This is a genomic window from Azospirillum sp. ST 5-10, assembly GCF_051225715.1.
Lineage (GTDB): Bacteria > Pseudomonadota > Alphaproteobacteria > Azospirillales > Azospirillaceae > Azospirillum.
Window position 1 is genome coordinate 1 of sequence record NZ_JBPJSP010000035.1, and the last position, 56,524, is coordinate 56,524.

The 56,524-nt window shown below is 72.2% G+C and carries 48 protein-coding genes and 1 tRNA gene (1 of these 49 cut by a window edge); 22 read left to right on the forward strand and 27 right to left on the reverse strand.

Annotation, left to right across the window (positions count from 1 at the left end; genetic code table 11):
* Positions 1-73: 73 nt before the first annotated feature.
* Complete coding sequence (locus ACSBPG_RS27105; protein ID WP_435540363.1) at positions 74-1,270, reverse strand: hydrolase; 1,197 nt, start codon at positions 1,268-1,270, stop codon at positions 74-76.
* 214 nt (positions 1,271-1,484) lie between these two features.
* On the opposite strand from ACSBPG_RS27105, the gene ACSBPG_RS27110 reads away from it, so the two are divergent.
* Entirely contained in the window at positions 1,485-1,808 is a 324-nt protein-coding gene (locus ACSBPG_RS27110) for a hypothetical protein (protein ID WP_435540364.1), read from the forward strand.
* A gap of 163 nt (positions 1,809-1,971) precedes the next feature.
* Here the strand turns inward: ACSBPG_RS27110 and ACSBPG_RS27115 are convergent, their stop codons facing one another.
* The 5 genes from ACSBPG_RS27115 to ACSBPG_RS27135 form a co-directional block, all read right to left on the reverse strand.
* A complete protein-coding gene (locus ACSBPG_RS27115) occupies positions 1,972-2,382 on the reverse strand; it encodes a PIN domain-containing protein (RefSeq protein ID WP_435540365.1) in 411 nt (136 codons plus the stop codon).
* Positions 2,379-2,558, reverse strand: a complete 180-nt coding sequence (locus ACSBPG_RS27120) for a DUF3309 family protein (RefSeq protein WP_435540366.1) — start codon at positions 2,556-2,558, stop codon at positions 2,379-2,381. The genes ACSBPG_RS27115 and ACSBPG_RS27120 overlap by 4 nt, the downstream gene beginning before the upstream one ends.
* Before the next feature lie 6 nt (positions 2,559-2,564).
* The gene (locus tag ACSBPG_RS27125) at positions 2,565-2,981 is read right to left on the reverse strand and encodes an SRPBCC family protein (RefSeq protein ID WP_435540367.1); all 417 of its coding nucleotides are present in this window, start codon (positions 2,979-2,981) and stop codon (positions 2,565-2,567) included.
* 55 nt (positions 2,982-3,036) lie between these two features.
* On the reverse strand, positions 3,037-4,563 hold the full coding sequence (locus tag ACSBPG_RS27130; protein ID WP_435540368.1) for a ribonuclease J: 1,527 nt from the start codon (positions 4,561-4,563) through the stop codon (positions 3,037-3,039).
* A 256-nt stretch (positions 4,564-4,819) separates the two neighbouring features.
* The gene (locus ACSBPG_RS27135) at positions 4,820-5,395 is read right to left on the reverse strand and encodes a hypothetical protein (protein WP_435540369.1); all 576 of its coding nucleotides are present in this window, start codon (positions 5,393-5,395) and stop codon (positions 4,820-4,822) included.
* Between the two features lie 390 nt (positions 5,396-5,785).
* Here ACSBPG_RS27135 and ACSBPG_RS27140 point away from each other — a divergent pair, with 390 nt between their 5' ends.
* Positions 5,786-6,658 (forward strand): phage tail protein, encoded by an 873-nt coding sequence (locus ACSBPG_RS27140; protein ID WP_435540370.1) that lies wholly within the window; start codon positions 5,786-5,788, stop codon positions 6,656-6,658.
* A gap of 589 nt (positions 6,659-7,247) precedes the next feature.
* Complete coding sequence (locus ACSBPG_RS27145) at positions 7,248-13,211, forward strand: Calx-beta domain-containing protein (protein ID WP_435540421.1); 5,964 nt, start codon at positions 7,248-7,250, stop codon at positions 13,209-13,211.
* 77 nt (positions 13,212-13,288) lie between these two features.
* Here the strand turns inward: ACSBPG_RS27145 and ACSBPG_RS27150 are convergent, their stop codons facing one another.
* Positions 13,289-15,949 carry a DUF6165 family protein gene (locus ACSBPG_RS27150; protein ID WP_435540371.1) on the reverse strand — a complete coding sequence of 887 codons (2,661 nt, stop codon included), beginning with the start codon at positions 15,947-15,949 and terminating at the stop codon, positions 13,289-13,291.
* A gap of 164 nt (positions 15,950-16,113) precedes the next feature.
* On the opposite strand from ACSBPG_RS27150, the gene ACSBPG_RS27155 reads away from it, so the two are divergent.
* Complete coding sequence (locus tag ACSBPG_RS27155; RefSeq protein WP_435540372.1) at positions 16,114-16,542, forward strand: hypothetical protein; 429 nt, start codon at positions 16,114-16,116, stop codon at positions 16,540-16,542.
* A gap of 65 nt (positions 16,543-16,607) precedes the next feature.
* Entirely contained in the window at positions 16,608-17,567 is a 960-nt protein-coding gene (locus ACSBPG_RS27160; RefSeq protein ID WP_435540373.1) for a zinc metalloprotease HtpX, read from the forward strand.
* 66 nt (positions 17,568-17,633) lie between these two features.
* Here ACSBPG_RS27160 and ACSBPG_RS27165 read toward each other — a convergent pair whose 3' ends face one another.
* The 3 genes from ACSBPG_RS27165 to ACSBPG_RS27175 form a co-directional block, all read right to left on the reverse strand.
* Positions 17,634-17,903: a hypothetical protein gene (locus ACSBPG_RS27165; RefSeq protein ID WP_435540374.1), complete on the reverse strand. Its 270-nt coding sequence runs from the start codon at positions 17,901-17,903 to the stop codon at positions 17,634-17,636.
* A gap of 175 nt (positions 17,904-18,078) precedes the next feature.
* A complete protein-coding gene (locus tag ACSBPG_RS27170; RefSeq protein WP_435540375.1) occupies positions 18,079-18,387 on the reverse strand; it encodes a hypothetical protein in 309 nt (102 codons plus the stop codon).
* 49 nt (positions 18,388-18,436) lie between these two features.
* Positions 18,437-19,555, reverse strand: coding sequence for a DNA topoisomerase IB (locus ACSBPG_RS27175; protein WP_435540376.1), 1,119 nt, complete (start codon positions 19,553-19,555; stop codon positions 18,437-18,439).
* Positions 19,556-19,726: 171 nt separating this feature from the next.
* On the opposite strand from ACSBPG_RS27175, the gene ACSBPG_RS27180 reads away from it, so the two are divergent.
* Complete coding sequence (locus ACSBPG_RS27180) at positions 19,727-19,984, forward strand: hypothetical protein (RefSeq protein ID WP_435540377.1); 258 nt, start codon at positions 19,727-19,729, stop codon at positions 19,982-19,984.
* Positions 19,985-20,090: 106 nt separating this feature from the next.
* The gene (locus tag ACSBPG_RS27185; RefSeq protein WP_435540378.1) at positions 20,091-21,713 is read left to right on the forward strand and encodes an alpha-amylase family glycosyl hydrolase; all 1,623 of its coding nucleotides are present in this window, start codon (positions 20,091-20,093) and stop codon (positions 21,711-21,713) included.
* 46 nt (positions 21,714-21,759) lie between these two features.
* On the opposite strand, the gene ACSBPG_RS27190 is transcribed toward ACSBPG_RS27185, so the two are convergent.
* A complete protein-coding gene (locus ACSBPG_RS27190) occupies positions 21,760-22,602 on the reverse strand; it encodes a GntR family transcriptional regulator (protein ID WP_435540379.1) in 843 nt (280 codons plus the stop codon).
* 262 nt (positions 22,603-22,864) lie between these two features.
* Between ACSBPG_RS27190 and ACSBPG_RS27195 the strand changes: the two genes are divergently transcribed.
* Both ACSBPG_RS27195 and ACSBPG_RS27200 read left to right on the forward strand, forming a co-directional pair.
* The gene (locus tag ACSBPG_RS27195; protein ID WP_435540380.1) at positions 22,865-23,281 is read left to right on the forward strand and encodes a universal stress protein; all 417 of its coding nucleotides are present in this window, start codon (positions 22,865-22,867) and stop codon (positions 23,279-23,281) included.
* A gap of 185 nt (positions 23,282-23,466) precedes the next feature.
* Entirely contained in the window at positions 23,467-24,219 is a 753-nt protein-coding gene (locus ACSBPG_RS27200; protein ID WP_435540381.1) for a TerC family protein, read from the forward strand.
* Positions 24,220-24,281: 62 nt separating this feature from the next.
* On the opposite strand, the gene ACSBPG_RS27205 is transcribed toward ACSBPG_RS27200, so the two are convergent.
* A complete protein-coding gene (locus ACSBPG_RS27205; RefSeq protein WP_435540382.1) occupies positions 24,282-24,902 on the reverse strand; it encodes a glutathione S-transferase family protein in 621 nt (206 codons plus the stop codon).
* A gap of 199 nt (positions 24,903-25,101) precedes the next feature.
* On the opposite strand from ACSBPG_RS27205, the gene ACSBPG_RS27210 reads away from it, so the two are divergent.
* Complete coding sequence (locus ACSBPG_RS27210) at positions 25,102-25,998, forward strand: hypothetical protein (protein ID WP_435540383.1); 897 nt, start codon at positions 25,102-25,104, stop codon at positions 25,996-25,998.
* A gap of 66 nt (positions 25,999-26,064) precedes the next feature.
* On the opposite strand, the gene ACSBPG_RS27215 is transcribed toward ACSBPG_RS27210, so the two are convergent.
* Positions 26,065-27,003: an EboA domain-containing protein gene (locus ACSBPG_RS27215; RefSeq protein ID WP_435540384.1), complete on the reverse strand. Its 939-nt coding sequence runs from the start codon at positions 27,001-27,003 to the stop codon at positions 26,065-26,067.
* Between the two features lie 150 nt (positions 27,004-27,153).
* Between ACSBPG_RS27215 and ACSBPG_RS27220 the strand changes: the two genes are divergently transcribed.
* The 4 genes from ACSBPG_RS27220 to ACSBPG_RS27235 all read left to right on the forward strand — a co-directional run bounded on the left by ACSBPG_RS27220 (position 27,154) and on the right by ACSBPG_RS27235 (position 30,893).
* A complete protein-coding gene (locus ACSBPG_RS27220; RefSeq protein WP_435540385.1) occupies positions 27,154-28,962 on the forward strand; it encodes an extracellular solute-binding protein in 1,809 nt (602 codons plus the stop codon).
* 270 nt (positions 28,963-29,232) lie between these two features.
* Positions 29,233-29,829 carry a hypothetical protein gene (locus ACSBPG_RS27225; protein WP_435540386.1) on the forward strand — a complete coding sequence of 199 codons (597 nt, stop codon included), beginning with the start codon at positions 29,233-29,235 and terminating at the stop codon, positions 29,827-29,829.
* A 174-nt stretch (positions 29,830-30,003) separates the two neighbouring features.
* The gene (locus ACSBPG_RS27230) at positions 30,004-30,462 is read left to right on the forward strand and encodes a hypothetical protein (protein ID WP_435540387.1); all 459 of its coding nucleotides are present in this window, start codon (positions 30,004-30,006) and stop codon (positions 30,460-30,462) included.
* 41 nt (positions 30,463-30,503) lie between these two features.
* Positions 30,504-30,893, forward strand: coding sequence for a hypothetical protein (locus ACSBPG_RS27235; RefSeq protein ID WP_435540388.1), 390 nt, complete (start codon positions 30,504-30,506; stop codon positions 30,891-30,893).
* A gap of 3 nt (positions 30,894-30,896) precedes the next feature.
* Here the strand turns inward: ACSBPG_RS27235 and ACSBPG_RS27240 are convergent, their stop codons facing one another.
* Positions 30,897-31,463 carry a D-sedoheptulose-7-phosphate isomerase gene (locus tag ACSBPG_RS27240; RefSeq protein ID WP_435540389.1) on the reverse strand — a complete coding sequence of 189 codons (567 nt, stop codon included), beginning with the start codon at positions 31,461-31,463 and terminating at the stop codon, positions 30,897-30,899.
* Between the two features lie 218 nt (positions 31,464-31,681).
* On the opposite strand from ACSBPG_RS27240, the gene ACSBPG_RS27245 reads away from it, so the two are divergent.
* Positions 31,682-33,427 carry a type I secretion system permease/ATPase gene (locus tag ACSBPG_RS27245; RefSeq protein ID WP_435540390.1) on the forward strand — a complete coding sequence of 582 codons (1,746 nt, stop codon included), beginning with the start codon at positions 31,682-31,684 and terminating at the stop codon, positions 33,425-33,427.
* Positions 33,428-33,436: 9 nt separating this feature from the next.
* Complete coding sequence (locus tag ACSBPG_RS27250; protein ID WP_435540391.1) at positions 33,437-34,780, forward strand: HlyD family type I secretion periplasmic adaptor subunit; 1,344 nt, start codon at positions 33,437-33,439, stop codon at positions 34,778-34,780.
* A gap of 8 nt (positions 34,781-34,788) precedes the next feature.
* Here the strand turns inward: ACSBPG_RS27250 and ACSBPG_RS27255 are convergent, their stop codons facing one another.
* Positions 34,789-36,078 carry a nucleotide sugar dehydrogenase gene (locus ACSBPG_RS27255; protein WP_435540392.1) on the reverse strand — a complete coding sequence of 430 codons (1,290 nt, stop codon included), beginning with the start codon at positions 36,076-36,078 and terminating at the stop codon, positions 34,789-34,791.
* Between the two features lie 487 nt (positions 36,079-36,565).
* Complete coding sequence (locus tag ACSBPG_RS27260; RefSeq protein WP_435540393.1) at positions 36,566-38,044, reverse strand: methyl-accepting chemotaxis protein; 1,479 nt, start codon at positions 38,042-38,044, stop codon at positions 36,566-36,568.
* Between the two features lie 353 nt (positions 38,045-38,397).
* On the opposite strand from ACSBPG_RS27260, the gene ACSBPG_RS27265 reads away from it, so the two are divergent.
* Positions 38,398-39,153 (forward strand): hypothetical protein, encoded by a 756-nt coding sequence (locus ACSBPG_RS27265; RefSeq protein WP_435540394.1) that lies wholly within the window; start codon positions 38,398-38,400, stop codon positions 39,151-39,153.
* 277 nt (positions 39,154-39,430) lie between these two features.
* Here ACSBPG_RS27265 and ACSBPG_RS27270 read toward each other — a convergent pair.
* From ACSBPG_RS27270 to ACSBPG_RS27290, 5 genes are all read right to left on the reverse strand, one after another.
* Positions 39,431-39,505, reverse strand: a tRNA-Thr gene (locus ACSBPG_RS27270).
* An 80-nt stretch (positions 39,506-39,585) separates the two neighbouring features.
* A complete protein-coding gene (locus ACSBPG_RS27275) occupies positions 39,586-41,514 on the reverse strand; it encodes a polysaccharide biosynthesis protein (RefSeq protein ID WP_435540395.1) in 1,929 nt (642 codons plus the stop codon).
* A 26-nt stretch (positions 41,515-41,540) separates the two neighbouring features.
* Positions 41,541-42,491, reverse strand: coding sequence for an NAD-dependent epimerase/dehydratase family protein (locus ACSBPG_RS27280; protein ID WP_435540396.1), 951 nt, complete (start codon positions 42,489-42,491; stop codon positions 41,541-41,543).
* An 11-nt stretch (positions 42,492-42,502) separates the two neighbouring features.
* Complete coding sequence (locus tag ACSBPG_RS27285; protein WP_435540397.1) at positions 42,503-43,498, reverse strand: MraY family glycosyltransferase; 996 nt, start codon at positions 43,496-43,498, stop codon at positions 42,503-42,505.
* Positions 43,495-44,679, reverse strand: coding sequence for a glycosyltransferase family 4 protein (locus ACSBPG_RS27290; protein ID WP_435540398.1), 1,185 nt, complete (start codon positions 44,677-44,679; stop codon positions 43,495-43,497). Before ACSBPG_RS27290 ends, ACSBPG_RS27285 begins: the two co-directional genes overlap by 4 nt.
* Positions 44,680-44,868: 189 nt before the next feature.
* On the opposite strand from ACSBPG_RS27290, the gene ACSBPG_RS27295 reads away from it, so the two are divergent.
* Positions 44,869-45,474, forward strand: a complete 606-nt coding sequence (locus tag ACSBPG_RS27295) for a glutathione S-transferase N-terminal domain-containing protein (RefSeq protein ID WP_435540399.1) — start codon at positions 44,869-44,871, stop codon at positions 45,472-45,474.
* Positions 45,475-45,505: 31 nt separating this feature from the next.
* The gene (locus ACSBPG_RS27300; protein WP_435540400.1) at positions 45,506-45,946 is read left to right on the forward strand and encodes a cupin domain-containing protein; all 441 of its coding nucleotides are present in this window, start codon (positions 45,506-45,508) and stop codon (positions 45,944-45,946) included.
* Positions 45,947-45,960: 14 nt separating this feature from the next.
* On the opposite strand, the gene ACSBPG_RS27305 is transcribed toward ACSBPG_RS27300, so the two are convergent.
* Both ACSBPG_RS27305 and ACSBPG_RS27310 read right to left on the reverse strand, forming a co-directional pair.
* Positions 45,961-46,221 carry a hypothetical protein gene (locus ACSBPG_RS27305; RefSeq protein WP_435540401.1) on the reverse strand — a complete coding sequence of 87 codons (261 nt, stop codon included), beginning with the start codon at positions 46,219-46,221 and terminating at the stop codon, positions 45,961-45,963.
* A gap of 101 nt (positions 46,222-46,322) precedes the next feature.
* Positions 46,323-46,928 (reverse strand): class I SAM-dependent methyltransferase, encoded by a 606-nt coding sequence (locus tag ACSBPG_RS27310; RefSeq protein WP_435540402.1) that lies wholly within the window; start codon positions 46,926-46,928, stop codon positions 46,323-46,325.
* A 483-nt stretch (positions 46,929-47,411) separates the two neighbouring features.
* On the opposite strand from ACSBPG_RS27310, the gene ACSBPG_RS27315 reads away from it, so the two are divergent.
* A complete protein-coding gene (locus ACSBPG_RS27315) occupies positions 47,412-49,094 on the forward strand; it encodes a DUF4347 domain-containing protein (protein WP_435540403.1) in 1,683 nt (560 codons plus the stop codon).
* Positions 49,095-49,650: 556 nt separating this feature from the next.
* Here ACSBPG_RS27315 and ACSBPG_RS27320 read toward each other — a convergent pair.
* From ACSBPG_RS27320 to ACSBPG_RS27335, 4 genes are all read right to left on the reverse strand, one after another.
* Positions 49,651-50,493: a WecB/TagA/CpsF family glycosyltransferase gene (locus ACSBPG_RS27320; RefSeq protein WP_435540404.1), complete on the reverse strand. Its 843-nt coding sequence runs from the start codon at positions 50,491-50,493 to the stop codon at positions 49,651-49,653.
* 28 nt (positions 50,494-50,521) lie between these two features.
* The gene (gene wecC, locus ACSBPG_RS27325; protein WP_435540405.1) at positions 50,522-51,772 is read right to left on the reverse strand and encodes a UDP-N-acetyl-D-mannosamine dehydrogenase; all 1,251 of its coding nucleotides are present in this window, start codon (positions 51,770-51,772) and stop codon (positions 50,522-50,524) included.
* Entirely contained in the window at positions 51,756-52,892 is a 1,137-nt protein-coding gene (gene wecB / locus ACSBPG_RS27330) for a non-hydrolyzing UDP-N-acetylglucosamine 2-epimerase (RefSeq protein WP_435540406.1), read from the reverse strand. The genes wecC and wecB overlap by 17 nt, the downstream gene beginning before the upstream one ends.
* A gap of 301 nt (positions 52,893-53,193) precedes the next feature.
* Entirely contained in the window at positions 53,194-54,483 is a 1,290-nt protein-coding gene (locus tag ACSBPG_RS27335; RefSeq protein ID WP_435540407.1) for a polysaccharide pyruvyl transferase family protein, read from the reverse strand.
* Between the two features lie 361 nt (positions 54,484-54,844).
* Here ACSBPG_RS27335 and ACSBPG_RS27340 point away from each other — a divergent pair, with 361 nt between their 5' ends.
* Both ACSBPG_RS27340 and ACSBPG_RS27345 read left to right on the forward strand, forming a co-directional pair.
* Complete coding sequence (locus ACSBPG_RS27340; protein ID WP_435540408.1) at positions 54,845-55,912, forward strand: nitroreductase family protein; 1,068 nt, start codon at positions 54,845-54,847, stop codon at positions 55,910-55,912.
* 74 nt (positions 55,913-55,986) lie between these two features.
* A protein-coding gene (locus tag ACSBPG_RS27345; protein WP_435540409.1) for a lipopolysaccharide biosynthesis protein crosses the window boundary here: on the forward strand, positions 55,987-56,524 show its 5' portion. 998 nt of this gene lie beyond the right edge of the window; only the first 538 of its 1,536 coding nucleotides appear in the window; the start codon lies at positions 55,987-55,989; the stop codon falls past the right edge of the window.

The following is a 56,524-nucleotide window of genomic DNA, read 5'->3' on the forward strand; positions in this document are numbered from 1 at the left end:
TCGCCAAGGCCCGAAAGCCCTTCGAACCAAAGCTCGCCCCCTGAAAATAGGGCTTGCTCAACGTGACGGTATCTCACCGCGCGTCCTCCGGCCAGGCGAAGGCGCCGGCGCCCAGCGCCATCAGCAGCAGGGCCGACAGGGCGGCGCGCTCGACCAGGCTGTCGAGCCTGACGTACTCGCCGTCGCTGTGGATACGGCCGCCGCGCACGCCCAGGGTGTCGACGTTGGCGACACCGGCGGCGGCGAGATTGTTGCCGTCGCAGCACCCGCCCGTGTCGCGCCAGCCCACCGGCACGCCGAGCGCCGCGCCGAGCCCGCCGACCCAGGCCTGGAGGTGGCGCTGCCGCCCGTCGACCGGCTTGGGCGGGCGGCCGAAGCCGCCCCGCAGCTCGGCGCGGATGCCGTCGCGGGCGTTCAGCGCGGCGACGATGCCGGCGCATTCGGCGGCGGCCCAGGCGGCGTCCGCGGCCGTCGGCACGCGGATGTTGAAGCGGGCGAGCGCCCGCTCGGGCACGACGTTGTCCGGACCGCCGCCCTCCACCCGGGCGACGTTGACGGTGACGCCGTCGCGCCGGCCGTTCAGGGCGTCCAGCGCGACCATGGCGGCGGCCAGCGCCGTCAGGGCGTTGCGTCCGGCGGCGAAGTCGCGGCCGGCGTGGGCGGCGCGGCCGGTCACCGCCAGGGTGAAGTTGCCGCTGCCCTTGCGGGCGGCGGCCATGGTGCCGTCCTCCAGGGCCGGCTCGTAGAGCAGGGCGAGGTCGGCGCCCGCCGCCCGGTCGAGCATCGCGGCGATGGAGCCTTTGGAGCCCGTCTCCTCGTCCGGGTTCAGCAGCACCCGCCAGCCGATCCCGGCGGCGAAGGGGCTGCGCTCCAGCGCCAGGAGGGCGTGCAGCAGCACGGCGAGGCCGCCCTTGGCGTCGGCGACGCCGGGCCCGTTGAGGGTGTCGGCGTCGAGGGCGCGCACCGCCTGGAACGGATGCTCCGGGCCGAACACGGTGTCGTAGTGGATCGCCAGGACGACCTGGCGCGGTGCCTCGGGCCGACGCTCCAGGCTCAGCAGGTCGCCGTGCCCCGCCGGCTGGCGCCGCAGCGGCCCCAGGGGGGCGAAGGCCTCCGCCAGCGCCGCCGCCATGGCGGCGAGACCGGCGGCGTTGCCGCTGCCGGAATTGATGGCCCCCCAGCGGCGGACCAGCGCCTCCATGGCGCCGCGCCGTCCGTTCAGCCACTCCAGGTGCGGCCGGAAGACCGCGATGTCCGGTGCCAGGTCCATGGTGCCGCTCCTGCGACCGCTCCCGGGTGGGGCGCACGACGGCTCGGCGAACGCCCCATCGGAAGAGATGGCGATGCCGCGGCCGCGGCGACAGTCGTCCGGTTGGACGAGGGGGCAGGGCGCTCCCCGGACGGGATAGCCCGTCCGGGGAGCGAGCCGTGGCGCCGGCCGCGCTGTTCAGTCCGGTGTTACCCCGCTTCGGGAGGTCGTCCGCATGCCGCTTCGCCCGCTTCCCGTCGACCTCTTCGACGACCGCAACCAGTTGCGCCCGCCGTGGCCGGCGCGCATCCGCGCCCGCCTCGACGCCTGCGGCGCCGAGCCGTTCGAGGCCCGCTGCGACCGCCTGGCGCGGGCGGTCGGCGCGCCGGACGCCGTCGCTCTGTGGGCGCTGCTGATGTGGAACGCCTCGGTCGCGCCGGACCTCGCGGTGCGTCTGCGGGCCTGGGTGCAGCGCGGCATGCCGCTGGCGGACCCGGTCCCGCCGCAGCCCGGACGCCGGGCCGCGGCCCGCACGCCGCCGGCCGTGCCGCCACTCTGAACGGAGTGGTGTTGGCCTGCGCCACGCTTGCCCCACCCTCCCCGCGGCTGTGCCGCGGGTCCCCTCCCTCCCCCGCTTCGCAGGGGAGGGCCTGACTCCCTCCCCTGCGAAGCGGGGGAGGGGCGGGGTGGGGGCAAACGTGGCGCAAGCCGCACAAAGCGGCTCAGGCGCCGGCGGGCGCGGTGGCGTCCCGGAAGTCGCGCGGCGTCAGCACGCGGACGCCGATCGCCGCGCCGCAGGACAGCAGGTGGGCGTCGCTGCTGACCAGCACCGCCCCGGTCGCGGCGGCCAGGGCGGCGAACTTGCGGTCGCCGGGGTCCGCGACGGCGGTGAAGGCGTCGGGCGCCGTGCCGCCCATGTGCTCGTCCTCGGGACGGAACAGTGCCGCGACCGCCGCCCAGTCGAGGCGCGGGATGCGGGTCAGCACGGCGCGGGTCTCGCCGCGGGTCGGCGCGTCCCACACCAGGCGCAGCGCGCCGGCGCGCACCGCCGCGACGATCCGGCCGGACGCGCTGTCCGGCCGGAAGCCGGCGGCGACGAAGACGTTGGTGTCGAGCACCACCGGACCGCTCATGCCGCCCACGGCAGGGCCAGCACCAGGGCACCCCACCAGACGAGCGCGAACCACAGGACCAGCAGGGCGAGGACGACGCCCGACGGGCCGTAGCCCCAGCCGCGGCTGTAGGGCCACCACGGGCCGGTGAGGAGGAAGACGGCGATGAGGGCGAGCAGGAGGAGGAAGGCGGTCATGGCGGGTCAGTCCACCGACGGCAGGCCGTCGCCCGGCCGTCCCTCCAGGCGGTCGCGCATGGCCTCCAGCCCCTTGCCGAGGCGGCTGCGCACCCGCTCGGCCGGCGGCTGCGGGCCGGCGAAGGAGACGTGGGCGGTGACGTCGCAGCCCGACGGCAGCGGGGCGACGCGCAGCCAGCCGCGGGCCCCGGCCTGCGCGACCTCCCACTCCAGCCGGCGCGCCGCGCGGTCGACGCCGAGGCGGCAGTCGACGGTCAGCGCCCGGCCGTTCAGCCGTCCGCTCAGGCGGACCCGGTCGGGCCCGGCCGCGTCCACCCCCTCCACCTCGGGCAGGCAGAGGGGCAGGTTCGCCGGATCCTCCAGGAAGGCGAAGGCGGTCTCGGGCGGGACGCTCATCACCTGGGTGTGCTCGTAGTCGGCCATCGGTTCTCTCCCTCCAGCGGACGGACAACACCGCGGGCCGCTCCGGCGTTCCCCGTCAGGCCGCCAGCGCCAGCTTCTGCACGGCGTCGCCCGGCGCCAGGGTGCCGCGCCAGGGGACGATCGCCTTGCCGTCGTCGGCGAGGCGGCGCGGCTCCATGTGGGCGATCACCGCGGTGGCCTCGCGGGAGAGGCGGACGAGGTCGCCGTCCTCCAGCACCAGCGCGCGCTCCACGCCGCAGTCGCGGGCGAGGCGTGCGTGCGCCTCCAGGTGCGCCATGGTGCCGTGCACCGGCACGGCGAAGCGCGGGCGGACCAGCTCGTACATGCGGCGCAGGTCGTCGCGCTTGGGATGGCCGGAGACGTGCACCGGCGCGTCGGCCGGGGTCAGCACCGCCACACCGCGGGCGCGCAGGTGGTTCTGGACGTCGCCGATGGCCTCCTCGTTGCCGGGGATGGCGCGGGCGGAGAAGATCGCGGTGTCGCCCTTCTGCAGCCACAGCTCGCGGTGGTTGCCGCGGGCGATGCGGCTGAGCGCCGCGCGCTCCTCGCCCTGGCTGCCGGTGCACAGCATGACCAGGTGGCGGCGGTCGGTCCACGCGGCCTCGTCCAGGCCGATGAAGTCGGGCAGCCCGTCGAGGAAGCCGCAGGCGCGCGCCGCCGCCTCCATGCGCAGCAGCGAGCGGCCGGCCAGCACCACCTTGCGGTCGTGGGCGGCGGCGGCCTCGGCCACCGCCTTCATGCGGGCGACGTTGGAGGCGAAGCCGGTGACGGCGATCGCCCCCTTGCGGCCGGCGAAGGCCTCGGCCAGCCCGGCGCGCGCCTCGGCCTCCGAACCGGTGGAGCCCGGCACGTCGGCGTTGGTGCTGTCGCACAGCATGGCCAGCACGCCCTCGTCGCCCAGGCGCCGGAACGCCGCGATGTCGGCGGTCTGGCCGATCAGGGGATCGGGATCGAACTTCCAGTCGCCGGTGTGCAGGACGGTGCCGGCGGCGGTGCGGATGGCGAGCGCCACCGGCTCGGGGATCGAGTGGGTGACGGCGATGCTCTCGACCCGGAAGGGACCGAGGTCGAAGGCGGCCCCCACCTCGAAGGTGCGCAGGCGCACGTCGCGCATGCTACCCTTCTCCTTCAGCCGCTCGCGGATGACGTGCGAGGCGAAGGGGGTGGCGTAGATCGGGCAGGTCAGGCGCGGCCACAGATGGTGGATGGCGCCGATGTGGTCCTCGTGGGCGTGGGTGACCACCAGGCCGACCACGTCGTCCATGCGCTGTTCGATGAAGGTGGGATCGGCCATCAGGGCGTTGATGCCCGGCGCCTCGTCGCCCATGAAGGCGACGCCGGCGTCGACGATCAGCCATTTCCCGGCGTGGCCGTAGAGGGCCATGTTCATGCCGATGCGCGAGCAGCCGCCGAGCGGCAGGAAGAGCACTTCGTCGGTGCCCGGCACCGGGCCGCGCTTGGCCCCGGACTTCGGGAGGGCGCCGCGCAGCGGGGCGCGGCCGTGGTCGAGCTGCGCCGGACCGCGGGATGCGGCCGGCCGTCCGCGGGACGCGGTGCGCCCACGGGTCTTGGAAACGGTCATAGACTCTCTTTTCGTTGTCGTTCCAGTCGGTCGTACGGTGCCGGCATTCGACGCTGCCGGACGGGCGTGCACCGATCGGCGGTGCGTGATCCTGTCCGCCCGGGCCGCACGGAACGGCGCCGGCGGCCGCCGATGCGGCCGCGGCTGCCGGGAAACCGGCGGCGGGGGCGGGGAGGGAGCGGCGGAGCCGGCCCCGAAAGACACATCTCTATGTTGTGCGGTGCGGCACGTTGTCAAGGGGCATCCGCAGGACCGTTCAGCAGCCGCCCAGGCTGTGGATGCGTTCGATCAGCAGCCGGCCGTCCTGCGGCGTGAGGATGACGTCGGCGGCGCCGTCGCAACGCCGGCCGCTGCGGTGCGTCCAGGCGTAGCGCACGCGTACGATCCGCGGGTCGAGCCGGCCGGTGGCGAGCACCCGCAGCGGCTCCGCCATGGCGCCGTAGAAGGCGGCGATGGCCTGCGGGTCGAAGGGGCCCTGGCCGCGCTTGGCGGGCACGAGATAGGCGTTGGCGGCGATGCCGTCGGCGCGGCCGAGGGCGTCGTAGAAGGCGCGGACCACGGCCACCGGGTCGCGGGCGACGGCGTCGTGAACGGCGGCGGCGGGCGGCGGAACGGCCTCCGGCGCGACCGCCGGCGTCTCGGCCGGCCCGGGGGCCGGTGTCGGGGCCGGCGCCGGCCCCGGGGCCGGGACGGGGGTGGCGACGGGCGATTCGTCGTGCAGTTGCAACGGCGGCCGGGTGGCGGCGCGACGCGCCGGGTCCGTCGTTTGCGCCGCCGCGGGCCCGACCAGTGCGGTCAGCATCAGCGCGGCGGTCAGCGATCGGCGGGACATCGGGGGCTCCTTCGGTGGCGGCGGTCCGGTCGGCCGCAGCTTTGCGCCCTGCCGGGCGGTGGCGTCAATCGGCGACGGGCGGCACGCCGTGGACGAGTCGCCCCACAAAGAGGCCGTCACCTTGTCGGCCTATAGTATCGCCAAAAGCAATCAAGTGAATACGTCGGTATGCAAGTCCATTTGGGGTGTGCGTGAATAATTTAGAATAGTTTGTTGCATTCGGAACAAAAAAATCCGGGATCAATATTGCGGGAATCGTGGCAGAGTTGCCGGGGACGGATTTCCGATCCTCAGGGACTTCGGCCCCCGATCGATGATGGTTTCTTTTCGTTAACTGTTCTCTGGGGCGGGCTGGGCCGCCTCATACACCAACAGGAGGAATCGCCAACGATGACCAAGACGTTCCGCTCCGTCCTGCTCGCCGCCACCGTCGCGACCGGCGCCGGACTCGCCACGCCGGCCGCGGCGTGCAGCCAGGACTCCTACATCGGCACGGTCTGCTTTTTCGCCAACCAGTTCTGCCCGCGCGGCTGGCTGCCGGCGTCCGGCCAGTTGCTGGCGATCAACGGCAACCAGGCGCTGTACGCTTTGCTCGGAACGACGTACGGCGGCGACGGGCGCAGCACCTTTGGCGTGCCGGACCTGCGGGGCCGCGCACCCGTCGGCTACGGTCAAGGCACTGGTCTGGACAACATCAATTTGGCGCAGCGGGCCGGCCAGAATCAGGTGACGCTGGCGATCCCGCTGCCGCAGCACACCCACACCGCCAAGTTCACCAGCTCCGGCGGCAGCGGCGGCACCATCTCCGGCACCGTCGACATTCCCCTCGAAGGCTCGGTGAGCGGCCTGCCGTTCAGCACCAGCGCCACCCTGAACGTCGTCGCCGACGCGAAGATCGGCTCCACGAATACCGCGGGGCGGACGCAGAATGTGGGGAACAACGTTCTGCTCACGTCAGGCGGATCGCCTGCTCCGAACATCTATGCTCCGGCTGGCAACGGCAATACCACGGTCATCGGTCCGGCGGGAGCCGTAACCGGACAGGCGACCGGCACGGTCAGCGGCACCGCCTCGGGCGGCTCCCTGGTCGGTAGCGCCAAGGGCGACGTTACTCTCAACGTCACGGGGGGCAGCGGTGGCGGCACGGTGACCGTCCAGCCGACCGGTGTCGTGGGCGCCGCCATGACCGTGCCCACCCAGTCGCCGGTGTTGGCCTTGACCGCCTGCATCATGAACAACGGTGTCTTCCCGGACCGGCCCTGATCCGGTCAGGCGGGGGGCGTGTCTCCGCGGCTCCCCTTCGATTGTCGGAGGGGAGCGCTTTGACCGGATGCGCGGTTGCTGCACCGGCATCCGGTTGGAGTCAGTGTGTCCAAATATCCAGTGTCGCAGGGGATCGGAGACCGGTCGGCTGGAGGTCGGGGGTACGGCCAAGGCCCAAACAGATGCTCACCCCCGCAGGCAGATGGGGCCGTTGAATCCGGACGGCAACTTTTTCTCCCAGGCGTCCGATGAATCTTTTCGTTACACAATGTCGCGAAATGTAACGGGCGCCTGCCAGGGCAGCCACCATCACTTTCGCGGGTCGTGAAGATACATTTTCCTATTGGGTTGCATCTTGTGATGATAGCGAACGGTGAGGTATATACCTCTTTTGGAGGAAATGCCGTTCGCCGATCTGACGGAAGGGCTTCCGTCGGAACTGAATGGGCCCGCGGGCCGCGCAACGGCGCAGGCTCCACTACCCTTGCCCGTAGAGGGTTGTGGTGTGCCGGAAGTATCTGGTGTGGCTGGTGAGAAGGTGAGGCAGATGGACAGCGCTTCGGGGATGGACGGCGGGAGCGCCGCGGGGATGCCGTTTGCTGGTGGGGACGACGCCTTTCATGTATTGCACCAGGCCGTTCCCGCGCTCAACGGTGGCCGCCGGGAAGTCGCGTTCATCGATACTGGTGTCGTCGACTGGGGGACGCTGGCCGATGGCGTTGCGCCGGGCGTCGAGGTGGTGTTGCTGGACAGTTCCCGTGACGGTTTGGCGCAGATGGCGGCCTGGGCCGCCGGCAAGGACGGTTATGATGCCATCCATCTTCTGAGTCATGGAGCGGAGGGACGCGTTCTATTGGGGGCGCTTTCCCTGGATGTGGAACGCGCCATCGCCCGTGAACCGGAGCTTGCCAAGCTGGGCAGTGCCCTCACGGCGGGCGGCGACCTTCTGCTGTATGGCTGCAATGTGGCTCACGGATCGGGCAACCGTTTCCTGTCCACGTTGGCCGAACTGGTTGGCGCCGACATCGCGGCATCGGTCGGTCCCACCGGTGCCGATGCGCTGGGAGGCAACTGGCTGCTCGAGGCCAGGGTTGGTGATGTCGGCACGCCCGTAGCGATCACGGCAGCGGCTCAGGACCGGTTCGCGGCCATACTTGCCCCAACGACATTCACGCTCACCACAGATGACACGGATACCGTTACAGGCGCTGCCACGGAAACCTTCAGCGAGAACGGATATGAGCTTACCTTTACGCTGGAACAGTACACGGACATAAGCGGCGTCACGCTCGGATACTTTGGTGGCTACCCCGCTAACTATTCAATTTATGACGGCACATCGCAGGGTGGCGCGGACACGCTTGAAATTACAGTGTCGATGACTGGTTATACATTCGACTTGAATTCTATAACACTTTATGACATCTCCACGGGCCAGGAAAATCCGGCCACTTATACGCTGACCACAAACAAAGGCGGCGTAAAAACTGGATCAATTTCTAATGAAATCGACGGAGTTCACAATGTCACGGAAAACAGCTTTGGAGATGCCGATCAATTCCTGCAAATAAGCAGTTTTTCGATTGTTTTTTCTGAGGACTTCACTGATGCTGATAGTTCTCCATGGTACAGCCTGGCAGACCTGATCCTCGACCGCATCACGGCTGCAGCGCCGACGGTCACGCTGACGTCGAGTGGGTCGTCGTTGGCGGAGAACGGCGGTGTCGCGACGGTGACGGCGACCCTGAGCCGTACGGCGACGACCGACACGATGGTGACGCTGACGACCGCGGGCACGGCGACGGGCGGCGGCACCGACTACACCCTGTCGGCGACCACCCTGACCATCGCCGCGGGGCAGACCTCGGCGACCGCGACGGTGACCGGCGTCGACGACGCGGTCAACGACGAGGCGGAGACGGTGGTCGTCGACATCGACGGGGTGTCAGGCGGCGACGGCGCGGCGGAGAGCAGCACGCCCCAGTCGACGACCTTGACGATCACCGATGACGACCCGGCGCCGACGGTGACGCTGACGTCGAGCGGATCGCCGCTGGCGGAGAACGGCGGGGTCGCGACCATCACGGCGACGCTGAGCGCCGCGGCCACCACGGCGACGACGGTGACGCTGAGCTTCGGCGGGACGGCGTCCGGGACCGCGCCCGTGGACTTCACCCTGTCGGGTGCCATGATCACGATTGCCGCGGGCCAGACCGTCGGCACGATCACCGCGACGGGCGTCAACGACGCGTTCAACGACGAGGCGGAGACGATCGTCGTCGACATCAGCGGGGTGTCGGGCGGCGACGGTGCCGCGGAGAGCGGCACGCCCCAGTCGGTGACCTTGACGATCACCGACGACGATGATCCGCCGACGGTGACGCTGACGTCGAGCGGGTCGCCGCTGGCGGAGAACGGCGGTATGGCGACCGTCACGGCGACGCTGAGCGCCGCGGCCACCACGGCGACGACGGTGACGCTGAGCACGGCGGGCACGGCGACGGGTGGCGGCACCGACTACAGCCTGTCGGCGGCCACCCTGACCATCGCCGCGGGGCAGACCTCGGCGACCGCCACGGTGACCGGCGTCGACGACGCCACGACCGAAGGCCTGGAGACGGTGATCGTCGACATCGATGGGGTGTCGGGCGGCGACGGTGCCGCGGAGAGCGGCACGCCCCAGTCGACGACCTTGACGATCGCCGACGACGATGCGCCGACGGTGACGCTGACGTCGAGCGGATCGCCGCTGGCCGAGAACGGCGGTGTCGCGACGGTGACGGCGACGCTGAGCGCCGCGGTGGCGACCGACACGATGGTGACGCTGACGACCGCGGGCACGGCGACGAACGCGACGGACTACACCCTGTCGGCGACCACCCTGACCATCGCCGCGGGGCAGACCTCGGCGACCGCGACGGTGACCGGCGTCGACGACGCGGTCAACGACGAGGCGGAGACGGTGGTCGTCGACATCGACGGGGTGTCAGGCGGCGACGGCGCGGCGGAGAGCAGCACGCCCCAGTCGACGACCTTGACGATCACCGATGACGACCCGGCGCCGACGGTGACGCTGACGTCGAGCGGATCGCCGCTGGCGGAGAACGGCGGGGTCGCGACCATCACGGCGACGCTGAGCGCCGCGGCCACCACGGCGACGACGGTGACGCTGAGCTTCGGCGGGACGGCGTCCGGGACCGCGCCCGTGGACTTCACCCTGTCGGGTGCCATGATCACGATTGCCGCGGGCCAGACCGTCGGCACGATCACCGCGACGGGCGTCAACGACGCGTTCAACGACGAGGCGGAGACGATCGTCGTCGACATCAGCGGGGTGTCGGGCGGCGACGGTGCCGCGGAGAGCGGCACGCCCCAGTCGGTGACCTTGACGATCACCGACGACGATGATCCGCCGACGGTGACGCTGACGTCGAGCGGGTCGCCGCTGGCGGAGAACGGCGGTATGGCGACCGTCACGGCGACGCTGAGCGCCGCGGCCACCACGGCGACGACGGTGACGCTGAGCACGGCGGGCACGGCGACGGGTGGCGGCACCGACTACAGCCTGTCGGCGGCCACCCTGACCATCGCCGCGGGGCAGACCTCGGCGACCGCCACGGTGACCGGCGTCGACGACGCCACGACCGAAGGCCTGGAGACGGTGATCGTCGACATCGATGGGGTGTCGGGCGGCGACGGTGCCGCGGAGAGCGGCACGCCCCAGTCGACGACCTTGACGATCGCCGACGACGATGCGCCGACGGTGACGCTGACGTCGAGCGGATCGCCGCTGGCCGAGAACGGCGGTGTCGCGACGGTGACGGCGACGTTGAGCGCCGCGGCGGCGACCGACACGATGGTGACGCTGACGACCGCGGGCACGGCGACGGGTGGCGGCACCGACTACAGCCTGTCGGCAACGACCCTGACCATCGCCGCGGGGCAGACCGTGGCGACCGCGACGGTGACCGGCGTCGACGACGCGTTCAACGACGAGGCGGAGACGGTGGTCGTCGACATCAGCGGGGTGTCGGGCGGCGACGGTGCCGCGGAGAGCGGCACGCCCCAGTCGGCGACGTTGACGATCACCGACGACGACCCGGCGCCGACGGTGACGCTGACGTCGAGCGGGTCGTCGCTGGCCGAGAACGGTGGTGTGGCGACCGTCACGGCGACGCTGAGCGCCGCGACGGCGACCGACACGATGGTGACGCTGACCACCGCGGGCACGGCGACGAACGCGACGGACTACACCCTGTCGGCGACGACCTTGACCATCGCCGCGGGGCAGACCATCGGCACGGTCACCGCGACGGGAGTCGACGACGGGCTGGTCGATGCCGCGGAGACGGTGGTCGTCGACATCAGCGCGGTGTCGGGCGGCGACGGCGCGGCGGAGAGCGGCACGCCCCAGTCGACGACCTTGACCATCACCGACGACGATGTGGCGCCGGCGGTGAGCAGCGTCAGCGCCTCCACCGCCGACGGCAGCTACAACGCCGGCGACACCGTCGTCGTCACCGTTGCCTTCACCAAGACGGTGGCCGTCACGGGCACGCCGACCTTGACGCTGGAGACCGGCGCCACTGACCGGACGGCAACGTACAGCGGCGGAACAGGGACCACCACGCTCTCCTTCACCTACACGGTGCAGGCCGGCGACAGCACATCGGACCTCGACTATCTCAGCACCTCGGCGCTCGCCCTGACCGGCGGCGCCACCATCCAGGACGCGGCCGGCAACGACGCCGTGCTGGCGCTGCCCAGTCCCGGCGCTCCCGGATCGCTGGCGGCCAACAAGGGCATCGTCATCGACACCACCGCACCCACCCTGTCGGCCCTCTCGCCGCTGGACGACGCGACCGGCGTCGGGGCGTCGGCGGACCTGACGCTGACCTTCTCGGAGACGGTGGCCAGGGGCACCGGCGCCATCACCCTCTATACGGCCGGCGACGTGCCGGTCGAGACCTTTGATGTCGCGACTTCCAATCGTCTCACCGTCACGGACTCCTCGGTGACCATCGATCCCACCGCGAGCCTGGAATATTCCAGCGGCTATTACGTCACCGTCGCGTCGGGCGCCATCCAGGACGCGGCCGGCAACGGATATGCCGGCATCACCGACAAAACCGTCTTCAACTTCACCACCGGAGCCGCTCCCCCGCCGCCGGACACGGGCAGTGGGGGCGGCACGACGACCCCGCCGACGACCCGGACGGTGGACGGAGTGGTGGTGCAGACGCAGACGGAGACCACCCCCGACGGCACCCAGACCGAGGTGATCACCGTACCTGTGGTCACCGACACCCGCACCGAGGAGGACGCCACCACCACCAACGCCGACATCCCCCTGCTCACCGACACGGTCACGGGCACGCGGAGGCTGGAGGCGTCCGTGCCGATCGGCGTCGGCTTGCGGGTCGAGACCGTCGCCAGCATGCCGGCCGGCACGGAGACCGGCCTGACCGGGTTGATCCGGGCGATCCGCAGTCGCACCCAGGACCAACCGGCGGACCAGTCCGAGATGACCGGTGTCGGCGCCACCTTCCTTGAGAGCTTGCCGACCGGCGAAGAGAACCTGATCGTCCGCACCATCGTGCCGACGACCACCCTGACCACGGCACCGTCGACGCCCCTGGTCATCACCGGAGACCGCTCCACCGGCCCCGACCGCAAGCCGGTGGCCCTGGTGATCGACGTTTCCGCCCTGCCTCCGGGGACGGTGATCCAGTTGCAGGATGTGGAGTTCGCTGCGGTGGTCGGTGCCGTGCAGGTGACCGGCGGCGCCGGCAGCCAGGTGGTGACCGGCGACCGCGCGGCCCAGTACATCGTGCTGGGAGCCGACGACGACACCCTGCGCGGCGGCGGCGGCAACGACTTCGTCGGGTCCGCGGAGGGCAACGACGTTCTCTTCGGCGACGAGGGCGACGACACGGTCACCGGTGGCCTGGAGAACGACGCGCTCTACGGCAACAAGCAGAACGACCTGCTCTACGGCAACTTCGGCACCGACACCCTCTTCGGCGGCCAGGACAACGACACCGCCCTGGGCGGCCTGGACGACGACCTGGTGTACGGCCAGCTCGGATCGGACGTGCTGTACGGCAACCGGGGGGCCGACACTCTGTTCGGCGGCCAGGAGGGCGACACGCTGTTCGGCGGTCAGGACGGCGACCTGCTCTACGGCAACCTCGGCGACGACTGGCTCGACGGCAACCTCGGGGCGGACACACTGTTCGGCGGCCAGGGGGCGGATCTCTTCGTCTTCCGCAAGCCCGAGGAGGGTGGCGACGCGATCGCCGACTTCGAGGCCGGGGTGGACCGCATCGCCGTCTACAGCCCCAACTTCGGCAATCTCGCCGCCGGCACCCTGTCGGCGGCCAACTTCGCCCTCGACGACCCGGCCAACGGCAACGCCGTGTTCGTCTTCAACACCACGACCGGCGTGCTGTCCTTCGACTCCGATGGCAACGGTGCCGGCGTGGCCGTGACCATCGCCACCCTCAACGTCCGCACCCTGAGCCACACCGACATCACCGTGCTGGCGGGATAGACGGACCGGCGCGGCCGCCCCGTCCCGATCGGGGCGCCCCGGACGGACGTCCGTCCGGGGCGTCCTCGTCGGCCGCGCTACGTGTAGGCGGCGTAGGACTTCTCCTCCACCAGGGCGCTGTTCAGCAGGGTGTTGATGGCGCGCTTGACCGCCGCGCGCTCATCGTTGGTGTGGTAGACCGCGCGCGCCAGGGCGATGAAGGTCTCGCCGAAGTCCTTGGCGCGCTCGCACGCGCGGATGTCGTCCTCGATCACCCACAAACGCTCGTTGATGGCCTTCAGGCGGCGGACCAGGGCGGAAAGCTCAGCCGACTTCGGCAGCGCGGCGTCGGCGGTCCGGGTCAGCAGTTCGTGCTCGACGGCGACGTTGCGAGTCTTTGCCGGGTCGGCGATGCGTTCCAGCTTGATCTCCAGAATGGTGATCTTGTCCAGAAGCTCGCCGGGCGCGATGTCGACGCGGACGACCGGCGTCGAGCCCGGTTGCGGATCCGGTTCCGGCGCCGACGGTAGGGGCGTCGCGGCCGGCGGCGGCAAGAGGCGGGCGGTCTCCCCGGCCGTGACCGCCTCCAGTTCCGCAGCCATGCGGGCGAACACCGTGCCCCAGTCGCCGGGAGCCGTTTGACGGAACAGCCGCATGGTCGGATACCAGGGGCTGTCGTCGCGCCCCTGCAGCCACCGCCAGTCCGGTGTCGCCTGGAGGACCAGCCAGACCGGGCGTCCGAGGGCACCGGCGAGGTGCGCCACGGCGGTGTCGGAGGTGACGATGAGGTCCAGCTCCATGGCGACCGCCGCACTGTCGAGAAAGGCGTCCCCGCCGGCGTCGAATTGGGCGCCCAGGGTGCGCACCGTCATTCCCGGCGGCAGGCGCTCGAGCTGGCCGAGCCCGTGGGTCTTCTGCAGGCTGACCAGGTGCACGCCGGGGACGCGCGCGAGCGGGGCGGCGCAGGCCAGGGGATAGGAGCGGCCGCGGTCGATCTTGCCCGCCGGGTTCCCTTGCCAGACGATGCCGACGCGGAACCCGTCGCGGGGCAGCCGTTCGCGCCATAAGGCGCGCCGGCCCTCCTCCGCGCGCAGATAGGGCACCGGTGCGGGAACGGTCGTCACCGTGGTGGCGAGGGCGCGGGGCAGGCTGAGCAGGGGGCAGTGGGCGTCGAAGGGCGGAAGCGGAGCGTGCTGCACGACCATGGTGACGCCGCCGTCCAGCGACGACACGAGGCGCTGCAGACAGCCCTGCAGTTCGAGCACGACCCGCCAGCCCAGCGTCCGAGCCATGGGAATGTAGCGGACGAACTGCAGGGTGTCGCCCAAGCCCTGCTCGCACCACACCAGGAGGGTGCGGCCGCCACCGGGTTCGCCGCGCCATTGCGGTTGGCGGAACGGGCGCCACGCCGGCTTCAGTGCCTCGCCGCGCCAGCGCCACTCGTACTCCTCGAATCCTTCGGCGAAGGCGCCCTGCATCAGCAGGAGAAGAGCCAGGTTCAAATGGGATTCCGGGTTGGCCGCCTCGACCCGGAGCGACCGGCGCTGGGTCACCGTGGCGAGCGGCGCGTCGCCGGCGTCGCGCTGCTGCAGCGCGAGATTGTTGAGGGCGCTGACGTAGCCCGGGGACAAGGCGAGGGCGCGCTCCAGGAAGCCCCTGGCGGCCGCGGTTCGGCCGCAGGCCTTCAGCGCCGATCCCAGGTTGAAGTGGGCGTCGGCGTAGTCCGGCCGCAGGCGGAGCGCCCGGTGGTAGAGGGCGATGGCCGGCCCCTCCTGCGGCAGGACCGCCCCCATGTTGTTGTAGGCGGTGGGAAACCCGGGCATCAGCGCGGCGGCACGGCGGTGGGCGGCGAGGGCGTCGGCGTGGTCCCGCGTGTCTCGCAGCTCGTTGCCGAAGTTCGAATGGGCCTCGGCGTGGAAAGGGTCGAGGAGCAGCGCCCGGCGAAACGCCGTGCGCGCCTCTGCGGACCGCTCCAGCCGCTTCATGGCGACGCCCAGATTGTTCCATGCCGACCGGTCGGCGGGGCGCTCGACGATGGCGTTTCGATAGGCCGCCGCCGCCGGCACGAAGTTGCGCAGATGGCTTTCGGCGTCGCCGAGAGTGTTGAAGACCGTCGCCGTGCCGCCGCCGAGGCGGAGCGCCCGGCGGAACGCGGCCGTCGCGCCGCCCGCCATGCCGGCCGCCATGCGCACGCGGCCGAGGGCCTGGTGCGCCGCATCCCGGTCTGGGTGAAGGGCGAGAATGGTCTGGTGCACGCGGATCGCGTCCGCGTACCGGCGTTCCGCTGCCAGGGCGGTGGCGAGCTCGATCCGCGCTTCCGCCAGGTCGGCGCGCAAGCGCAGGGCACGACGCGCGGCCGTGGCCGCCGCACCGGTCCGCCCGTCGGCGCGCAGCGAGGAGGCGATGTTGGTGTAGGCCTCGGCGTACTCCGGCGTCAGCACCATCGCGTTGCGATACGCGTCGATCGCCGGAACCGTCCGCCTCTGCTTGTACAGCGCGGCCCCGAGATTGGAGAAGCCGGTTGCCGACGGCATACGCGCCAGGGCCCTGCGGATCAGGGTCTCGGCTTCGCCGAGGTCGCCGTTCTGCAGATGGACGACGCCGAGAAGGTGGAGCGCGTCGGCGTTGTCCGGCTCGGCACCTAGCACGGCGCGGTACAGCCGCCGCGCTTCGGACAGCGCACCGGCGCGATGGTGGCGCAAAGCCTGGGCGATGTCGGTGGTGCCGGCGTTCCCGGCGCCGTGGTCGGCTGGTCTCATGCTCCATCCCTTGCCGATCGCCGATGCGGTGCTTTCGCGGCTTCCGAGCGGAGGGACTGTGCCAGCATTCCGGATCGGCGATCAACGGGGGAGCCGGGCCGCGGGCACAGACGGGCCTCTCGCCTGTTTCCCTACTGAACCGTTGCCATAGAGGACATCACCCGATGATGCGGCCGACCCTGTTCGCTTGCGCCCTGCTGCTGGCCACGCCGGCGGCCGGGCTTGCCCAGTCCTGCGGCGAGGCCGTCGAGCGGCTGGCCGCCGACGCCGGCATCGACCTCACGGCCCCAGCCGAGGGCGAGGCGACCCGGCCGAGCGCGCCGGCCACCAACGAATCCATGGGCGTCGCGGTGATGGACCATTTGGAGAAGCCCGAGAGCGTGGTCCACCCCGACGCCGAGGGCGCCACGGCACCGCCCGCCCGCCCGGCCGACACCGAGGCGGAGGTGGAAGCCCGCCGGCTCCAGGCCGAGGCGCTGCTGCTGGAGGCGCGGACCGCCGCCCACGACGGCCGCGACGCCGAGTGCCGCGACAAGCTGGCGGCGGTCGAGCCGCTGCTGGCCGAGGAGGGGGCGGACAAGCCGGCGGAATGACCGGAGCGCCGCCCCGGGGATGGCCCGGGGATGACGGGCCCGCGACGCCTTCCTAAATACGGGCCATGAACCCGACCTGGTCGCTCGCGGTGCACGCCCGTCGCAAGCGTGCCAACCTGATCCAATCGGCCCTGCTGCTCGGCGGCATGGTGCTGCTGCTGGGGCTGTGCGGCTGGCTGGTGGCCGGACCCGAGGGCGTGTTCTGGGCCTTCGTCGCCGGCGCCGTCGGGCTGGCCGTCGGGCCGCGGGTGTCGCCGCGCCTGGTGCTCGCCATGTTCGGGGCGCGGCGGCTCGCCCCCGCCGAGGCGCCGCGGCTGTTCGCGGTGGTCGACGCCATCGCCCGCCGCGCCGAGCTGCCCCGCCCGCCCGACCTCTACTATCTGCCCAGCGCCGCGCTCAACGCCTTCACCGTGGGCGGCCGCTCCGGCGCCGCCATCGCCGTCACCGACGGGCTGCTGCGCGCCCTGTCGCTGCGCGAGCTGGCGGGCGTCCTGGCCCACGAGATCAGCCACGTCCGCAACAACGACCTGGTGGTGATGGGGCTCGCCGACCTGGTGGCGAGCCTGACCCGTTTCATGTCCCTGTTCGGCATGCTGCTGCTGCTGCTCAACCTGCCGCTGGTGATGATGGAGCGGGAACCGGTCCCCTGGGGGCTCGCCCTGGTGCTGACCCTGGCGCCGCTGGCCGGGGCGCTGCTGCAGCTCGCCCTGTCGCGCACGCGGGAGTTCGACGCCGACCTCGACGCCGCACGCCTCACCGGCGATCCCGTCGGGCTGGCGGCGGCGCTGGAGCGCATCGAGCGGGTGCAGGGCCGCTTCTGGGAGGGGATGATGCTGCCGGGCCGGCGCAACGCCGACCCGTCGCTGCTGCGCACCCACCCCGAGACCGGCGAACGCATCCGCCGGCTGCTCGAACTGCGGGCGCCGGCCGCGATGCTGCCCGAGCTTGAGGCGATGCCGGTGGCGGTGCCGTTCCCGATGGTGGTGCGCCGGCCGCGCTACCGCGCCCACGGCTTCTGGTATTGAGCCGGCGTCGCGCCGGCGCCGCCGGACGCGCCGCCGCGTCCCGCGGCCGTCCTCCCGCCGGGCGGGTCAGGTCGGCATGCCGGGCTGGCGCAGGCCGAAGAAGTCCTGTTCGGTGGCGATGATGCAGGCGTGGCCGTCGTCGATCTGGATGGCGGTCCAGGTCGAGCGGTCGGGGGCCTGGAAAAGCTGCAGGGTCAGGCCGTCCCGGCTCGTCGGGCCGGTCGACGGGAGCTCGCCGAAGTCGTGCACGATCAGGTTGGCGACGTCGTCGTAGGAGGGACAGGAGATCGTCCCCTGGGCCACGAACAGGGACGCGGCGGCGATGACCGTCAGCATGTCGCACCTCGCGAAGATGATGTCACCGGAGTCAACACCGCAAAGGGGCTTCCGGTTGCCGGCTCTACCGAAGAGGCACAACCCCGTATTTCGGGGTACGGCGCCGGGTGGGGCCCGGGGGGCGCCTTCGCCGCACGCAGCGGCGTGCGGCGGCGTCCGGCGAAGGCGGGGGCGGTCAGTGGCGGCTGGCGGCGTGGTCGCCGTGCTCGCGGCGCTCCACCGTGTCGCGGCCGACGATCTTGGTGAACAGGCTGTCGTCCTCGTACAGCAGCGCCAGCTTCGACGATTCGAACTGCTCGAAGAAGTCGTCCCACGAGATGATGTCCATGCTCGCGGATTCGTTCTTCGGCGCGTCCGGGAAGGTGATGCGCAGGACGCCGAGCCCGGGGCCGTCGTCCCCGGTGCCCTTCACCACCGCCGGCTTGCCGCCGTGGGCCTCCACCCAGCGGCGGATCTCCTGATGGTCGGTCGTCGCTTTCGCCATGGGGCGTCTCCCTCGTCGCGGTGTCTCTGACGAGGGAGAACAGGCGCGCCTAACCCTTGTTGCGGCGCCCCGATTCGCGGGCCCGGGCGGCGCTTTCCCGCTGCAGCCGCTCGCGCAGGAAGGCCAGCACCGCCGCCTCCTCGGCCTCCAGGCCCGGCAGCTCCTCGCGCAGGTCGCGCTCCACCGCCACCTTCATCGCCTCCAGCAGCTCGCCGCCGAGATAGGCGTCCACCACCTCGGGGTGGACGTAGCTCCTGCGGCACACCGACGTCGTGTTGCCGAGCCGCGCCGCCACCCGCTCGATGGCGCGGGTGACGTTGCGCTTGGCCTTGGCCTTGCTGTCGAAGCTCTCGAACTCGGTCAGCGCCATGGCCGCCAGCACGGTCCCCGCCCAGGTGCGGAAGTCCTTGGCGGTGAAGTCCTCGCCGGTGATGCGCCGGAGGTACTCGTTGACGTCACCGGAGGCGATGGCGTGCCGGCGGCCGTCGTGGTCGACGTACTGGAACAGCTCCTCGCCCGGCACGTCGCGGCTGGCCCGCACCACCCGGGCGAGGCGGCGGTCGCGTAGGCGGACGTTCCATTCCTTGCCGGACTTGCCCTTGAAGGTGAAGCGGAGTTCCGCCCCGGCGATGTCCACGTGCTCGTCATGCAGGGTGGTGAGGCCGTAGCTCTGGTTCTCGCGGGCGTAGGTCTCGTTGCCGACGCGGATCAGCGTCGTCTCGAGGAGGCGCACCACCGTCGCCAGCACCTTGTCGCGCGGCAGGCCGCGCTGCGCCAGGTCGGCGTCGACGCGCGCGCGGATGGTCGGCAGCACCCGGCAGAAGTCGAGCATCCGGCCGTACTTGGTGCCCTCGCGCACCTCGATCCAGCGGGGATGGTAGCGGTACTGCTTGCGCCCGCGCGAGTCCCGTCCCGTCGCCTGGAGGTGGCCGTCCGGGTCGGGGCAGATCCACACCGACCGGTAGGCCGGCGGGATGGCCAGCTTGCGGATGCGGGCCAGCGTGTCCCCCTCCGCCACCTTGCGGCCGTCCGGCCAGAGATAGAAGAATCCCTTGCCGGCCCGGCGGCGGCGGATGCCCGGCTCCTCGTCGCTGACGTACACGAGGCCGGCGCAGGCGGCGGCCTGCTGCGGATCGACGGCGTACTCGGCGGGCGGGCGGGCGTCCATGGGCGGCGGTCCGAAAGGAAGGGTCGGGAGGAGAACCGCTGCGGACCCGCTTCGGTTGCCACCCCCGAACGGGCAGTTCCTTTTGCCGCACCCCCGCCTTATCGTGCCGGCGCCACCGCCCGGTGGCCGGATGCGAAAGGTCGTGCCCGTCCACCAGGGGAGATTCCAGCCATGGACGAGACCAAGCTGACCGCCGCCTGGCCCGGCCTGGAGATGACGGTCGTGCGCCGTGACCTGCCCGAGGAGGGGGCGGAGGCGATCGCCGTCACCGTGAAGGCGACGCCGTCCTTCGACGCCGCGCTGGGAGCGCTGGCGCTGCCGGCCGCGCTGGCGCTGATGCCGCTGCAGCTCTGGACCGGCTTGGCGCGGCAGGCCTGGGCGCCCTGGCTGGGAATGATGTCGGCCGTGCCACGGCTGGAGCGAAAATAGCCGCCGCCGCCGGCGCGCGCCCGATCGCTAACCTTTCCTTAGCCGCTCGCCGTCACCGTCGCGCCGATCCGCCGGATCGGGTCCGGCGACGGGTGCGGAGAACGGCATGGGCGCTGGGGCGTCGTGGCTGCGCGGAGCGGCCCTCTACCAGATCTATCCCTTGAGTTTTCGCGACGGCGACGGCGACGGTTGGGGCGACCTGGACGGCGTGCTCGCCGGGCTCGACCACGTCGCCGCGCTGGGTGTCGACGGCGTGTGGATCTGCCCGTTCTACCCGTCGCCGCTGGCCGACTTCGGCTACGACATCGCCGACCACCGCGACGTCGACCGCCGCATGGGCAACCTCGCCCTGTTCGACCGGGTGCTGGCGGCGGCCCACGACCGCGGCCTCAAGGTGGTGGTCGACCTGGTGTGCGGTCACACCTCCGACGAGCACCCGTGGTTCCAGGCGTCGCGCCGCTCGCGCAGCGGGCCCCACGCCGACTGGTACGTCTGGGCCGATCCCAGCCCGGACGGCACGCCGCCCAACAACTGGCTGTCGGTGTTCGGCGGCGCCGCCTGGAGCTGGGAGCCGCGGCGGCGCCAGTACTACCTGCACCATTTCCTGGCGGGCCAGCCGTCCCTCAACCTGCACGACGAGGACTGCCTGCAGGCGGTGCTCGACACCGCGGCGTTCTGGCTGGAGCGCGGCGTCGACGGCTTCCGCATCGACGCCGTCGACTTCTTCGCGCACGACCCGGAGCTGCGCTCCAACCCGGCGGTCGGCTGGCAGGGCGAGCCGCCGGTCAAGCCCTTCGCCCTGCAGCGCCACGTCCACGACATGCTGCACCCGTCGATCCGCGGCGTGCTGGAGCGGCTGCGGCGGCTGTGCGACCGCTACGAAGGGCGGGTGCTGCTGGGCGAGCTGTCGAGCCAGCCCGGCGGCCCGGCGCGCATCGCCGCCTACACCGCGCCCGGCGGCCTGCACGCCGCCTACACCCTGGGGGTGGCCAAGCAGCCCTTCTCCGCCGCCAACTTCGCCGAGGCGCTCACCGCCGCGGCGGACGCCGGCGCCATCTGCTGGAGCCTGTCCAACCACGACGTCGAGCGCGCCGTCAGCCGCTGGCTGCCGCCGGGGGCCGATCCCGAGCGCTTCAACGCCCTGCTCGCCGCCCTGTTCTGCTCGCTGCCCGGCACGGTCTGCCTCTACCAGGGGGAGGAACTGGCCCTGCCCCAGGCGATGCTGGCGCGCGGCGAGCTGCGCGATCCGTTCGGCAAGACCTACTGGCCGGAGTTCCAGGGCCGCGACGGCAGCCGTACGCCCTTGCCGTGGCGCGCCGAGGCCGACCATTGCGGCTTCACCACCGGCGACGCCCCGTGGCTCCCGGTCCCGGCCGCCCACCGGCCGCTCGCCATCGACCGCCAGGAGGCGCGCGAGGGCAGCCCGCTGGCGGTCTGGCGCGCCGCGCTGTCCCTGCGCCGCGGCCATCCCGCGCTGCGCGGCGGGGCGGTCGCGGCGGTCGAGGCGGCGGGGCCGGTGCTGGCCTTCGAGCGGCTGGCCGAGGGCGAACGGATGCTGGCGGCGTTCAACACCGCCGCCGTGCCGGCCGAGCTGTCGCTCAAGCACCGCCCGCGCTGCTCCGCCGTCGACCTGCCGCGGCCGCCGGGCGCCCCGGCGGCGGAGATCGCCGCCGACGGCCGCACCCTGGTGCTGCCGCCGCTGACGGGCTGGCTCGGCGTGGCGGGGTGACCGCCCGTCACATCAGCCCGTCACATCAGCCCGTCACATCAGCCCGTCACATCAGATAGACCGACGCCTCCTGCAGGAAGGTGATCATCCCGTCCTCGCCGAAGCAGGTCATCAGCGCGGCGACGAAGGACGGCGTACCGGCCTCCGACCCGTCCGCCGCCGTGGCGAGCGCGTCGATGAGGAAGAGGGCGATGCGCTCGATGTGGCTCGTCAGCAGCTCGACGGCACGGTCCGCCTGCCCGGCCTCGACCGCCGCGGCCAGGGCTTCGGCGTCCTGGCGGACCGAGGCGAAGGGACGCTCGAGGCGGCCGACGCTGACCCGCATGGCCATGACCTTGGCGGCGATCAGCCGGTGGGCGTCGGCCAGGAAGGGGTTGCCGCAGCGGGCGAACAGCGCGGCCTGCAGGGCTCCCTCGCCCTGCACCACGGCGGCCACGTCCTCGCGCTCGCACGCCCGCGCGATGTCGCCGGCCAGGCGCCGCAGGTCGCCGGCCAGGGCCGTGCGGTCGCAGGCGACGGCGAGCCGCAGCGCCGTCGAGGCCAGGGTCGACCAGTGGGTGCAGATGGGCGCCACCTCGGCGGCGTCGGGGGTGAAGACGAAGGTGCCGCGGTGGGGGAGGATGGTCACCAGCCCTTCGGTGCGGAGCTGCGCCAGCGCCTCGCGCACCGGCGTCTTGCTGACCCGCAGGATGCCGGCGAGGGTCTGCTCGGTCAGCGGATAGCCGGCCGGCAGCGCGCCGGCGACGATCAGCTCGCGCAGCTGCGCCGTCGCCGCCTCGGTGAGGGAGGGCGGACGGCTCAGCGGCTGCACCGGCGGACGCACCGACCGGCCGCCCGCGGCCTTCAGCCCGGCCAGCCGCACCGCCGTCTCTCCTCTGCTGCGTTCCATCGTCTCCGTTCCTCCGCTCCGGTCGGCACCGCGCCGCCCCCGGCATTATAGGCCGCGCCGGTCGCGCCGGCAACGCGGCGGCGGCGTCCGGTGCGCCGGATGCGATATCTGGACTACAAAATCTGGCATGCCACATGCGGCACGTGGCGTGTAATATATTGCGTTCCAGCAATCCGCGTGCTAGGCTTTCTTCATCATCGGTGATCGGTCATACGGACGATCCGACGGGCTGACCTCCGGCGGGTTTTCGGGAGGGAACGCGATGCGAATCTTGGTGCCGATCGAAGGTTCCGGACCGTCCGACCACGCGGTGCGCGCGGCCATCCGTCTGGCATGGCAGACGGGCGGCGAGATTCATCTGCTGAACGTTCGACCTCCACTTCCACAAAGCATCAGTGATTTTGTCGAGTACGACGACGTTTGTGACTTTCACAGTGAGCGGGCACGAAACACGCTGAGCAGCGCGGTCGATCTGCTGGACTCTTCGAACATCAACTATCGCAGCGCGATGACCGTGGGGCGCGGCCCGGCGGTCATCGCCGACTATGCCGCCGACCAGCGCTGCAGCCACATCGTCATGGCGGTCGGCGGCAACGGCGGCCTGGCCGACTTCTTCTACCGGCGGACCCCGCTGAAGCTGCTCAACGCGGCCGGGCTGCCGCTCACGCTGGTCAAATGACGTCACTCGGACCCGGCCGCAACGGCCGGACGGAAGGCGGTTCGGAAGGCCGCCGGGCAGGACAGGTCCTCTAGGACGGCGCCCCGGTCGCGGGCGCCCATCGTGGCGTCGCCTTCGCGGGAGGGCGCGCGACGCTGCCGGCTGCCTTCCTCGCGAAACCCCAAGGGGAGGAGACACGGACGGTGATGGAGTACGGTGATTTTGCGATGGCGCTGGTCCAGATCATCTGGATCAACATCCTCCTGAGCGGCGACAACGCGGTCGTCATTGCGCTGGCCTGCCGCTCGCTGCCGCCGCAGCAGCAGAAGCTCGGCATCATCCTCGGCACCGCGCCGGCGGTGGTGCTGCGCGTGATCTTCACGATCTTCATCGTCTATCTGCTGGAGATCCCGTTCCTCAAGGTGGTCGGCGGCCTGCTGCTGCTGTGGATCGCCTTCAAGCTGATGGTGCCGGAGGACGAGGGCGGCCACAACGTCGCGGCCGGCGGCTCGCTGGCGGCGGCGGTCAAGACCATCGTCATCGCCGACGCGGTGATGAGCCTCGACAACGTCATCGCCATCGCCGCGGCGGCCAAGGGCGACCTGCTGCTGCTCATCATCGGCCTCGCCATCTCGATCCCGATGATCGTGTTCGGCAGCACGCTGGTGCTGAAGGCGATCAACCGCTTCCCGATCCTCGTGACGGCCGGCGCCGCCCTGCTCGGCTACATCGCCGGCGAGGTCGTGGTGACCGACCCGATGCTGCACGACTGGGTCGAGCACAGCGCGCCGTTCCTGCACACCGTGGCACCGCTGCTGGGGGCGGCCGGCGTCGTCGCCATCGGCACCTACGCGGCCCGTGCCGCCGCCCGCCGGGCCGCGCACCAGCCGGAAACGGAAATCTCCCTGGAGCCGGACGAGGTTCCCGGCACGCGGACGGTCGCCGACGAGGCCGACTGACCGCCGGGGACGCGGAGGAAACGGGGGCGGCCGCGGGCATGCGGCCGCCCCCCTTGCCGTCTTCAGCCCACGTCCTGGCGGGGCATCAGCTCGTACTGGTGCTTGCAGCCGGGCTGCTCCAGCATGCGGGCGTGCCAGGCGCGGACGTTGGGAAGGCCGGACAGGTCGGCGGCCGATTCCTCGGCCAGGTCGATCCAGGGGAAGGCGAAGATGTCGGCGATGGTGACCCGGCCGCCCTCGACGAAGTCCTTTCCGGCGAGGTGCTGGTCGAACTGCGCGAGGCCGGCGGCGGCCGCCGCGTCCATGAAGGGCAGGGCGTTGGCGTCCTGATTGAAGCGGCGGATGGACCGCGCGCGCTGGAGCGGCAGCAGGACGTCGGCCATCCACGACAGCCACTCCGCGAGGCGCAGCGATTCGCGTTCGTCGCGGCCGCCGAACTTGCCGGTGCGCGCCGCGAGATAGGCGAGGATCGGCCCCGACTCCGAGAGCCGGACGTCGCCGTGCTCGAGCGCCGGCACCCGGCCGAAGCGGGTGATGGCGAGGTAGTCCGGCTCCTTCTGCCGCCTCTGGGAGAGGTCGATATGGCGGTAGGCGAAGGGCTCGCCGGCCATGGACAGGAACAACACGATGCGCGTCGCCGGCTGCGATGCGAAATGGCCATGGACGGTGTAGGCGGCGGTCACGGGGCGTCCCTCCCTTGATGGCGGCTCGATCCGGCGAGGGTGCCCGCAGGCGCGGGCGGACGCCAGCGGAATGCGCGGGGAGGCCCCGTCCGTCTCCTCCTTCGGGGCACTCCCTTCCCGAAGGGTGGGGATGGGAACAGGGCGGGTCTCCCGGGGTTCACCATATCGTTACCTCTCTTCCCAACCGGAGCACGGCCCGATGCCGTCGTCCACCACCTCGCCCCTCGCCACCACCCGACCCGCCGTCCCGGCGGCCCGCCGTGCCCACCCCGTGCGGGCGCTGGTCGCCCTGGCGCGTCCGGCCGCCGTGGTCGGCGCGGTGGCGGTCGTCCTGGCCGGCCATGCCGCGGCCCCGCCCGCCGAGGCGGGGGCCCTGGCCTGGCTGCTGGCGGCCGCGGCGGCGCTCGGGCTGGCGGCGGCGCTGCTGGGTGGCGCCTTCGCCGACCTCGGGTCGGGCGCGCCGCGCACCGCGGCCTCGGCGGTCGCCGGCCTGCTGATGGCCGGGGCGACGCTGGCCGCGTTGCAGGTTTCGCTCCCCGCCGGCTGGCTGGCCGCCACCACCGCGGCGGCGGCGGCGGCGGCTCTGGCGGGGCTGGTCCGGCGGGCGTGGCTCGGGCCGCCCCTGGCCGGGACGGCGGTGGCCGGCCTCTATCTGCTGGGCACCGCCGGCGCGCCGCCGGCCGCGGCGGCGATCTCGGCGGCGGCGCTGGCCCCCTTCTGCTACGGCGCCGCCTTCGCCGTCCTCGCCCGCGGCGGTGCGTGGCACGGCGACCGCCGCCCGGCCTACCTCGCCCTGGCGCTGGTCCTGCTGGCGGTCCTGCTGCCGCTGACCCTGGGATGGGACACCCGCTATTCCGGCCTGTCGGCGCTTCCCTTCGCCCTGGTCCTGGCGTGGCAGGTGCTGCCCGACGTGGCCTGGGCCGCCTCCGATCCCCGCCCGGTGCCGGTCCACACCGCGCTGGCCACCGGCGGCATCGCCGCGCCGGCGCTGGCGGCCGCCGTGACGGCCGGCTTCTCCGGCATGCTGCCGGGCCTGTTCGTCCTGGCGCTCCTGCCGGCGGCCGGGCTGCTGGAACGGCTGTGGGGCGACCGGTAGACCGGCGACGGAGGCGGCACGTTCGGCGCCGCCCGTGACGGAGGCGGCGCGTTCGGCGCCGCCCGTTCACCCCGCCCGGCGCAACGGGGCCTCGTTCACCCGCTCCCAGGTGATGCGTCCGGCGGCCACGCCGTCGCGCAGATCGGCGTGGGCGTCCAGCGCGGCGCGGGCGCGGGCGTCCGGGCTGCGCGACAGGGCCAGGGCCGCCGCCATGCGCGCCGCCGGCTCGTCGTTCTCGAGGAGGGCGGCGAGATCGTCGACCAGGGCGCCGGCGGCGCGGCCGCCCAGGGCCTGCCACAGGCCGGGCGGCACCGGCCGGCCGGCGGCCCGGCGCTGGCGGACATGCTCGTGGAGTTCGTGCGCCAGCACGGTGTTGGCCCGCCGGTCCAGCCCTTCCACCGCCGCCAGCGGCACGTCGAGGAACACCGCCCGCATCACGGTGCGGTTCCACGCGCCCTCGTCGAAATGGTCGGCCGGGTAGGGGTTGTGCACGGCCAGCGCGTCGAACAGCGCCGGCTCGTCGCTGCGCACTGCCTCCAGCGCCCACGGCAGGTGCGCCCCGGGGTAGGGGAGCAGCGGCAGGGTGCGGTAGACGGCCACCGCCTCCGACACCCCGCCGGTCTTCAGCAGGGTCGTCAGCATCCGGCCGTACGCGTCGGGATCGCTGTCGTCGTAGCCGAGCAGCAGCATGGCGCGTGCCGCCACGTCGGCCGTCCAGCGGTCGGGGCGCCAGCCGGCGCGGGCGCGCTCCGCCTCCTGCCGCTCGTCGGCCGACAGGCGCAGCGCGGCGCGGCCGACCCGCTGCGGGGCGGCGGCGAAGGCGGCGTAGAAATCGCCGTCCGGCGCCCCCCCGTTCACGGCGTCGCGGACGCCGTCGAGCCAGTCGACGCCTTCGGGCGGCGCGGCGGCCTTCAGCCAGCGGCGCAACAGCGCCAGCGCGTGCTGGGTGTCGACGGGATGGTAGGACGCCGGGCCGGCGGCGGACGGGCTGGCGGGGGTCGGCATCGCGGTCTCCTCCCAAAGGGGCTGCCCGAAGGGGCGTCGATCGCCGGATAACCCACCCCGCGCGGCGAAGGTTCCTGGACCGCGACCCCGGCGGAACCCAGCTGTTGACCCATCGGCCGAGCCGAGGCCCGGAAGACGGAGGACCCCACCATGCTGCGGACGATCGCCGCGCTGATCCTTGCCCTCGCCGCCGCGACCGGTGCCCACGCCAGCGAGCCGCGGCACGCCCTGGCGCTCTACGGCGAGCCCAAGTACGGGCCGGAATTCCGCCATTTCGGCTACGTGAACCCGGACGCCCCCAAGGGCGGCGCGGTCGCGCTGTCGGCCGTCGGCAGCTTCGACACGCTCAACCCCTACACCCTGAAGGGCGTCCCGGCGGCCGGCCTCGGCTCCATGTACGACACGCTGATGGCGAGCTCCGACGACGAGACCTTCACCCAATACGGGCTGCTCGCCGAGACGGTGGAGGTCGCCGACGACCTCTCCTGGGTGCGCTTCGTCCTGCGCCCGCAGGCCCGCTGGCACGACGGGCGGCCGGTCACCGCCGCCGACGTCGCCTTCAGCTTCGACGTCCTGACCACCAACCACCCCTTCTACAAGGGCTATTACGCCGGCGTCCGGGCCGTCGAGGTGGAGGGCGAGCGCGCCGTGCGCTTCCTGTTCAATCCCGGCGACAACCGTGAGCTGCCGCTGATCCTCGGCCAGCTGCCGGTGCTGCCCCGGCACTACTGGCAGGGGCGGGACTTCGCCAAGTCGACCCTGGAACCGCCGCTCGGCAGCGGCCCGTACCGCATCGCCCGCGTCGATCCCGGCCGCTCCATCGTCTACGAGCGGGTGACCGACTACTGGGGGCGCGACCTGCCGGTGAACGCGGGCCGCCACAACTTCGGCTCGATCGCCTACGAGTACTACCGCGACACCGCCGTGGCGCTGCAGGCCTTCCGCTCGGGCCTCGTCGACTTCCGCGCCGAGAACGCCGCCAAGACCTGGGCCACCGGCTACGATGTCGCGGAGATCGCCGACGGGCGGATCGTCAAGGAGGAGATCCCGCACCGGAATCCCGCGGGCATGCAGGGATACGTCTTCAACACCCGGCGTCCGATCTTCCAGGACCCGCGGGTGCGCTACGCCATCGCCCACGCCTTCGACTTCGAATGGACCAACGCGACGCTGCTCTACGGCGCCTACACCCGCACCGACAGCTATTTCGACAACTCCGACCTGCAATCGCGCGGCGTGCCCGACACGCCCCAGCTGGCGTTGCTGGAGCCGCTGCGCGGCCAGGTGCCGGACGAGGTCTTCCTGCGCCCCTACGAGCCGCCCTCGACCGACGGTCCCAACGGCCTGCGCCGCAACCTGCTGACGGCCCAGCGCCTGCTGGAGGACGCGGGATGGGAGATCCGCGACGGCGTGCGGGTGAACGCCGGCACCGGTCGGGCCCTGGAGTTCGAGATCCTTCTCGACTCGCCGACCTTCGAGCGGATCACCCTGCCGTTCGTCGCCAACCTGCGCCGCCTCGGCATCCGCGCCACGGTGCGTACGGTGGACGCCGCGCAGTATCAGAACCGCGTCCGCGACTTCGACTTCGACATGGTCGTCCATGTCTGGCCGCAGTCGCTGTCGCCCGGCAACGAGCAGCGGGGCTTCTGGGGGGCCGCGGCCGCCGACTCGCCGGGCAGCGAGAATCTCGCCGGCGTCCGCAGCCCCGCCGTCGACCGCCTGATCGACGCCATCGTCCAGGCCACCACCCGCAAGGGGCTGGAATCCGCGGTGGCGGCGCTCGACCGCGTGCTCCTGTGGAGCCACTACGTGGTGCCGCACTGGCACAGCGGCGTCTACCGGGTCGCCTACTGGCGCCGCCTGCACCGTCCCGATGTGCTGCCGCCGTACGCGCTGGCGTTCGACGCCTGGTGGGTCGACGCAGCCGACCGCTCGGTCGCCGAGCAGCCCGCCCGCTGATCGGCGTCCCGCTGGGCCGGCCGCCGCCGGCCGAGGCGGCGGACCGTCCCACCCCCCGCCGGCGACCGGCCGGATGTCCGCGCGTCCGGCTTTTCGCCGACGGTGCGCCGACGGATTTCCTGCGCAAGCGCGTCCATGCCGGCTAGGCTGGCGATCGCCGCGGCGCCGGCGCGTGGCACGCATCGCACGGTGGTTTCCCTGGCGGTGCGGCCCCGCGGCGCGTCGGGCGCGAGCGAAGGACGGCTTGGACGGGCACAGGGGACGGGGACGATGGCGTGGCAAGACGGGCAGGGCGGCGGACGCCGGCGGGCGATGGGGACGATGGCGGCGGTGGCGGCGGTCATGGCCGGCGTGCTGCTGACGGCGTGCGGCATCGGCATGGACGGCGGCCGCGACGTCCTGACCCCGGAGGCGATGCTGCCCGCCGGAGCGAGCGTCGCCGTGCTGCCCTTCGAGAACCTCACGCCGCACCCGGACGCCGGCATCATCGTCAGCGGGATGGTGTCGGCCGAGCTCGATCGTCTCGGCCGCTACGCCGTCCGCGAGGGCAGCGAGGTGCGCCATCAACTGGTCGCCGGGCGGACCGACCTGAAGCGGCTGACCGAGACCACGTACGCCCAGGAGGTCGGCCACCTCCTCGGCGTCGATGCCGTCCTGGTCGGCGGCGTTTCCGAATACGGCGACCGGAACGGGCCGCGCGAGGACGCGGTGGTCGGTGTCAACGCGCGGCTGGTGCGGACCTCGGACGGCTCGGTCGTCTGGGCGTCCAGCCTGTCGGAAAGCGGTGGCGGCATCTTCGTCCGGGAGAGCGTCGACGAGGTGGCGGAGCGCGCCGTCGCCCGCATGCTGTCGAGCCTGGGATCGTGAGCCGGCGGCGGGGTCCGGGCCACCGGGCCGCGCCGCGCCGGCCATGCCATTTCCCGGAGTCATTGCAGGCTTTCGTCGCCGTCTGTCTGATGGTGGGCGACGCCTTGCGCCGATTGCCGTACATTGCCCTCGTCTTCGACAACCCGCCGGTCCGCTCAGGAGGGACCCAGGACCATGCCGCCCCTCTTGCGCGTCGCCGCACTGCTGCCGGCCCTGCTCCCCGGCGTCGCCGCCGCCGACGGCGTGGAGCCGGTGCGGCCCGACCGCCACCATCTGGCGCCGCCGGCGCAACCGCCGCGGGAGCCGCCGCCGGCTCTGCCGCCGCGCACCCGCTTCGTCCGCGCCCAGGTGGTCTACCGCCTGCCGATGGCGCTGTCCGAGGTCGCCGACGCCGACCCGGCCCTGTCGCGCCTCTGCCGGCGCGGTGCCTTCGTGCAGGAGGCCAACGGCTTCTACTGGGCGCGCACGCCGCAGCGCTCGTACGGCGTGGCCTTCTCCGGCGGCGCCAACCTGATCGATCCGCAGAACCGCCGGCGGCCGGGCAAGGTCTACTTCTTCCAGGACCCCGACGCCCGCTGCACGGTCTGGGTCGCCGACCAGGCGCGGGTCATGAGCCATTACGTAGGCCCCTAGAGGCGCGCGGCGATCCGGAGATGCAGCGTGGAGGCCCTTCGATGAGACACACGGGTCCGGTTCTCGCCGCCGTCGCCGGCCTGGCGCTTGCCGCCGCCCTGCCGGGCGGGGCCGCGGCGCAGGACGCGCCGGCCCGTCCGGCGGCGGTGCGGGTGGCCGGCGAGCCGGTGCTCCAGCTCTGCCGCGACTGGCTGATGTGGGACAGCTGCCGTCAGTACGGCCACGGCATCCGCGTGCCGGAGGAGGTGCGAGTCGGCGACACCTTCGTCATCGCCTTCGCCTCCAACGCCAAGCGCATCCGCTTCACCGTCGCCGGGATCTTCTACGCCGACGGCGAATGCCACCTGATCCGCGGCTCGTCGCCGCAGGACGTGCATCCCGGCCATCCCGTCGACATGCTGATCGTCCGGGACTGCCGGCCGCTGGAATGACCCTCAGGCCGCCAGCGCCGCCTCGACCCGTTCGCAGATGTAGTGGTAGAGGCAGATGTGCACCTGCTGGATCAGCGGGGTCGAGCGCGACGGCACGTCGAGCAGGATGTCGCTCGCCGCCGCCATCTTGCCGCCGCCCTCGCCGGTCAGCGCGATGGTGGTCATGCCGGCCTGGCGCGCCGCCGTGAACGCGGCCAGCACGTTGCCGGAATTGCCGCTGGTCGAGATGCCGAGGATCACGCCGCCGGGCTCGCCATACGCCTCGACCTGCCGGGAGAACACCGTCTCGTAGGAATAGTCGTTGGACCAGGCGGTGAGCACGGCCGGGTTGGACGACAGGCAGATCGCCTTGAGGCCGCGCCGCTCCTTGAGGAAGCGGCCGACCAGCTCGCCGGTGATGTGCTGGGCGTCGGCGGCCGAGCCGCCGTTGCCGCACACCAGGAGCGCGCGGTTGGCCGCCAGCGCGCCGGCGATCGCATCGACCGCCGCCTCGACCCGGGCGGCGTCGAGCCGCTCCATGGTGTGCCGCAGGACCTCCACGGAGCGTTCGAGATAGGCGTGAAGGGACATGGGCGTGGCACTCGCGGCGTGGGCCCCGTCGCGGGGCGGGAAGGTGACGGACCGGGACTTTCCCAGAACGCTCGGCGCTTTTCAACCGGAACGGCGGTCGCCGGCCGGCGCGGATCCGTTGATTTTTGTCGAGTGCGGGGCCTACAAACGTATCCGTTGCCCGGGCTTTGCCGCGAAGGCCGGACGCTTGCCGCGTTGCACGAGAGGACAGCCGGTCGATGGAACTGCGGGGGCCCGAACTGCTCAAGGCGACGCGGCGCGAGTTCGGCCGGGCCATGGGCGTCGCCGCCGCCATCACGGTCTTTCTCACCCTGCTGCAGCTGGCGGTGCCGCTCTACATGATGCAGGTGTTCGACCGCGTGCTGAACAGCCGCAGCGTCGAGACGCTCACCATGCTGACGGCGATCGTTCTGGTCGCCGTGGCCATGTACGCCGCGCTCGACTTCCTGCGCGGCCGGGTCTTCCTGATGGCCGGCCATCTGGTGTCGGCGCGCCTCAACGGTGCGGCGTTCGAGGCGGCGGTGATCGACACCATGAAGGGGGACGGTGCGAACGCCAGCCAGGCCATCCGCGACATCAGCGACCTGCGCACCTTCATCACCGGCAGCGCCGTCGTCGCGCCGCTCGAGCTGCTGTTCGTGCCGCTGTTCATGCTGGCGCTGTTCCTGCTGCATCCGTCGTACGGGGTGCTGGCGGTGGCCGGCGCCGCCCTGATGTTCGGGCTCAGCGTCGTCAACGAGCTGGTCACCCGCCGCCCGATCATGGAGGCGAGCGCCGCGGCCGCGCGCTCCTACGGCTCGATCGGCGCCGCCATACGCCACGGCGAGGTGCTGGAGGCGATGGGCATGACGGCGGCGGTGACGCGCCGCTGGGTGCGGTCGCAGAACCGCCTGATGGCGCCGATGATCCGCGGCACCGACCGCGGCAAGCTCGTCGCGTCGCTGTCCCGGGGCGCCCGCCTCGGCCTGCGGGTGGCGCTGATCTTCCTGTCGGTGATCCTCGTCCTCGATCACGCGGCGTCGCCGGGCAGCATGTTCGGGGCGATGTTCATCATGGCCTACGCGCTGCAGCCCTTCGAGCAGCTCATCGAGACCTACCGCCAGTGGGTGTTCGCCCACGCCGCCTACGGGCGCCTGAAGACGCTGCTGTCGCGCACCGACGGCCGGCGCCAGGGGATGGCGCTGCCGATGCCCAATCCCCAGCTGCGGGTCGAGCGGCTGGTCTTCGTGCCGCCGGGGCACGACCGGGCGGTCCTCAAGGGCGTCTCCTTCCAGCTCGAGCCGGGCGAGGTGCTGGGCATCGTCGGCCCGTCGGGCTCGGGCAAGTCGACGCTGGCGCGCCTGCTCGTCGGCGTGTGGGAGCCGACCTCGGGCGGGGTGTTCCTGGACGGCCACAACGTCTACACCTGGAGCCGCGAGAACTTCGGGCGGCATGTCGGCTACCTGCCGCAGAGCATCGGCCTGCTCGAGGGGACGATCCGCGACAACATCGCCCGGATGGCCGAGGCCGATCCGCGCGACGTGGTCGAGGCGGCGCGCCGGGCCGACGTCCACGAGCTGATCGGCCGCCTGCCGTTCGGCTACGAATCGCCCCTCGACGACGACAGCTTCGTGCTGTCGGGCGGCCAGCGGCAGCGCGTCGCCCTCGCCCGCGCGCTGTTCGGCCGGCCCCGCCTGATCGTCCTCGACGAACCGAACTCGAACCTCGACCAGGCGGGGGAGGCGGCGCTGATCGCCGCCATCCGCGCCGCCAAGGACGACGGTGCGACGGTGGTCGTCATCGCCCACCGCCCGGCGGTCCTGGCCACCGCCGACAAGCTGCTGGCGCTGCGCGACGGCGTCGTCGAGCGGTTCGGGCCGCGCGACGAGATCGCCCGCTTCGGCCGCCTGGCCGGGCCGGGAGGCGAGGCGCCGCCCCGGCCGATCACCGTCACCACGGCGGCCGCCCGTCTGCCGAGCCCCTAGGGAGCGCCGATGACCACCCTGCTGAGCCAGGCCGGACCGGCCGAGGTGACCGAGGAGGAGGAGGCGGGCGTCCCCTCCCTGGCGGGAACGGTCCGCGCCGCCGCCGTGGTCGTCGTGCTGGGCTTCGGCTCCTTCTTCGGCTGGGCCTTCACCGCCACCCTGGACAGCGCGGCGGTGGCGAACGGCGTCGTCATGGTGGAGAGCCACCGCAAGACCGTCCAGCACCTGGAGGGCGGCATCCTGCGCGAGCTGCTGGTGCGCGAGGGCGACGAGGTGAGGGCGGGGCAGGTTCTGCTGCGGCTCGACGCCACGCAGCCCTCGGGCCAACTGTCCCAGGTGGAGGCGCAGTACTGGGCGGCCCTGGCGCGCGCGGCGCGCGCCAGGGCGGAGTCCCTCGACGAGGCGGAACCCGCCTTTCCGCCGGCGCTGCTCGCCGCGCGCGGCCGCCCGGAGGCGGCCGAGGCCATCACCACCCAGACGCGGCTGTTCGAATCGCGCGGCGAACTGCTGCGGGGGCAGATCTTCGTCCAGGAGCGGATGATCGCGCAGACCACCGAGGTGATCGCCGCGCTGCGGTTCCAGCTTTCGGCGACGCGCGAGGCGCTCAAGCTGATCGACGAGGAGCTGACGGTCGTCCGCGAGATGGTCGAGAAGGGCTACGAGCGCAAGCCGCGCCTGCTGGCGCTGATGCGCGACCTCGCCAACAACAAGGCACGCGAGGGCGAGCTCGTCGCCAACGTCGCCAAGGCCCAGCAGGAGATCGCCCAGACCGAGAAGCAGATCGCCGAGCTGAAGTTCGCCCGGCGCAGCGACGCCACGCGCGAGCTGCAGGAGGCGCAGACCGAGGCCAGCACCCTGGCCGAGCAGATGCTGCTCTACAAGGACGTGCTGGCGCGCCGCGAGGTGGTGGCGCCGCAGGACGGACGGGTCGTCGGCCTCAAGTTCTTCACGCCCGGCGGCGTCATCCGGGCCGGGGAACCGATCATGGACATCGTGCCGCGCGACGACGACCTGGTGGTCGAGGCGAGGATCAATCCGGTCGACATCGACGCCGTGCACGTCGGGCTGGAGTCCCACGTCCGGCTGACGGCCTACCGGCAGCGCCGGGTTCCCGCCATCGGCGGCGAGGTCGTCCACGTGTCCGCCGACGCCATGACGGACGAGGCCACCGGCGTCAGCTATTTCGCGGCGCGCGTGCGGCTCTCCGCCGAGGAGCTGCGGCAGCTTCCCGACGTCCATCTGGCGCCCGGCATGCCGGCCGAGGTGGCGATCGTCACCGGCGGGCGCCGCGCCATCGACTATTTCCTGGGTCCCTGGTACGACGCGACCTACCGCGCCTTCCGCGAGGAGTAGCGGCGGCTTCAGAGCCGCCAGAGATCGACCCCCTCGGGCACGGCGGCCCGGTCGAGGCGGGACTTCACGTCGACCACCAGGCCGGTGCCGCCGGCCAGCCGCCTCGTCACCGCGTCCCAGCCCGCGGCGACGTAGGCGGCGTGGGGAACCGCCAGGATGACCGCGTCGGCGGGCGGCAGGGCGGCGAGCGGCAGCAGGTCGAGCCCGTACTCGTGGCGGGCCTCCGCCGGGTCGGCCAGGGGATCGTGGACGGCCACGGCGACGCCGAAGCTCTCCAGCTCGCGGACGATGTCGACGACCCGGGTGTTGCGCAGGTCGGGCACGTCCTCCTTGAAGGTGAGGCCGAGGACGGTCGCCCGCATGGCGCCGGCCGCCGGCCGCCGGCGCAGCAGCCGTTTGACGGCCTCGCGGGCGATGTAGGCGCCCATGCCGTCGTTGATCCGCCGGCCGGCGAGGATGACCTCGGGGTGGTAGCCGACCTGTTCGGCGCGGTGCGTCAGATAGTAGGGATCGACGCCGATGCAGTGGCCGCCGACCAGCCCGGGGACGAACTTCAGGAAGTTCCATTTGGTGCCGGCCGCCGCCAGCACGTCGCCGGTGTCGATGCCGAGGCGGTGGAAGATCGTCGCCAGCTCGTTCATCAGGGCGATGTTGAGATCGCGCTGCGTGTTCTCGATGGCCTTGGCGGCCTCGGCGACGGCGATCGACGGGGCGCGGTGGATGCCGGCCTCGACGACGCTGCCGTAGAGGGCGGCGACGGTGTCCAGCGCCTGTGGGCTGGACGCCGCGACGACCTTGGTGATGGTCTCGAAGCGGTGCAGCCGGTCGCCGGGGTTGATGCGTTCGGGGGAGTAGCCGACCGCGAAGTCCGGTCCGCAGACCAGGCCGGATTCCGCCTCCAGGATCGGCACGCACTCCGCCTCCGTCGCGCCGGGATAGACCGTCGATTCGTAGACGACGATGGCGCCCCGCCGCAGCTGCCGGCCGACCGTGCGCGACGCCGCGTGCAGCGGCCGGAAGTCGGGGCGCTTGGTCTCGTGGATCGGCGTCGGCACGGTGACGATGTGCACCATCGCCTCGGCCAGCGCGGCCGGGTCGTCGGTCAGGGCGATCCGCGCCTCGGCCAGGGCGGCGGGCTCCACCTCCCCGGTCCGGTCGACCCCCCGGCGCAGTTCGCCGACCCGCCCGGCATCGATGTCGAAGCCGATCACCCGGTGGCCCTTGCGGCCGAAGGCGACGGCGACGGGCAGCCCGACATAGCCGAGGCCGATGACGGCGATGGGAAGGTCCTGGAGCATGATGGCGGTCACCGTTGAGAGCGCGCCCGTCGCCACCGGCGGGAATGGCCGCGACGGTTCGGGAAGCGGGCGGCCCGGCCGGCGCGGCCGCCACGGCCGAGACATTGTCGGCAAAGCCGGCGGTCCGCAATCATTCTTTGCCGATGGCCTTCGCCGATGGCCTTTGCCGGTGGCGGCCGGCGCGCCCGTCCGTCTCCGGTCGCCGCTGGTTCAGTTGACGCCGTAGCCCGCGCCGGTCACCACGACATAGAGCACGAACCCGGAAAACAGGACCAGGAGAGCGACTCCGCCGAACCGAATGCGCATGTGCCACCCTTGAGGACGTGTTTCACGTCGGAGTGGCGGCATGCTGTGCCTCGGCGGGGCGCACTGGCAAGGCGCGAATTGTGTCGTTTTGCCACAGCATCCGACAGTCCGTGCCCTGGATCGCTCAGGGGCGTCGGAAACCGGGCCCTTCTTCGCCGGCGCGGATGCGGCGCCGGCGGCCTCACCGCACCAGAACCTGCGCCGCCTCCTTGGTCTTGCCGACGGCGCCGGCCACCTGCTCCACCGCCGCGGAAATGGCGGCGACGTTGGTCGTCACCATCGACACGGCCGCCGAGGCGCTCTGCATGTTGGTCGACATGGTCTGTGTCACGGCGCTCTGCTCCTCGACGGCGGACGCCGTTCCGGTGACGTGCTCCCGCACGACGGAAACCGCCTCGCGTATGGCGGCCAGGGCGCCGGCCACCTCCGTCGCGGTGCCCTGGATGCCGTCGATCTCCGCCGAGATCTGTTCGGTGGCCTTGGCGGCCTGGTTGGCGAGGTTCTTCACTTCGCTGGCGACGACGGCGAAGCCCTTGCCGGCCTCGCCGGCGCGTGCCGCCTCGATGGTGGCGTTCAGCGCCAGAAGGTTGATCTGGCCGGCGATGCTGTTGATCAGGCCGATGATGCCGTTCATCGCCTGGGCGGCGGCGGTCAGCCGCCCCGTGCTTTCCCCGACGGCCATGGTCCGGTCGAAGGCGCTGTCGGTGGCGCCGCGGGCGCGCGCCATGCTCTGCGAGATCTCGCCGATCGACGCCACCAGCTCCTCGGCGCTCGCCGCGACCATCTGCACGTTGCTCGCGGTGGAGTCGGCGGCGTCGTTGGCCGAGGCGGCCTCGGCGGCGGAGCGGTGGAGGGCCCGGTCGACCTCGCCGAAATTCGTGTCGATCAGCCGCTTCAGGTTGGACAGCAGGGTGACCTGGTCGGTGACGTCGATGGCGAACTTGACGATCTTCGCCACCTTGCCCTGCTCGTCGAAGATCGGGTTGTAGGCGCCTTCGATCCACACGGGCTGCCCGGCCTTGTTCACGCGCTTGTACTGCGCCGCCTGGAATTCGCCGCTGCGCAGCTTGTCCCAGAACTGACCGTATTCGCGGCTGCTGCGGTAGTCCGCCTCGACGAACATGCTGTGGTGCTTGCCCAGCACCTCCTCCAGCCGATAGCCCATCACGCGGAGGAAATTTTCGTTGGCGCGGGTGATGATGCCGTCGGTGGTGAACTCGACGACCGCCTGGGACCGGCTGATGGCGGCCATCTGCGCGGCGTAGTCGAGGTTGGCGAGCCGCTCCTTGGCGTCGGCCCATTCGACGACGAAGCCGACCCGCCGCCCGTGCTCCGTCAGCGGCGTGACCAGCAGGTCGAAATGGTGGCCCGCGACCTTGATCGTCGCCCGGTGGGGCTTGGTCAGGGAGGTCAGCATGGCGCGCTGGTGCTGCGGGGTCTTGTGGAAGATGTCGATGTTGCTGCCGACCAGCGAATCGACGCTGAACCGGGGCAGCTCCTTGCGCAGATCGCCCTCGGCCTCGCGGAGCAGGGCGGCGGCCGACGGATTGACGTGAACGATGTTCAGCTCGGCGTCGGCGATCATGACCCGCGCGCGCACCGCGTCGAGAGCCGCCATCTTGCGGGCCAGAGCCTGATTGACCTTCCGCCGCCGGAACATCGATCGCACCACCTGATTGGAGTTGAATGCATAGAATGGTGCATGCCCACGAATGAAAGTCCAGAAAAAACTTCGCACCCTCTGTGATATCGGAAGAACTTTTCTGTATTCGCATCAACATTATTCAAGGCGCTTCGGTCATTCGCATCGCGTGACAGGATATGGCGCGGGTTGAGGAAATTTTCTTCGCGACGCGATGCCGTTTGTTGCTTTCGGGCGGGGCGGTTCGCCGACGTCGTCGGCGCCGGCGCTTGCGGACGGGCCGGGGCGCGGGGCGCGGGAGCTCGGGCGGATGTCTGCGATCCCTGCGGACCATGGCACTATGCCGGCTCGTTCTGCCGCGGGAGGTTCGCATGCTGGCACTGATGGCCGATCATCCCTTCGTCTTCGGCCCCCTGTTCCTGCTGACGATCGTCATGATCGGCCTGGCGCTGGTGTGGACGGCCGAAGGTTCGCCGCTCGCCCCTCTGCTCGGGCGCTGCGCCGAGATCGTCGCACCCTACGCGGCCTCGCTGTCCCTCCTGTTCAATCTGTTCGTCGTCTTCGTGGCGACCGACATCTGGAGCCAGCGCGACACGGCGGCGGCGGCGGTGACGCGGCAGGCCGATGCCATCCGCCTGCTGCGCGTCATCGCCGACGGCCTCGGCGACGACGGCCGGGCGCTGGGAGCCGTCGTCGCGGAGTACGGGGCGGCCCAGACCGCGGCCGACTGGCGCGAAGCGGATGGCCGTCGGGCGTCCGAGGCGTTGCAGAAACGCCTGCAGGAGCAGGTCCTGTTCGGCGACGCCGCCGGCGCGGACGACCTGGTGCGACGCACGGCCGTCGACGCGATCCTCACCGTCGGTGACGCTCACCGCGACCTGGTCGCCGCGGCGACGTCGCGGACCAGCATGCAGAAATGGGCGGCCGCGTTCGTCCTCGCCATCTTCGCGCAGATGGCGCTGGTGCTCGTGCATCTCGGCCGGCCACGCGGTTCGACCGTGGCGAACCTGCTGTTCTCCGTCGGCGTGGCCTTCATCCTCTGGGTGACTCTGACCCGGATCGACCCGTTCGAAGGAGTCGATCCGATTTCGCTCGAACCCATCGCGACGGCGGCCCGGGTTCGGTGATCGGGAGCGACGCGCCCCGTCGCTCCGTCGACGGCGCACGCGGGGAGCCGTGGGGAAGGTGGAGGGTGCCGGACAGGTGATCGTGCCGGCGGGTGGAAGCCTGTGGGAATTGGTGGTTGTGCGATCCGGTCAACGAGTCGCGATGCGAACGGCCGGTGAACAAAGTCCACGGGTTTTCCACGCCTGCACGTGCCGGTTCACGCTGCGTTCTGCCGAACGGTCTTTTGGACGGGCAGGGAGGCGGGGGAGAAAAGCCCTGTATTTCCAAGGCTTAGGATGGTGCTGCCGGTGAGGATTGAACTCACGACCTCTCCCTTACCAAGGGAGTGCTCTACCACTGAGCTACGGCAGCCCCGTCGTGGGGTGGGCGGGTATATGCCACAGGGATTCGGCGGGCGCAAGCCTCAAGGACGGAAAAAATTCGCCGCCCCTTCATGCCTGGGCGTCGCTGCGCGCATCGGCGGCGGCGGCGTAGTCGGGGACGATGTTGGCGAGGATGGTGCGCACCCGCGCCGTGTCGCCCGAACGCGCGGCGGCCTCCAGCTCGCCGAGCGCACGGTTGACCAGCGCGTAGTCGATGAGCCGCGGCGCCGCCAGGAAGACGCCGTCCGCCTCGGTGCGGGTCGGCGCCTCGGCGGCGGACAGGATCTCCTCGAACAGCTTCTCGCCCGGCCGCAGGCCGGTGAAGCGGATCTCGACGTCCTGGTCCGGGCGCAGCCCGGCCAGCCGGATCATCTGGCGCGCCAGGTCGACGATCTTCACCGGCTCGCCCATGTCCAGCACCAGCACCTTGCCGCGCGCTTCGCGGCTGGCCGCGCCGTGGGCGGAGGCCTGGAGGACCAGCTCCACCGCCTCGCGCACCGTCATGAAGTAGCGCCGCATGTCGGGATGGGTCACCGTCAGCGGGCCGCCGCGGGCGAGCTGGCGCTGGAACAGCGGCACCACCGAGCCGGACGAGCCCAGCACGTTGCCGAAGCGCACGGTCATGAAGCGGGTCGGCGTCTCGGCGGCGTTGCGCGGCGGCAGCACGTCCAGCGCCTGGCAGTAGGTCTCGGCGAAGCGCTTGGTGGCCCCCATCGCCGAGGTCGGACGGATCGCCTTGTCGGTGGAGACGAGGACCATGGCGAGGCAGCCCGCCGCCCGTGCGGCGTCGGCGACGTTGCGGGTGCCGACCACGTTGGTCAGCGCCCCCTCGGCCGGGTTGGCCTCGACCAGCGGCACGTGCTTCAGGGCGGCGGCGTGGAAGGCGAGGGCCGGCCGGTGCTCCTGGAACAGCCGGGCGACGCGCTCGCGGTCGCGCACGTCGGCCAGCACCGCGTGCAGCCGCAGCGCCGGGTGGCGCTCGCGGATCTCCAGGTCGATGGCGTAGAGGTTGAACTCGCCGGCGTCGACCAGCACCAGCTCGTCCGGCTCCAGGGCGGCGATCTGGCGCACCAGCTCGCTGCCGATGGTGCCGCCGGCGCCGGTGACGATCACCCGCCGGCCGGCGATCAGCCCGGCGATGGCGCCGCGGTCGAGCACCGCCTGCGGGCGTCCCAGCAGGTCCTCCAGGGCGATCGGGCGCAGCTCCACCTTGCCCTCGTCGAGGGCCGACTTGAACTCGGTCAGGCTGGGCAGGCGCGACAGGGTCAGGCCGAGGGCGGCGGCGCGGTCCAGCAGGTCGCGCACGGGAGCGCCGCGGATCTCCACCTGCTCCTTGGTGAGGATCAGGCGCTGCGGCCGCACGGCCCGGCGGTCGAGGCTGGCGACGATGTCCTCCAGCTCCTCCGGCCCGCCCAGCACCGGCACGCCGCGCACGGAATGGCCGACGCGGCGGTTCTTGTCGTCGATCAGGCCGACCACCCGGTAGGGGGTGCGCCCGCCGTGCCCCTGGGAGCGGATGAACAGCTCCGCCGCGTCGCCGACGCCCAGCAGCAGCACCGGGATGCGCGGCACTCCGCCGGGATCGTCCTCCAGGCCGAGGCGGTTGTCCTTGAGCAGACGGTAGGCGAAGCGCGGCCCCCCCAGGAGCACGAGCTGCACGAACCACAGGATCAGCGGCACCGAGCGCGGCAGGTCCTGCAGCCGGGTCAGCATGAACATCGCCAGGACGAAGATCAGCACCGCCACCGACACCGCGCGCACCAGCTGCGCCAGGTCCGGCATCGACGCGTAGCGCCACATGCCGCGGTAGAGCCCGAACAGGCGGAACACCACCGCCGCCACCGCCACCATCAGCGGCGCGCCGAGCGTCAGCGCCTCGGCGTAATCGGTGAAGGCGAGGCCGCCGACGCGCAGGTAGAGGGCGACGACGAAGGCCACGCCCGTCATCAGCAGGTCGTGGACGTAGACGGCGAACGCCCGCGGAGACCGGATGCGCATCATGAGGGAACCTGCGAAGGGCCGCGTCAGCCGCGGCAAGAATTGAACCATTCGGCGGTGGCGCGCAAGCCGTAGGCGGTGTTGCGCGGCGGCCGCCACTGCATGGTACGGTGGATCGCATGATCCTCCAGCACCAGCGAGCCGGCGATACGGTCGTAGACGGCGCGCCGGCCGGCCAGGGTCGCGGCGAGCCGCAGCAGGTCCGGCGGCACGGCGACGAGGCGCGGCACCACCCCCAGCTCGTGGGCGAGGCGGCGCACCAGGTCCGGCGTCGACAGCGGGAAGGCGTCGTGCAGCAGGAAGGCGTGGCCGGGGGCCTCGGGGTGGACCAGCGCGAGCGCCGCGGCGTCGCAGAGGTTCTCCACGTAGATCAGGCTGCGCCGGTTGTCCACCCGGCCCAGGGGCAGCGGCACGCGCCGCCGGATCAGCTCCATCAGCCGGCGGAAGTTGCCGCCGACGCCGGGGCCGTAGACCAGCGGCGGGCGCAGCACCACGGTTTCCAGCCCGGTGCGCGACGCCACCTCGGCCAGCGCCCGCTCCGCCTCCAGCTTGGAGATGCCGTAGGGCGAACGGGGGCATGGCGGCTCCCGATCGCCCACCGGGGCCGGCCGGCTCTCGTCGGTCACCGCCTTGATGGAGCTGAGGAAGACGAAGCGCCGCACGCCGGCGGCGGCGGCGGCCTCGGCCAGGCGCCGGGTGCCCGCGGTGTTGACGTGGCGGAAGGCGGCCAGGGGGTCGGCCTCGCGGTCGCGCATGACGTGGACGCGCGCCGCGAGATGGACCACGGCGTCGATGCCGGCGAGCGCGGCCGACCACTCCGTGTCGGGGCCGATGTCGCCGACGACGACGGTGCGGGCACCCGGCGCCAGCGCCTCGGGGCGGCGGACCGCGGCGCACACCTCGTGGCCCTGGCCGGCCAGCAGGGGAACGAGCGTCGTGCCGACGAAGCCGGTGGCGCCGGTGACCAGGACCCGCATGGTCGCCCTCCTCAGGCCGCCGGCCGGGCGAAATGCATGAGCAGCCGGGCGACCACCAGGGCGCCGGCCGGCACGGTCGGCCAGCCGGCGCTCAGCGAGAGCACCGCCAGGGCGGCCAGCACGGCGTTGGCGGCCAGAGCCGCCTGCACCACGCGGTCATGGCGGCGGCCGCGCTGCACTGCCTTCTGATAGAAGTGCTCGCGGTGCGCCTGCCACAGCCGCTTTCCCGCCGCGGCGCGGCGCAGCAGGGTGATCGTCGCGTCGGCCAGGAAATAGAGCGGCAGCAGCAGCGCCGCTTCCCACAGACCTGCGCCGGCGGCCGACAGCAGCAGCCAGCCCAGGAGATAGCCCAGCGGCACGCTGCCGACGTCGCCCATGAAGACCTTGGCGGGATGCCAGTTCCAGCCGAGGAAGCCGAGCGCCGCCCCGGCCACCGCCAGCCCGTAGAGGGGGAACGCCGCGTCGAGGCCGGCCAGCGCGGCGACCAGCGCCAGCCCGCCGCCGACGCAGGCGGCCTCGCTGCCGGCCATCCCGTCGATGCCGTCCATGAAGTTGAACAGGTTGACGAACCACAGCCAGGCGACGCCGGCCACGGCGCGGTCGAGCCACCACGGCGCCAGCCCCTGCAGGACCAGCCCGTCCGCCGGCAGGGTGGCCAGCCCGGCGGCGACGGCGGCGATCTGCGCCAGGAAGCGCGGCGCGGCGCCGAGGCCGCGGCGATCGTCGGCCCACGACACGGCGACCAGCGCGGCGGCGGCGGCGAGCAGCGGCAGCAGGGCGGGGAGCCGGCCGGCGGCGGCGGCGATCACCACCCAGGCCGGCAGCACCGTCAGCACCACGCCCCAGCCGCCGCCGCGCGGCGTCGGCACGGTGTGGCTGGAGCGGTCGTTGGGATGGTCGAGGATGGCGCGCTGGCGCAGGTAGGCGAGCACCCGCCCGACCAGCAGCCAGGACAAGGCCAGCGTGCCCGCCAGCGCGGCGAAGGGGGCGAGGGCCTGCGCGCTCATGGCGCGGTGGGCTCCGCCGCGCCGGCGGCGGGGACACCCGGCGCCGCCACCAGGCTGCGGTAGAGCTCGACGGTGCGGGCGCCGACCCGGTCCGCCGCCATGTCGGACAGCACCAGCCGCCGCCCGGCCTCGGCGAAGCGGCGCCGCCGCGCCGTGTCGCCGGCCAGGGCGGCGATCGCCTCGGCGAGCGCCGCCGGGTCGTCGGGCGGGACGAGCAGGGCGTTCTCGCCGGCGCGCGCCACCTCGCGGCAGCCCGGCACGTCGGTGGCGACGATGGCCCGGCCGCACGCCGCCGCCTCGAGCAGGCTCTTCGGCAGTCCCTCGCGGCGCGACGGCAGGGCGGCGATGTGGGCGCGCGCCCACACCGTGCGGACGTCGGCGACCTGGCCCGCCAGCTCGACGCCGGGCAGAGTGCGCCAGCGCGCCAGCTCCTCCGCCGGCACCGAGGTCGGGTTCTCCGGGTCCGGCGTGCCGGCGAGGATCAGGCCGACGTCCAGCCCCGCGCCGTGCAGGCGCTGCTGCGCCTCGACCAGCGGGCGCACGCCCTTGTCCGCCAGCAGCCGGCCGACGAAGCCGACGGTGACCGGCGGCTCCGGCGGCTCCGGCAGGACCGCGAAGTGGTCGGTGTCGATGCCGGAGCCGCGGATCAGCCAGCAGCGCTCCGCGGCCGCCAGCCCGAGCCCGACCAGGAGGTCGCGGTCGTCGGCGTTCTGCAGCACCAGCACGCTGTTCGGCCGCTTCAGCACCTGGCGCAGCAGCGGCCGGGCCACGGCGCCGGCGAGGCGCGCCTTGACGCTTCCCTTGCCGAACGTCGAGCCGAGGCCGGTCAGGGCGTTGACCACCGCCGGCACGCCGGCCAGGGCGGCGGCCAGACCGCCCAGCAGCACGGGCTTCAGCGCCACGTGGTGGACGATGTCCGGGCGCTCGCGCCGGTACAGGGCGGCGATCTCGGCCACCGAGGACAGCGCCCCCACCGGGTTCAGCGAGCGGCGGCGCCAGTCCAGCGGCACCACACGGAATCCGGCCGCGGCGATGCGCTCGCCATGGGCGTCGACCCGGGTCGCCACGGCGACGTCGAAGCCGGCGTCGCGGGCCGCGCGCGCCATGGGCAGGCGGTGCGACCAGAAATACCAGTCCTCGGTGACGAGGTAGAGCAGCTTGGGCCGGGTGCGCTCGGACACGGAGGGAAACTCTCGGCATGAAGACGGACGGGGGCGACGCCGCCGCATCGGTCGTCCCGCCGCCGTCTTATGCCCCACCCCCGGGCGCGACGCCAGTGCCCAGTGACGGCGCCGCCGCCCGCCGCACGGTTGCCAGGGCGCGGCGCCTGGGCTCTAATCACCCGGCCGATCAAGCCAAGGAGCCGGACCATGATGACGCTGCGCTGGAGCGCCACCTCGCCCTACGTGCGCAAGGTGATGATGGTGGCCATCGAGTGCGGCCTGGAGGCCGACATCGCCGCGGTGGCCACCGACCCCTGGGCGCCCGACACGGACCTGCCGCGCGACAACCCGTTGGGGCGGGTGCCGGCCCTCGCGCTGGAGGACGGCACCGTGCTCTACGACAGCCCGGTGATCGCCGAGTATCTCGACTCCCGGCACGGCGGCGCGAAGCTGTTCCCGGCCGCCGGCCCGGCGCGCTGGACGGCGCTGCGCCTGCAGGCGCTCGGCGACGGGCTGTGCGACGCGGCGGTGGCGCGCCGGCTGGAGACGATGCGGCCCGAGGGCGAGCGCTCGGCCGCCTGGATCGAGCGGCAGCGGCGCGCCATGCAGCGCGCCTGCGACGCTCTGGAGGCCGAGGCGCCGCGGCTGGGCGACGCGGTCACCATCGGCACCCTGGCGGTGGTGGCGGCGCTCGGCTATCTCGACTTCCGCTGGGGGCAGGAGGACTGGCGGCCCGGCCGTCCGGCGCTCGCCGCCTGGTACGGGCGCGCCGCCCAGCGCGACAGCGCCCGGCGCACGGCACCGCCGGCCTGAGCCGGCAACTGAGAGATACGAGGGGGAGGGGATGACCGACACGCTCGACGCCGACCGCATCATCGCCCTGCTCGGGCTGCAGCCGCACCCCGAGGGCGGCCATTTCGTCGAGACCTACCGGCACGCCGATCCGGCCGGCGGCCGCGGCGCGAAGACCGGCATCTACTTCCTGCTGCGCGCCGGCCAGCGGTCGCACTGGCACACGGTGGACGCGGTGGAGATGTGGCACTGGTACGGCGGCGGCCCCCTGGAACTCGCCATCGCCGATGCGGGCGGGGCGGTCGAGACGGTCCGCCTCGGCATGGACCTGCTGGCCGGCGAGCGGCCGCAGGCGGTGGTGCCGGAAGGGGCGTGGCAGGCCGCCCGACCGCTCGGCGCCTGGACCCTGGTCGGCTGCACCGTCGCCCCGGCCTTCCGCTTCGAGGGCTTCCGCCTGGCGCCGCCGGACTGGGAACCGGGCCGGCCGCTCTGAGCCGGCGCGGCGCCTCAATGCTCGCGGTCGGGCCGGTCGGCGTGATCGCCCAGGTTCATGATGCCGACCGCCATGGCGACGCCGCCGAAGGTGCAGCAGACCGAGCCGATGAACAGGTACAGGCCGACCACCATGCTGTCGGACCGCAGCAGCAGGGTGCCGAGCCCGGCCACGTCGAACCACAGCATGCCCAGGCAGAACGCCAGACCGGCGAGCAGGCCGGCGGCGAGATGGCGGGCGAGGAACAGCAGGGCGGGGCGGGCGTAGGGCTGCATCGGTCGGCTCGGCTGGGGGCGGACGGAGCGCACCGTGCCCCGGCGCCGCCGCCGGCGCATTGATCGATCTCAGCCCGTCCGCGACTCGGCGCGCCGGCCGGTCAGCTCATCGGCGGGGCGTTGCGGCGGCGATAGGTCCACACCGAGGCCGGCGGCAGATTCCGCGCGATCCAGCGGAAGCGCCGCGCGACCAGCCCGAGCCGGCGCACCAGCGCGGGGTTCAGCGGCGAGAACGGCCCATAGGTGAGCTGCACGAACACCCCGTGCGGCCCCATCACCTCGAAGGCGCCGTGGGCGATGCGGATCTGCGCCGAGAGCGGCAGGGCGATCAGCGGCAGGCCGGACACCACCGCGTCGCAGCCGTGCCAGCCTTCGCGGATGGCGAAGCGGCCGATGCGGCGGGCGTCGCCCTCCACCACCGTGACGCCGGGGTGGCGGTCGCGCAGGTGCCGGGCGAAGACGTCGTCCAGCTCGAGAAGCAGCAGGTCCCGCGGCTCGACCCCGGCCTTCAGCAGCGCCGAGGTGATCGGTCCGGTGCCGGGGCCCAGCTCGACCACCCGCTGCCCGGCGCCGGCGCCGGCGGCCTCGACCATCGCGCGGCACAGCTCGGTGCCGCTCGGCGTGACCGAGGCGACCTTGAGGGGCGCTTTCACCCATCGCTCGACAAACAGCTTCCGTTCGGCGAATGCCATGTCCGTCTTCGTCATGCGATCCCGTCCTGCCCTGCGCCCCGCCGGTTCCCCGCTACGTGCGGTGGCGCGCGATGATGATCCTCCCGCCGGCCTGCGTCCAGTGCGGAGATGCCGTCTCCCGCCAGTCGGAACACCAAGCGACCGGCGGGCCGCCGCGGCGCCGGCGCCGACCGTTCCCTCTTCGGATCCGCATCCCCCCGACGTCAAGAACGGCTCCCCTTTTCGGCCGGCCTTCCTTTGGCCCATAGCACTATGCTCAGTCAGCAAAAAAGTCCGTCATAGAGCGAAAACACCCGAAAGAACCGATCGAATCGTCGCTGGAGGCTTCGGGGGTATACCTCCTCTTCCGCGTTTATCGACGCAGCGCGTCCCGGCACACTGACCACGTTTTCCGGCCATGGCTGTCGCTTGGGGCCCGTTGTCGGTCACGGGTTTTGCCGCCCGGGCCCAACGCCTGCCCGTGGTCCGGCGTGCCACAAGAGCAAGAGAGGTAAGGCGGTGCGTGAGCTTCTGATTGCGGACTCCGCTCTCGAGGACCTGGCATATCTTCTCGAGCGTCGCCGGCCGGGAGTCCGGACGATCCTGGTGTCCGCGGACGAGGACGCCCATGGCGTGCTGGCCCGCGCGCTCGCCGCGCGGCCGGCGGCCATCCACCTTCTGGCGCACGGCGAACCCGGGCGCGTCCGCCTCGGTGCCGCGGCGATCGACGCGGCGTCCCTGGCCGATCGCCACTGGCCCTCGGCGCCGGGCACAGAAATCCTGATCCACGCCTGCCGGGTCGCCGAAGGCGAGACGGGGCGGCGCTTCGTCGAGCGGCTGGCGCGGGCCACCGACACGGCCGTGGCCGCCGCCTCGACGCCGGTCGGCGACGCCGCCCAGGGGGCGGGCTGGTCGCTCGACCACGCGACCGCGACGATCACCGCGGCGTCCCCCTTCGTCGGGCACGAGGCCTGGCCGCACGTGCTGGCGGTCGCCGGAACGCCGTCGGGCGGCGCCGACACCCTGATCGGCGACGCCGACAACGACGTGGTGGACGCCCTGGCGGGAGACGACTACGTCGACGGCGGCGGCGGCAACGACGTGCTGTCGGGCAACCAGGGCAACGACTATCTCTACGGCGGCGACGGCGACGACAGCATCGACGGCGGCGACACCTCCGACACCATCGACGGCGGCGCCGGTGCCGACTTCATGACCGGCGGCCCCGACTACACCGCCTTCGACCGGGTGACCTACGCGTCGGCCGGCACGCAGGGTGTCGTTCTCGACCTGGAGAACCCGGCCAACAGCCAGGGGTTCGCCGCCGGCGACACCATCGTCCGGATCAACCTGATCGAGGGCAGCGAGGGCAACGACCTCTTCATCGACAGGACGACTCTCGCCGAAGGCGAGACCGGCGACAGCTATTTCTGGGGCCATGGCGGCGACGACACGCTGTCCGGGGCGGTCGGCAGGGACACGCTGGAGGGCGGCTACGGCAACGACTGGATCGACGGCGGCAGCGAGGACGACCAGCTCTACGGCCACTGGGACAACGACGTTCTGCTCGGCAACCATGGCGACGACAAGCTGTTCGGCGGCGACGGCGACGACCTGCTGGTCGGCCACATCGGCAACGATTCCGTCTTCGGCGGCCTCGGCGCGGACACGGTGTTCGCCGGCGAGGACAACGACGAGATCTTCGGCAACAAGGACGCCGACGCGCTCTACGGCAACCAGGGCGCCGACACCATCTTCGGCGGCCAGGACGCCGACAGCCTGTTCGGCGGCCAGGACAGCGACCTGCTCTACGGCCAGCTCGCCTCGGACGTGGTGTACGGCCAACTCGGCGTCGACACGCTGTTCGGCGGCCAGGGCGACGACACGCTGTTCGGTGGCCAGGGCGACGACCTGCTGTTCGGCAACGTCGGCAACGACACCATCGTCGGCAACCTCGGCAACGACACCATGGAGGGCAACGACGGCGCCGACACCTTCGTCTTCGGTCCCTTGAGCGGAGCGGACACGATCACCGACTTCAGCGGCGCCGAGGGCGACCGCCTGCAGGTCGCGGCCGGCACGACCTGGACCATCGCCGACGGTGACGCCGGTGCGGTCGTCGTCTTCAGCACCGGCGACCAGGTGACCCTCACCGGCGTCCGCGCCGTCGACATCAGCGACTCCTGGTTCACCACGGGGTGATCGCCGGGGGACGCGCGTCGCCGGTGGGCCTCGCGACCCCTCTCTTCCCCGGGCCGGCGCATTCGCAGGCGTGGCGGCGCGGTACGGCAGAACCCCCTCTCCCCATGCGGGAGAGGGGGTTTTCTTCGCCGTGTGGGAACCGTGTCGCAGCCGCCGGAGGTGCGAGCACAACGGCCCCCCGCCGAACCCTTTCCCTGGGGGAGAGGACTGGCACGACCACAGGCGATGCCTCCCGCGCGTATCGTTATGCGCGCTTGCGCATAACGATGGTTGGATTACAATGCCGACGACTTCTTCCGCCGGCCGCGTCGCCTGGCCCGGCCGCCGGCAGACGTTCGGAACCAAACTCCCCCGGCGCACCCGCCCGGGGGCTTTTTTCCGCGATCCAGGCGCTGCCAGACCTGGCACCGATCCCCCGGCGACCGGTCCCGGGTCCGTCGGCGGAACCGCCCGCCCACGGTTCCGCGGCAACGGAAAGCCCCCTGCTCCCGGGCCGGGAGAGGGGGTGTCCGTCGTCGCCCGGCGGGGCCGGGACGAGAGCAGGGGAGGCGGCGGGCTACGCCGTGCCCGGGTCGGCGCCCGGCGAGCCGGCCGGCCGCCGCGGCCGCAGCACCTCGCGCGCCAGCAGGCCGGCGTACAGGCTGTTGGTGACGAGGTAGCGCTTCCACATCCGCCGCGGCTCCTGCAGCACGCGGTAGAACCATTCCATGCCGGCGCGCTGCATCCACACGGGCGCCCGCCGGGTCATCCCGGCCATCACGTCCACCGAGCCGCCGACGCCCATCAGGAACTTGACGCCGAGCCGCTCGCGGTACTGCTGGGTGAAGCGTTCCTTGGTCGGGCTGGAGATGGCGACGAACAGGCAGTCGGCGCCCGACGCCCGGATCTCCTCGACGATGGTCGCCTCGTCCTCGCGGCTGAAGTAGCCGTTGCGGTAGCCGGCGAACTCCAAGGTGGGGTAGCGCGCCTCGATGTTGACGACGGCGCGCTCCAGCACCTCCTGCTTGGCCCCCAGGATGTAGGGGCGGTAGCCGCGGGTGGCGCACAGCGCCAGCACACGGTCCATCAGGTCGATGCCGGCGACCCGCGCCGGCACCGGGCAGCCGGCGAGCCGGGCCCCCCACACCACGCCCTGCCCGTCGATGTTGATGAGGTCGCTGTCCACCACGTCGGCGTGCAGCGCCGGGTCGGAGCGCATGTTGACCAGCTTGGAGACGTTGACGACGACGTGCTTCAGGCACACGCCCTCGGCGATCGCCGCGTCGATGATGCGGACCGTCTCCTCCATGTCCAGCGGGTCCATCGGCACCCCGAGGAACCGCATCCGCCGCTGCGGCACGCCGAAGCGCTCCAGCAGCTCGCGGAGCCGGATGTCGTTCGCCCCCGTAACGCTCGTCATGGTCGCCTCCTTCGCCGGTCGCTGCCCGTCACCACACGCCGACGGTGTCGATGACGAACTTGTCCTTCAGAAGATCGCGGTCGACGTAGGTGAAGCTCATGTGATCGACCAGCAGCACCACCAGGTTCGCCTGTTCGAGCGCGGCGTCGAAGTCGGTGAGCTCCAGCCCCAGCTCGGCCAGTTCCGACGGCAGCTTGGAGATGTGCGGCTCGACCACCAGCAGCTTGCCGACGTTCTCCTTCGCCAGGCACTCGACGATGTGCACCGCCGGGCTCTCGCGCAGGTCGTCGACGTCCTTCTTGTAGGACAGGCCGAGGCAGGCGATCACCGGCTCCTTCAGCAGGCGGGCCCGCTCGGCGACCTTGGCGCAGACGAAGTCCGGCTTGTCGTCGTTGACCTTGCGGGCGGCCTGGATCAGCCGCGTCTCGTCCGGCGCGCTGTCGACGATGAACCAGGGGTCGACGGCGATGCAGTGGCCGCCGACGCCGGGCCCGGGCCGCAGGATGTTGACCCGCGGGTGCAGGTTGGCGAGCTTGATCAGCTCCCAGACGTTGATCTTCAGCCGGTCGCAGATCACCGACAGTTCGTTGGCGAAGGCGATGTTGACGTCGCGGTAGGCGTTCTCGGTCAGCTTCGCCAGCTCCGCCGTGCGGGCGGTGGTGGGGCGGCACTCGCCCTCGCAGATGATCTTGTAGAGCTGCAGCGCCTGCTGCGCGCACTTGCGGGTGATGCCGCCGATGACGCGGGCGTTGTTCACGACCTCGTCGAGGATCTTGCCGGGCAGCACGCGCTCCGGGCAGTGGGCGACGCGGATGTCCGACATCTCGCCCTTCTGGGTGGGGAAGGAGAGGTCGGGCCGCTCCTCGGCCATCCAGGTGCACATGCGCTCGGTGGTGCCGACCGGCGAGGTCGACTCCAGGATCACCAGGTCGTCCTTCTTCAGCACCTTGGCGACGGCGCGCGCCGCCTTCTCGACGTAGGTGAGGTCGGGCCAGTGGTGGCCCTCCACCTCCTGGAAGGGGGTGGGGACGGCGATGATGAAGGCGTCGGCCGGGGCCACCTCGGTGGACGCCCTGAGCTTGCCGGCCTCGACCACCCGGCGCAGCAGCGCGCCGAGGTTCGGCTCGACGATGTGCGGCTCGCCGGCGTTGATGCTGTCCACCACGCTGGGGTTGACGTCGATGCCGGTCACCTCGACGCCGCGGTCGGCGAACACGGCCGCGGTGGGCAGGCCGATGTAGCCGAGGCCGATGACGGAAACCTTACTGACGGACTTCATGGAGCAACCTCGCAACGATGCGGTCGCAGGCGCGACCATCGCCATAGGGATTGTGGGCACGGCTCATGCGCCGGTAGGCCTCGGCGTCGTCCAGCAGGCGGGTGGCGTGGCGGACGACGGCCTCGGCGTTGGGGCCGACCAGCTCGACGGTGCCGGCGGTCACCGCCTCGGGCCGTTCGGTGGTGTCGCGGGTGACCAGGACCGGCTTGCCCAGCGAGGGGGCCTCCTCCTGGACGCCGCCGCTGTCGGTGACGATCAGGTGGGCGCGCTTCATCAGATAGACGAAGGGCAGGTACTCCTGCGGCGCGATCAGGTGGACGTTGTTCCGCCCCTTCAGGATCTCCTGGGCGGCCTTCTGGACGTTCGGGTTGAGGTGCACCGGGAAGACCACCGAGACGTCGGGCCGCTCGGCCAGCCAGGACAGCGCGGTGAACACCTGCTCCAGCCCGCCGTCGAAGTTCTCGCGGCGGTGGCCGGTGGTCAGGACGATCCGCCGGCCCTGGCTCTCCGCCTCGTTGAGGAAGGGGAAGCGGGCGTCGAGATCGGCGCGCAGGGCGGGATCGGCTTCGATGATGCCGACGGCGTAGAGCAGGGCGTCGATCACCGTGTTGCCGGTGACCTCCACCTTGGCCGCGTCGACGCCCTCGCGCAGCAGGTTGTCGCGCGACACCGCGGTCGGCGCGAAGTGGATGTCGGCGATGCAGCTCGCCAGCTTGCGGTTCAGCTCCTCCGGCCAGGGCGACATGAGGTTGCCGGTGCGCAGCCCGGCCTCGACGTGGCCGACCGGCACGCGGGCGTAGAAGGCCGACAGCGCCGCCGCCATGGTCGTCGTCGTGTCGCCCTGGACGAGCACGCGGTCCGGCTTGCAGTCCTGGATCACCTCGAGGATGCCGTTGAGGACGGCGGAGGTGATGTAGCACAGGCCCTGGCCGTCGCGCATGACGTCAAGGTCGTAGTCGGGCTTGATGTCGAACAGGCTGAGCACCTGGTCGAGCATCTGGCGGTGCTGGGCGGTCACGCAGACCAGCGGCTCCAGCCCCGGCTCGCGTTCGATCCGCTTCAGGAGGGGGGCCATCTTGATGGCCTCCGGCCGGGTGCCGAAGACGATCAGCACTTTCATCCAAACTCTCCACCGGTTGTGGCGACCGTGGCCTCAGGAAATTCGTCGTGTCGTCGACACGACCGTAGTTGGGTTCTGCCCGGAGGGCTGCAATGTATCTTTGGAATGACGCCAATGATACGAAAGTAATCGTGGTGTATGTTCTGGAAATGAAGATGATAAAGACCAATCCGCCGAGGTAATCCCGGCGGATCTCGGGCCTCGTGTCGGCGGGACTGTTCGGGCTTGGGCGCGCGGCGCCCTCCCCCGTTCCGGAAGAGGGCGATCTCCGGCCGCCGTTGCGCCGCCGGGCGGCCTCTGCCTATTCGGCGGCGACCGCCACGACCGGAGACCGGCGGCGCTCCAGCGCCTCGCGCACGCGCTCCAGGGCCGCGTCCAGCGCGTCCGGCCAGTGGGGCTTGCGGGTGGCCAGGCGCTGGCGGATGGCGCCCTCGTCGTCGATCAGACGGGCGAAGGCGGCGTGCAGGCTGGCGCGGTCGAGGCTGGCGCCGTCGAGCACGTAGCGCTCGTCGCCGAAGAGGTCGCGGTTGATGCCCTTGGCCTTGACGGAGTAGGCGATCGAGATGGTCGGCACGCCGCTGGACAGCGCGCCGATCGTCGCGTGCGTGCGCCCGCCCATCATGAAGCGGCAGCGCGACAGCACGTGCTTGAGCTGCGGCGCGTTGAGGGTGCGCGGGGCCAAGGTGATGCGGCCGCCGCGCCCGCCGGTGTGGGCCAGCAGCTGGCTGAGGAAGGCGTGGTCGCACTTGGCCGGGTTGCCGCCGCCGGGGCTGACGACGTGGGGCAGCAGCAGCACGCCGTGGCCCTTGTCGACGAGGTCGTGGACGAAGGCGCCGACGTCGTCCTCCATGGGCACGCCGGGGTTGCGCGCGGCGTGGTAGCGCCGGATGATCGGGCTGAGGTTGAGCGCCACCGTGCCGGCACCGCCCTCCTTGGGCCAGAAGTCGGTCACCGCCACCGGCTCCGGGGTCATCAGGAAGGCGGGATCGACCGACAGCGACAGCCGCTCCTCGACGCCCAGGCGCTGCAGGTAGTCGCGGCTCACCGTCTCGCGCACGACCACGGCGTCGAAGCGGTTGAGGTGGCGGCGCATGGCCTCCGGGGCGCCGGGGCAGCCTTCGAACGGGCCGACGGAGGCCCCCCACAGCACGGTCGGGATGCCGCGGTCCATGGCCGCCCCGTCGAGCCCGGCCTGGCCGTAGAGCGACACCGGCCCGTAGTCGAGGGTGTAGTTGTCGCCGCCGGTGGACACCACCAGGTCGGCCTCGCCGAGGGCGCGGCGGGCGGCGTCGGACAGCGGCATCGGCGGCCAGGGCAGGCGGTTCCAGCCCGGCGCGACGCGGGCGGCGCGGTGCCACCAGCGGTAGAGCCCCGGCGGATCGACCGCCGGCACGAACCGCACCCCCGATGCGGCGGCGTTCGGCCAGAAGCGGGCGTCCTGGGCCGGGTCGTCGGAGGGGACCAGGACCTCGACCGGGCCGAACGCCGTCCGGAACAGGGACACGGCGGAGCGCACCAGCGCCTCGCAGCCGTGGTTGGCGAACGTGCGGTGGCCCGTCAGGTAGATGCGGAGCGGCGTCTGCGCAGTCACCCGTCTTCCTCTCGGCTGGTGATCGGTTGGGCGTCAGGGTAGCCGCCGCGTCGCGGCCCGGCGAAGCGCCCGGAAGAAGCATCGCCCCTTGGGTCGGCGCCGCGCCGGAACGGGACGTCGGCGACTCTTTCGGGGGAGGACCCGGCCGAACGTTCGCGCGCCCCCCGGCCGAGGCCTGTGCCGTTCGGGGCGGGTGGCCTACTGCCGTTGATCGCGTCCCTACCACCGAAGCCGTCCGACGCCCGCCGCCGCCAATCCCCATCCTCAACCACGAGCCGGGATCGGCGGACGCGGGCGATGCCGCGGGGCCGCGGTCCCGGTCCATCGCCGCATCCGTCGTCCCGCATCGTTCGAGGAGCCCATGTCGCAGAACGTCGCCACCGTGACCGCGCTGTCGCCGCCGATGTCCCGGAAGCGGGCGGTGCTCGCCCGGCTGCTGCCTTCCGGGGCGATGCGGCGGCTCGTCGAGACGCACCGGCGCACGCGCACGGTGCTGGCCCTGGCCGGCAACGGCCTGTACGACCTGCGCCGCTACCTGCGCTGGTCGTCGGCCGGGCGCGAGGAGCTGACGAAGACCCAGCTCGCCGCCCTGGTGACCCTCAACTACCACCGCCTGGAGAAGGGGCTGGCGCTGAAGGAGCCGCGGCCCGGCTTCGGCCAGGACGCGGTCCGCCTGCTGATCTCCCTGCTCGACCGCTACGTCGCGCGCCACGGCGTCGACGGCACGGCGCGCGCCGGCATCGACACGCTGGCCGCCTATCGCGCCTTCAGCCTCGGCCACGGCCTGAGCTTTCCCGAGGTGGACGCCGCCCTGGTCCGCTTCGGCGGCGGCCGGCCGCCCGGCGACGGCGCCAGCGGCGGCACCATCGCCGTCGCGCGCGCCGCCGTCGCCGCCGCGGCCCCGGCCGACCCCGAGGCGTTCTTCGCCACCCGCCACAGCGTCCGCCAGTTCTCCGGCGAGGAGGTCGCCATGGAGACCGTCGCGCGCGCCGTGCGCATGGCGCAGCGCACGCCGTCGGTGTGCAACCGCCAGGCCTGGAAGGTGCACGCCTTCTCCGAGCCGGCGCAGAAGGCGCGGGTGCTGAGCTTCCAGAACGGCAACCGCGGCTTCGGCGACCAGGCCTCCAAGCTGCTGGTGGTGACCGCCGACCTGCAGCACTTCACCAGCGTCGGCGAGCGCTTCCAGTGCTGGATCGACGGCGGCCTGTTCGCCATGTCGCTGGTCTACGCCCTGCACGCCCTGGGGCTCGGCACCTGCATGCTCAACTGGAGCGTGGTCAAGGAGACCGACCGCGCCATGCGCGCCGCCGCCGGCATTCCCGACAACGAGGTGGTGATCATGATGATCGCCGTCGGCCACCTGCCCGAGCGCCTGTCGGTGGCCCATTCCCACCGCAAGCCGCTGGACGAGGTGCTGGTCGCCCACTGAGGGCGGACGGCCCCTGGAGCGGGGGATCCGCCTCGGCGGATCGGTTTCGGGTCAACGATCAACGCGAGGACGCGGTGCGCGCGGAGTTCTATTCGTTGAAGGCGGTGCGCCGGGGATTCCTGTCCCTGGTCTGCGGCCGCTTCGTCTCGGCCGGCCTGACCATGGCCGCCATGGTGCTGGCCGCCCGCGGCCTGAGCGTCGCCGAGTTCGGCGTCTACGCCCTGCTGCTGTCGGCGCTCAGCCTGACCATCACCTACGCCGGGCTGGGGCTCGACTGGGTCAGCGCCAAGTACCTGCCGGAGTTCCGCATCCACGCCGGCGGGCGGCAGCTCGGCCTGCTGATCCTGACGCTGCTGGGCGGCCGGGTGGCGTCGCTGGCGCTGCTGGCGCTGCTGGGCTGGGCGCTGCTCGGGCTGGAGGCCGACCTGCTGGGCATCCCGCAGTGGATCGACGTGCTGGAGCTCTACCTCCTGGTGCTGTTCATGGAGGCGCTGGTCCGCTCGATGCGCGGCGAGATCTTCGAGCCGCTGCTGCTGCAGGGGCAGTCGCAGGTCAACGCCGCCGTGCGCGGCGCCCTGTTCGCCGGGCTGGTGCTCTACGCCATGCAGGACG

Coding starts and splice junctions, on each gene's coding strand:
- ACSBPG_RS27105 (WP_435540363.1), bottom strand. CDS start 1,270: ATGGACCTGGCACCGGACATCGCGGTCTTCCGGCCGCACCTGGAGTGG.
- ACSBPG_RS27110 (WP_435540364.1), top strand. CDS start 1,485: ATGCCGCTTCGCCCGCTTCCCGTCGACCTCTTCGACGACCGCAACCAG.
- ACSBPG_RS27115 (WP_435540365.1), bottom strand. CDS start 2,382: ATGAGCGGTCCGGTGGTGCTCGACACCAACGTCTTCGTCGCCGCCGGC.
- ACSBPG_RS27120 (WP_435540366.1), bottom strand. CDS start 2,558: ATGACCGCCTTCCTCCTCCTGCTCGCCCTCATCGCCGTCTTCCTCCTC.
- ACSBPG_RS27125 (WP_435540367.1), bottom strand. CDS start 2,981: ATGGCCGACTACGAGCACACCCAGGTGATGAGCGTCCCGCCCGAGACC.
- ACSBPG_RS27130 (WP_435540368.1), bottom strand. CDS start 4,563: ATGACCGTTTCCAAGACCCGTGGGCGCACCGCGTCCCGCGGACGGCCG.
- ACSBPG_RS27135 (WP_435540369.1), bottom strand. CDS start 5,395: ATGTCCCGCCGATCGCTGACCGCCGCGCTGATGCTGACCGCACTGGTC.
- ACSBPG_RS27140 (WP_435540370.1), top strand. CDS start 5,786: ATGACCAAGACGTTCCGCTCCGTCCTGCTCGCCGCCACCGTCGCGACC.
- ACSBPG_RS27145 (WP_435540421.1), top strand. CDS start 7,248: ATGCCGTTTGCTGGTGGGGACGACGCCTTTCATGTATTGCACCAGGCC.
- ACSBPG_RS27150 (WP_435540371.1), bottom strand. CDS start 15,949: ATGAGACCAGCCGACCACGGCGCCGGGAACGCCGGCACCACCGACATC.
- ACSBPG_RS27155 (WP_435540372.1), top strand. CDS start 16,114: ATGATGCGGCCGACCCTGTTCGCTTGCGCCCTGCTGCTGGCCACGCCG.
- ACSBPG_RS27160 (WP_435540373.1), top strand. CDS start 16,608: ATGAACCCGACCTGGTCGCTCGCGGTGCACGCCCGTCGCAAGCGTGCC.
- ACSBPG_RS27165 (WP_435540374.1), bottom strand. CDS start 17,903: ATGCTGACGGTCATCGCCGCCGCGTCCCTGTTCGTGGCCCAGGGGACG.
- ACSBPG_RS27170 (WP_435540375.1), bottom strand. CDS start 18,387: ATGGCGAAAGCGACGACCGACCATCAGGAGATCCGCCGCTGGGTGGAG.
- ACSBPG_RS27175 (WP_435540376.1), bottom strand. CDS start 19,555: ATGGACGCCCGCCCGCCCGCCGAGTACGCCGTCGATCCGCAGCAGGCC.
- ACSBPG_RS27180 (WP_435540377.1), top strand. CDS start 19,727: ATGGACGAGACCAAGCTGACCGCCGCCTGGCCCGGCCTGGAGATGACG.
- ACSBPG_RS27185 (WP_435540378.1), top strand. CDS start 20,091: ATGGGCGCTGGGGCGTCGTGGCTGCGCGGAGCGGCCCTCTACCAGATC.
- ACSBPG_RS27190 (WP_435540379.1), bottom strand. CDS start 22,602: ATGGAACGCAGCAGAGGAGAGACGGCGGTGCGGCTGGCCGGGCTGAAG.
- ACSBPG_RS27195 (WP_435540380.1), top strand. CDS start 22,865: ATGCGAATCTTGGTGCCGATCGAAGGTTCCGGACCGTCCGACCACGCG.
- ACSBPG_RS27200 (WP_435540381.1), top strand. CDS start 23,467: ATGGAGTACGGTGATTTTGCGATGGCGCTGGTCCAGATCATCTGGATC.
- ACSBPG_RS27210 (WP_435540383.1), top strand. CDS start 25,102: ATGCCGTCGTCCACCACCTCGCCCCTCGCCACCACCCGACCCGCCGTC.
- ACSBPG_RS27215 (WP_435540384.1), bottom strand. CDS start 27,003: ATGCCGACCCCCGCCAGCCCGTCCGCCGCCGGCCCGGCGTCCTACCAT.
- ACSBPG_RS27220 (WP_435540385.1), top strand. CDS start 27,154: ATGCTGCGGACGATCGCCGCGCTGATCCTTGCCCTCGCCGCCGCGACC.
- ACSBPG_RS27225 (WP_435540386.1), top strand. CDS start 29,233: ATGGCGTGGCAAGACGGGCAGGGCGGCGGACGCCGGCGGGCGATGGGG.
- ACSBPG_RS27230 (WP_435540387.1), top strand. CDS start 30,004: ATGCCGCCCCTCTTGCGCGTCGCCGCACTGCTGCCGGCCCTGCTCCCC.
- ACSBPG_RS27235 (WP_435540388.1), top strand. CDS start 30,504: ATGAGACACACGGGTCCGGTTCTCGCCGCCGTCGCCGGCCTGGCGCTT.
- ACSBPG_RS27240 (WP_435540389.1), bottom strand. CDS start 31,463: ATGTCCCTTCACGCCTATCTCGAACGCTCCGTGGAGGTCCTGCGGCAC.
- ACSBPG_RS27245 (WP_435540390.1), top strand. CDS start 31,682: ATGGAACTGCGGGGGCCCGAACTGCTCAAGGCGACGCGGCGCGAGTTC.
- ACSBPG_RS27250 (WP_435540391.1), top strand. CDS start 33,437: ATGACCACCCTGCTGAGCCAGGCCGGACCGGCCGAGGTGACCGAGGAG.
- ACSBPG_RS27255 (WP_435540392.1), bottom strand. CDS start 36,078: ATGCTCCAGGACCTTCCCATCGCCGTCATCGGCCTCGGCTATGTCGGG.
- ACSBPG_RS27260 (WP_435540393.1), bottom strand. CDS start 38,044: ATGTTCCGGCGGCGGAAGGTCAATCAGGCTCTGGCCCGCAAGATGGCG.
- ACSBPG_RS27265 (WP_435540394.1), top strand. CDS start 38,398: ATGCTGGCACTGATGGCCGATCATCCCTTCGTCTTCGGCCCCCTGTTC.
- ACSBPG_RS27275 (WP_435540395.1), bottom strand. CDS start 41,514: ATGCGCATCCGGTCTCCGCGGGCGTTCGCCGTCTACGTCCACGACCTG.
- ACSBPG_RS27280 (WP_435540396.1), bottom strand. CDS start 42,491: ATGCGGGTCCTGGTCACCGGCGCCACCGGCTTCGTCGGCACGACGCTC.
- ACSBPG_RS27285 (WP_435540397.1), bottom strand. CDS start 43,498: ATGAGCGCGCAGGCCCTCGCCCCCTTCGCCGCGCTGGCGGGCACGCTG.
- ACSBPG_RS27295 (WP_435540399.1), top strand. CDS start 44,869: ATGATGACGCTGCGCTGGAGCGCCACCTCGCCCTACGTGCGCAAGGTG.
- ACSBPG_RS27300 (WP_435540400.1), top strand. CDS start 45,506: ATGACCGACACGCTCGACGCCGACCGCATCATCGCCCTGCTCGGGCTG.
- ACSBPG_RS27305 (WP_435540401.1), bottom strand. CDS start 46,221: ATGCAGCCCTACGCCCGCCCCGCCCTGCTGTTCCTCGCCCGCCATCTC.
- ACSBPG_RS27310 (WP_435540402.1), bottom strand. CDS start 46,928: ATGACGAAGACGGACATGGCATTCGCCGAACGGAAGCTGTTTGTCGAG.
- ACSBPG_RS27320 (WP_435540404.1), bottom strand. CDS start 50,493: ATGACGAGCGTTACGGGGGCGAACGACATCCGGCTCCGCGAGCTGCTG.
- wecC (WP_435540405.1), bottom strand. CDS start 51,772: ATGAAGTCCGTCAGTAAGGTTTCCGTCATCGGCCTCGGCTACATCGGC.
- wecB (WP_435540406.1), bottom strand. CDS start 52,892: ATGAAAGTGCTGATCGTCTTCGGCACCCGGCCGGAGGCCATCAAGATG.
- ACSBPG_RS27340 (WP_435540408.1), top strand. CDS start 54,845: ATGTCGCAGAACGTCGCCACCGTGACCGCGCTGTCGCCGCCGATGTCC.